The sequence below is a fragment of the Parabacteroides sp. AF48-14 genome (assembly GCF_003477465.1).
In the GTDB taxonomy this organism is placed as follows: domain Bacteria; phylum Bacteroidota; class Bacteroidia; order Bacteroidales; family Tannerellaceae; genus Parabacteroides; species Parabacteroides acidifaciens.
Window position 1 is genome coordinate 115,344 of sequence record NZ_QUDI01000004.1, and the last position, 42,231, is coordinate 157,574.

Here is a 42,231-nt window from a genome sequence, read left to right on the forward strand (position 1 = left end):
GGTACGGGTTACGGACTGGGAGCCAGGATCGCACCGAAACACAGTACCTTGTTCAACTATCTCGAAAAGGCTAACGACACCTACGTGAGACGTCCATTCAAGGCAGTCCCCGGACGCGACGAAATCATCACCCGTCCGCGAACCGACGATGCCAACTTCTTTGTAAAAGGAGTACCCACCATCAGCCTGTTCTCTTTCGGGGCCACGGAACGGACTCCCTATCATCATCCCGGCGATGTGATAGACCTCATTCACTTCGACATCGTAAAAGATGCCGTCAAACTGCTTTCGGAAACAATGATAGAAATGGGCGACGCACCAGAGATCGAGGCGACCGCCCGCTAAGTACATATATCGCTTCAGAAGCGAGCCTATGCCTTCTTTAGATTAAATACCTACACACTTCATGTTTAATCTAAAAAGAAAAGAACGACATGGCTACAAAAAGAAGCATATTCTCAATTCTCGTTTTCTTCCTGATGACAACCGCTGTCGCGTTTGCACAGAAGAAAATCACAGTGACCGGTACAGTAAATGAACCCGGTATGGGCCCTATCCCCGGCGCCACTGTTATCATACAGGGGACGTCGATAGGATGCGTAACAGACTTCGAAGGAAAATACTCGTTGGAGAGCCCGGCTGACGGCGTCCTCGAATTTCGCTTCATCGGTATGGAGACAAAAGTCGTACCGGTCGGAGGCAAGACAGTAATCGACGTGGATATGGAAAGCAACACCGTCGCAATGGATGAAGTGGTGGTGGTAGGCTACGGCACGCAATCACGCAGGACCGTCACCGCCTCCATCTCTACGGTACGGGCCGATGCGATCAAAGACATCCCCGCGGCCAGCGTAGACCAGGCCCTGCAGGGACGTGCCACCGGTATCAGCATCATCAACCCTTCGGGCGAAGTCGGACAGGCGCCGATCGTCCGTATCCGGGGTGTCGGGTCCATCACGTCGGGCACGCAACCCTTGTATATCGTAGACGGGATGCCGATCCAGACCGGCAACCTCTCTTACGGGGGTAACGTGAACGCGCTGGCAGACATCAACCCCTCCGACATCCTGTCCATGGAAGTACTGAAAGACGCTGCCGCTGCCGCGATGTACGGTTCGCGTGCCGCCAACGGAGTCATCCTGATCACCACCAAGAAAGGATCCAGCGAGAAGACCAAAGTATCGTACGACGGCTGGTTCGGCGTCACGACCCGTTCCAAATTCTTCGATGTGATGAACGCGCAGGAATACGTGGACTTCAAGAACCAGGCTGTCCGCAACCGCTACGGGACGGACGAGATGTCGCTGACCGAAGGTTACACGTCGCCCTACGGCAACAAAGCCTTCAACATGTGGCAGCTTTCCGACGGCAGCTATGTGGACAGCGACTGGAAATCGGCCGCCTTCCAGACCGGTTTGCAGCACAACCACACCGTCTCCGTACAGGGCGGTTCCGAGAAGACACAGTTCTACCTCTCCGGCAACTATACCGACCAGAAAGGAATGGTAAAAGGCGACAAGTTCAACCGCCTCGGAACCAATGCCAGCGTATCCAGCCAGGCAACCGAATGGCTGAAAGTGGGAGCCAACGTCAATGCCTCCACCTCCCAGACCCAATATACCGACCGGTCGCGCAAAGGCGGTACGTTTGCCACCGAAGGATTCACCCGTATGGCGATCATCAACCCGCCCAACGTCCCTATCTATAACGAAGACGGGACACCTTATTTAGGTGAAGGCGGTTACTTAGGCATGAGCCCGAACACAGTCAAGAACGGCTACACCAACCCCGCCGCCCTGCTGACCTACGGCAGCGGCGTACAGTCCGAGATCACCCGTATCCTGACCAGCGTATTCGCCGACATAAGTCCAGTCGAGGGATTGACGCTCCGTACACAATACGGCATCGACCACTCGCGCGTGGAAGATAAGATCTTCAATACAGCCATGATGTTCGGCGATACCGAGAACGGCCATGCAGCCAACTATGCAGCCAAGAGCACACAGGCAACCTGGACCAACACCGCGACCTACACTTTCAGCCTGGGCGAACACCACTTCGACATCCTGGCCGGTATCGAATCATTCGAAAAGAAGCTGGATCGCTGGGGAGCCGCGCGCGACATCCTTTTAGACGATAAATACGAAGTCTTCCAGGGTCCCTTCGCTACCATCTCGGCAGACGGGAACGCCATTTCCGAAAGTAGCCTGCTCTCCTATCTCGGACGTGTCAACTACGACTACCAGGCCCGCTACATGCTTTCCGTCAACTTCCGCCGAGACGGTTATTCAGCCCTGAGCAAAGATCACCGCTGGGGTAACTTCGGTGGAGCTTCGGCAGCCTGGCGTATCTCGTCCGAAAAATTCTTCGAACCGCTATCCAAAGTGATAACCGACTTGAAGATCAAGGGCAGCTGGGGTATCGTCGGTAACACCAACGTGGCCGACTATGCCTCCAAATCCTACTATTCGAACGGTTACTACGGTGACAACGGGAGCTACCTGTTGGGACAGATCGCCGACTCGAAGAACCTGAAATGGGAGTCGAGCACGAAATACGACGTCGGTTTCTCCGCCCAGCTGCTGAACAATATCACGGTGGACTTCGATTACTACAAAACCGTCTCGTCCGACCTGATCCTGAACGTCCCGGTATCTCCCTCGAAAGGTATCCCCAACAACTACATCACCACCAATGCCGGCAAGATGAACAACACAGGTATCGAGCTGAACATCGGGGCGGACATCATCAAGACTAATGATTTCACTTGGAACAGCAGTTTCAACATCACCACGACGAACAATAAAGTGACGAAACTTGCAGACGGCATCGACCAGCTGGTATCCGGAAGTTCCACCGAAACGACCAACATCACCGTGCCGGGCAAATCTATCGGCCAACTCTACGTCTATCCGACCGGCGGTATCGACCGCGAAACGGGACGCCGTATCTTCTACGGAAAAGACGGGACGAAGGTACTGCTCATGTACGAAAAAGACGGACGCTTCTTCACCGAGGACGGACAGCCGTATGCCGAGAGCGACATCGAGCCGGTCATCTGCGGCAATACGCTGCCTACCTTCTACGGCGGGTGGACCAACAACTTCCGCTACAAGGACTTCGACCTCTCCATCCTCTTCCAGTATTCCGGCGGCAACTACATCTACAACGGGACAACGGCCACCAACAGCGACATGCGTTATTGGAACAACACCACCGACGTACTGGAGAACTACTGGACACCGGAACGCAAGGATGCCAAATATGCCTATCCTATCTATGGCGACAACTATTCCAACGGTTCCGCCAAGCCCATCTCCGACTGGGTGGAGAAAGGCGACTACCTGCGTCTGAAGAACATCTCGCTGGGCTATACGTTCAGCACGAAGAAATGGCCGAAGAAGTTAGGCATAAGCTCCCTCCGCGTCTACGCACAGGCGCAGAACCTGTTCGTCATCACCGGCTACAGCGGCCTGGACCCGGAAGCCCTGACCAACAACACGAATGCCAACCTGCGCGGCGGTACGGACAAGAACACCCTGCCCCAGGCCAAGGTCTATACATTCGGTATGAACGTCACTTTCTGACAACCCCTAATATGTTTAACGATAAAACACAGGAAATATGAAAACAACATTGATATATACCCTATCGCTCGGCCTGCTGGTGGCCACAACCGGATGCAGTGACTTTTTGGAAAAAGAACCTCCACTGAACATTACGGAACAAGACGTCTTCTCCTCCCCCGAACGTTTGGACGGAGCCGTACTCGGCTTGTACGGCAAGATTAAAAACCCGTTCATGGGAGCCAAGACATACGTCTGCATCGAGAATATCGGCGACGACATGGTCAACGTCTCCGGCAACGGATACGAGGCGCTGGCCTCCTACGAGATGAACGTCGGCATGTCTACACAGGACAACGTAGACACCTGGAACGCCGCCTACCAGGCCATCAACAGCGCGAACACCTTCCTTAGCAGCCTCGAAAATGCCAAAGAAACGGCCGGAAACAAGTACGACCAGTATGTGCAGGAAGCCAAATTCGTACGGGCTTTCTGCTATTACTACCTGAATATGCTATATGCGAAACCTTATAAACTGGACAACAATGCCAAATCGGTCCCACTCCGTCTGAAAGCGGAAAACGACCTGTCGGGCAATGATTGCCCGCAGTCGTCCGTCAAAGAGATATTCGAACAGGTACTCCGCGACCTCAGCGACATTTCCGCCTGCCGGCAACGGGAAACACCTACGCCACTGTCACCCGCGCCTCGCAAGCGGCAGCCTGTATGCTCCGGATGCGCTGCTACATGGCTATGGAAGAGTGGGACAAAGCGATCGCGGCCGGAGAAGCCATCAGCGGATATGCTTTGAGTCCGGATATTGCAACTGTTTTCTCCGCCCCTTACTATTGCGAAGAGACGATCTTCACCTTTCCTATGGCCAGCACCAACCAAGCCGGTATGCAGGCAGCCGTCCCTTATTTCCACTACAGCGGTTCGTCCTTGGTGCTCGATGTCAAAAGCGGCATACAAGGCAAAGCGGGTTACGGATTGGAAAGCGATGCCCGTATCTCTGAGTTGACGGGTACGGCCAACTCGCAACCGATACTAAAGAAGTTCACCGACGGGGCGAGCTATCTGGACTGGGTGCCTATCTTCCGCTATGCGGAGACGCTGCTCAACCTGGCGGAATGCTACGCGATGACAGGCAATGAGGAGAAAGCCAAAAGCGCACTTGCCCAGGTACGCCATCGCTCCGTTCCCGCCGCTTCCGACCCTCTGGATATCGCTTCCCTCAGTGGCGAACGCCTGAAAGAGGCAATCTACAACGAACGGCGGGCCGAGCTTATCGGCGAAGCCATCCGCGCACTCGACATCCATCGGCGGGCCGAGAATTTCGTCAAAGGACAAGGTACTCCCAAAGCCTTCACCGTAACCCCGACTACTAACGGTTACATCTGGCCGATACCGACAATCGAACGGGCGGTAAACAAACTGATCACGGATTAGTCTAACCAACGGTATAAGCCGACAGCCCTCACCCGACAAAGGTGGGGGCTTGTTGTTTCAACATCCTGAACCCGATCCGACAATACAGGCATTTCTTCTTCTCACAATATTCGCGCTTCAACTGAATCAGCGCCTGGCTGTCGCCCGCATGGCGGACAGTGATGCCAGCATGGCAGAAGGAGGAAACAATGCTGTTCTTTTCCGGCGGAATGCTTTCCAGAAGACGGGTGGCCCGTTCGCAATATTCGGGCTGTTTGTTGCGGAGTCCATAAGCAAAAAGCATCGGGACAACCGTATTGATCAGCAGGATATTCAAGGCATTCTCACCCATCGGTTTCTCTTTCCGGGGAGAGGCATAGCGGAAATGGTAGTGCGTTTCCCAATAGTCCGAAGGGGAAACACGGAAATACTTCTTAATATCCCCGGTACTGCCTGCTTCCAGGATTGCGGAAAAAAGGGTGTCGTGCTGTACCCAGAGAGTCGCTAACTGGGCCACTTTGAGATAAGGAAAGTTCACGGGCCGGGTACGCAGGCTCTTAAACACAAAATCATCCATTGGCGAAAGGTCGAACTTATGACGCAGGAACTCGTATTCGCGTTGCAACAACCGGTAATAATGATCCTCATTCTCTTCCGCCAACATACCCGCCTGCCCGAAAAGCATCGCCTCCACCTGCGAAGAGCTGCTCCTCTGTTTCCGGATGCAACGGAGCGGAAGGCTCTTTGCCAGTCTTTCGAACGCATCGTTATTCACGCCAAAACCGAAATTACGGGTTAAAGTAATATAAAAAACTTCATTCCAATCGTTGTTATAGGCATCCAGAAGGGTAAAGATGTCATGCGTTTTCCGTTCCAGCCGCTCGCTCAGCAATGCTTCCAGCCAGCAGTCTATGTGCAATGATTCGATCTGACGGATATAATCGAGGCACGGAAGGGAAGCCTCGCGGTAGAGCAGCCAGTCTATGCTCCGGGCGACAGTGTCGGGGACAGCTAAGACCAACTGCGGAATCGGTTCGCCATTCGTCCGGACAGGCAGGAAATCATTCACACCGGTGACATGCAGGACCACGCTGTCGTAAGCCTTGTCCGTATCATGGTGATGAAGCAGCCAGTCAGAAGCTTTATCATGTATTTCCACACTTCCGGCCCATAACGTTCCGTCGATTTTTATTTTTGCATTGAAGAAGTCCGGTCCCGCATCCGTATTCTGCATTCCGGGGTCAATCACCTGGACAGGGCGTCCGTCTGTAGTAGCCAAAGAAGCGGCTGCGTAAAGTTTGTATTTCCAAACATAATGTAATAAACGTTCCATCTTTTTTCAGAGTTAAGATTTATGTCCCAAATCTAAGCATTATTCTTTATATTTGCAGCACGTTATCAATGGAAAGTTGAAAGTTAAAATTTGAAAGTTAAATATATAGAGATGAAGATTGCACTTATCGGTTACGGAAAGATGGGAAAGACCATCGAACAGATTGCACTTGGCAGAGGACACCAGATCGTGTCTATCGTAGATATAAACAACCCGGAAGAGATACATTCCGACAATTTCAAGAGCGCCGACGTCGCCATCGAATTCACCACCCCGGCTACGGCATTCAACAACTATATGCAGTGTTTTGCTGCCGGTGTCCCGGTCGTATCGGGCACGACAGGCTGGCTCGACCGGGTCGGCGAGATTAAGGAAATGTGCGAGAAAGAGGGAAAAACCTTCTTCTATGCCTCCAACTTCAGCATCGGCGTCAACATCTTCTTCGCCCTCAACAAATACCTGGCAAAGATCATGAACAATTTCCCAGCCTACGACGTCAAGATGATGGAAACACATCATATCCACAAACTGGATGCACCGAGCGGAACAGCTATCACACTGGCCGAAGGAATCCTTGAAAACGTCGACCGGAAAGAACGCTGGACGCTGGAAACAGCCGAAAAGGCAACCGACATCCCCATCCATGCCATCCGCGAAGGAGAAGTGCCGGGCATTCACGAAATCACATACGAATCGGATGTCGACACGATCAGCATCAAGCACGATGCCAAGAGCCGTGCCGGTTTTGCCTTGGGAGCCGTCGTTGCCGCCGAATTTACCGCCGGCAAGAAAGGGTTCCTCGGTATGGACGATATGCTTAAATTCTAATTAACAAAAAGGACACATGAAGAAGTTTTCAAAAAAACAATGGATTAAATTCAGCATAGCAGCCATCCTCTATCTGCTTTTTACGCTCTGGATGCAAAATGCCTGGTTGTTGCTCGGCCTGATCGTGCTGGTCGATATCTTCCTTACCCAATATATTCCCTGGGGAGCCTGGAAACGGACTAAGAACCCACAAGTGCGCAACGTACTGGAATGGGTGGACGACATCCTGTTTGCACTGATTGCTGTCTACTTTATCAATATTTTCATCTTCCAGAACTACCAGATCCCCAGTTCGTCACTGGAGAAGTCACTCCTGGTAGGCGATTACCTGTTTGTCAGCAAGCTGAGCTACGGACCGCGCGTGCCGAACACGCCGATCGCTTTCCCACTGGTACAGAACACTCTGCCGTTCTTCAACTGCAAGTCTTACTTGGACTGGCCGGAATGGGACTACAAACGGGTGAAAGGTTTCGGACATGTGAAACGGAACGATATCGTCGTGTTCAACTTCCCGGCAGGCGATACGATCGCCCTAAAAGTACAGAATCCGGACTATTATTCATTAGTGAAAGATTACGGGCGGGAAGCGATCCGGTTGGACAAAGCCACATTCGGCGATGTCATCTACCGCCCTGTCGACAAGCGTGAGAACTATGTTAAGCGCTGTATCGGTATGCCGGGCGATACGCTCGAAGTCCGCAACAACCAGGTCTACATCGACGGCGTTGCCGCCAAGAACCCGGAAAAGATGCAGCTCAAATATCTCTTGGAGACAAACGGTTCGATGTTGAGCGAAGAACAATTCCGCTTGTTGGACATCAGCAAGGCCGACCGCGCGATGATCGACGGCAACAACAATACGTCCCTGATGGCATTCTTGGGAATCAAGCCGAATGAGAATGGACAATACAATCCGGTTTATCACATCCCGTTGACCAAAAAAGCGTTGGAGACTGCAAAAAAACTTCCGATTGTCAAAAGCGTATTTGTAGAACCGGACACATTCGGTGGCGATACCTATTATCCGGTAGGCTACGAAACCGGCTGGAGCCGCGACAACTACGGACCGATATGGATACCGAAGAAGGGCGCAACAATCCCGCTGACAGAGCGAAATCTGGCTCTCTATAAACGTTGTATTGTCAACTACGAGCATAACAACCTCGAAGTAAAAGACGGAAAAGTCTATATCAACGGCAAGCCGGAGACATCCTATACATTCAAATACGACTATTACTGGATGATGGGCGACAACCGCCACAACAGCGCCGACAGCCGCTCGTGGGGCTTTGTTCCGGAAGACCATATCGTAGGAAAACCGATTATGATCTGGCTCTCTTTGGATAAAGACCGCAGTCTGTTCGACGGCGGCATCCGCTGGAACCGTATGTTCCGCTGGGTACATCCTGACTAAAAATATGAAACAATTCCTGATATCCGCAATCAAATGGTTGGCGATGATCCTCGTCATTGCAGGAATTGTTATGTCCTTCCGCCACTTCTGCGTCGAGTCTTACCGGATATCGACAAATGCGATGGAGGAAGCTTTACACCAGGGCGATTACATTTTGGTAAACAAGTTGCCGCTCGAAGGGAATCCCGGGCGGAACAGAGTCGCCCTGTTTACCAGCCGCTGTTGAAAGACACCGTGAGCAGTCCCCTCTTCCTGAGCCGTTGTATCGGCATGCCGGGCGACACGATCCTTATCAGCAGCGACGGCTACGAGGTGAACGGAAAACGGCTTCCTCACTCGCCCCGTTCCCTCAGCACCTATTTCATTACCCAAAAGAGCGCGGCCGATTTCCTGAAAGCATTGCAAAAGCTGAATATTCCCGTAAGAGACTGGAAAAGCGAGACGTTTGGCTATTCCCTTTCGCTCACCTCCTTCGAAGAATACCAGCTGCGTGAAGAGCTGACAGAAGAGATGAATATCCATTTCATCCGGAACCAAGTAGCGCCCTATAAACTGGTTGTCCCGCGAAAAGACCGGGCCTACCGCCTGGACGAAGCAGCCCTCACCGCCTGCAAGGAAGCGATCCGGACACAGGCCGGCGACAAAGCTGTCTTTCGCGACGGCAAGCTCTATCTGGACGGACGGGAGACGACGTTCTTCTTCTTCGACCAGGATTATTACTGGATGCTTTCTGACAACGTGAACGAATCGGTAGACTCCCGGCATCTGGGCTTTATCCCCCGCGACCATATCATCGGAAACGCCTGGTTCTGCTGGTTCAGCGCCGACAAACAACGAATCTTTAAACCCGTACATTGATGCAATCCGCGTATATTTCAACGACTTATCTGGGTCCTGTCCAACAATATTGCAAGCTGCTCCAATACCCGGAGATACGGCTGGAGACTGCTGAGAACTACCTGAAGCAGACCTATCGTAACCGCTGCACCATCGCTGCCGCCAACGGGCCTCTCGCCCTGTCCGTCCCCATCGTAAAGCCGGACAGCCTGAAATGCCCGACCAAAGATATCCGCATCTCGGACCACGGCAACTGGCGCCACCTGCACTGGAACGCGCTGGTATCGGCCTACAACATGAGCCCCTTCTTCGAATATTACGAAGAAGACTTCGCCCCTTTTTACCAAAAGAAATACGACTTCCTACTCGATTACAACGAAGAGCTGCGCGGATTGATTTGCCGCCTGTTAGACATACAGCCGAACATCATCTACACGGAAGAATACTTGCCGGACGTCGAGCACGACTTCCGCGAAACGATCCGCCCCAAACACGAAGGAGAAGACCCCGAGTTCCGCCCGCAGCCTTACTATCAGGTATTCCGGGACAAACACGGCTTCTTGCCGAACATGAGCATCGTAGACTTGCTGTTCAACATGGGCCCGGAAGGGTTATTAGTCTTGCGGGATTCGATCGGGACAAATATATTGTAGTCAATAATTCAAACCGAACCACCAAAGCGGAAGAATGTTACCGGCCGAAAATTCTATTTGGTCTTTTACGACATATCCTTCCTCTGCATTTTCAATCTGTTTCTTGCCTTTGGATTTTCCTCCGACCTCGAATGTCCTCCGACCGATCTGGAAATCCGAAATAGAAGACGATATGACAGGATTCTTCACTCTAACCTGATTCAAAAAAAATGTCTCACGCAGATTTCCAACATTCACCTCATTCTCTGCAAGAGCATAAATCAAATTCGTGTTGTCAAGATATACCTTTTCTATTTTGCCGAGACCTCTGACTCCTCCTGTATCATCCCGCAATTGGGCTATCATCCCGGCATCTTCGATATAGAGGAAATAGTCGGACATTTGATTACGACCAGCTCCAATCATTTCAGCCAATTTACTCATATTAGGCTTGAAAGGAACGCTTTTAGCTATTATAGCGAGCAGTTTTTTAAACTTACGCCCCATAGAAGCCGGCATATCTGCAAATATCGGGATATCGTTTTCCAGCGTCAAGTTGATAATCTGCCGCAGCTTTTCTTCAAAACTGTTTTCTTTTGCAAAAGGATAATAGCCGCGTTTCAGATAGTCTTCGAAGTAGAGTAGCGGTGTTTTCAAGTTTGTTTCCTCCGGCAACCTGTTGACTATTTCATCCAATGAAAAAGCCGGAACCGGAATATGCTGAAAAAGTGCAAGGTATTCACGGAAAGAAAGTCCATACAAGTGATAGACAACAGCTCTCCGGCTCAAGTCGGAAGCTCCCTTGTTCAAATCCAATACAGAAGAACCGGAAAAGACTACCTTCAATTCGCTATAATAATCATATATGAGCTTCAGTTCTTTTGACCAATCTTTATATTTATGTATCTCGTCAATGAACAAGTAATGCATTCCCCTCTGCACCAATTTTTCAGCAAGATCCAACAGTTTGTGTTCACTGAAATAAATATCATCAGCATTCACATAAAGCACATCGTCTGCCTCCAACTCTTTTTTTATATGCTGTAGCATCAAGGTCGTTTTACCGACACCTCGCGGTCCTCTGATACCGACAATACGGTTATTCCAGTCTATCTCATGATAAAGATAGCGGTAAAAACTTGTATCCGTTTCGCGGAGTAATTTCTTGTAAATTCTGATTAGATTGTCCATATAATTATGCTTTGTGACAAAGATAACAAAAAAATGCACTTGCCAAGTGCATTTTAGCATTATATTTGCACTTGCGAAGTGCAGGACCAGGGAACAGGAGGTTCAAAACTTTTTATCATTGACTTGTACGGAAAAAAGATCGCAAGGAAAGGTAATGCTTACTTTTGTACAACAAACCTTATTTATTACCTTGATATGAACTATTTGTACTTGATCGATTTGCTCTTCCAGGATTAATCTTTATCTTTGTATCGAAGACCTTAGAATTAATATTATGCATTTCAAAGCAATCTTATCAATAACAATAATTTGTCTTATTACCATCTCAAGGAGTGGCATCGCACAACCGGTATCTGCCAACATCGAGACAATGTTGAACCAGCTGGATTCCCTTCTGGCTCAAAAAGATAAGTTCGTCGCTATGAAGGCCAATAAGATAGAAGAGTTGAGAAAGATGAAGAGGAAGGCGATAACCGAAGAAGAAGAATTCTGGCTCAACAAGCTTTTTTATGACGAATACATGGTTTATGACAGCGATTCCGCCCTGGCTTACATTTATAAAAACTTAGAAATAGCCTCTCATTTAAACAACCCGAAATGGACTGCGCAATGGAAAATAGAACAGGCATTCATCTATACGGCCACCGGTTTCCTGAAAGAAGCGCTGGACGTCCTGCAGGAGATAAAAGCGGATGAACTACCGCCCCTTTTGAGAACCGATTATTACGGACAAATGATGTATCTTTATTCCCACTATGGACAATATTCAGGAGATAACTCACAACAAAGCGAATCGTATTACGCCAAGGAGAGATCGTACCGCGACTCTGTCTTCATCCATACGACCGATAATCACCCGCTCTACTTATGGTACAAAGGATGGCAATATTACGGGACACCCGAGGCCGGTAAAGTGATCGAACTTTTAAAACAGACACTGGCCACGTCTCCGTTCGACACAAGAAGGGATGCAATGAACGCTTATATCCTGTCTCTGTTATACCGGGAGAACGGTAACGAAGAAGAGTATCTTCGTTACCTCATTTTATCAGCAGTTGCTGATATCCGGTCAGCCAATCATGACATCGCTTCATTAGAGGAATTGGGCAAGATTCTATATGAAAAAGGAGACATAGACCGCGCCTATTCTTACCTTAACTATTGCTTAGGATGCGTACAACTGTACAAAAACAGGATACGCATGATCAGCCTTTCTTCCGTACTGGATACGATCCATAAAACATATGAACAACGCAACAAGATACAAGAGGCCAAACTGCACCAATATCTGTTTTTGGTAAGTCTGCTTTCCCTAATCTTACTGGCCGCCATCCTGTTCATCCGCATTCAGATCAGAAAAGTCAAAGAATCAAGGAGAAATCTGAACGAAATGAATCAAGTTCTAAACAAGCATGTGATAGAACTGGAAGAAGCCCAAAAGCAATTGGCCGATGCGAACCGGCAGCTCCAGCTATTAAACAGCCAGCTTCAAGAAACTAATACCGAGCTGACGGAATCGAACTATGTCAAAGAAGAATATATCGGTTATATATTTAATATCTGTTCCAACTATATCAGCAAACTGGATGAATATAGAAAGAACATAAACCGGAAAGTTAAAACCGGGATGGTAGACGAAGTGAAGAAGATGACGGATGTACCTTCTTTCATCTCCAACGAACTGAAAGAGTTTTATCGCAATTTCGACGCTATCTTCCTTCATATTTATCCCGACTTTGTATCCGATTTCAACTCTTTGCTGCAACCGGACAAACAAATCGTTTTGAAAGAAGGGGAATTGCTGAACACCGAACTGCGGATTTATGCCTTGGTCCGTCTTGGAATCAGCGACAGCGTGAAGATTGCCGAGTTTCTCCACTGTTCTCCGCAAACGGTGTACAACAGCCGGTTAAAAACACGCAGTAAATCGATTATTCCTAAAGAACAATTTGCAGAAACCGTAAAAGCATTAGGAAAAATAAAGAATTGAGCATCATCAAACATTCCTTTTAGCCTGTTGAATACTTACTTTTTTCATTCGCATAAAAACCGCATATAATTAATTATCAATAATATACCACACGCGCCAACTTACTTTTTTTACTTACCGACATATTGAAGCCGGCAAGAGTCATTTTACTTTTGCCAACACAAAACAATATTAATTTAGTTCGTTAACTTTAAAATGTATTCAGCATGAAAAACATTTTTTTAAGTAAAGGATTTCATAGAGGAATAGTGCCTCTATTGTTCCTCTTGTTATTCCCCGCATTCATATATGCGCAGAAAGTAACGGTCAGTGGCCAGGTAAAAGACGTGCAAGGGGAACCGATCATCGGTGCCAATGTAGTCATTAAAGGGACAACTATTGGCGTAATCACAGACCTGGACGGCATGTTCAGTATTCCCGATGTGGAAACCGGTGCAACAATCGATATTTCCTATATCGGTTACCTGCCGCAATCATTCGTTGTGAAAGACATGAAACCGCTGTCTGTCACCTTAAAAGAAGATACACAAGCTCTTGAAGAGGTTGTCGTTATCGGTTACGGTGTCCAGAAAAAGAGCGTGGTAACGGCTTCCATCGCCAAAGTTGGTTCTGAAGAACTGGCTCAGACGGCTCCCGTCCGCGTGGATAACGCATTGAAAGGTTTGGCTGCCGGTGTACAGGTAACCACACAAAACGGCCAGCCGGGTACAGGTTCAGTCATCCGTGTTCGCGGAACAGGAACCATCAACACGGCCGATCCTCTTTATATCGTAGACGGCATGCCGATCAGTGGTGGCATCGATAACATTAATCCTGCCGACATAGCTTCTATAGAAGTATTGAAAGATGCCGCTTCGGCTGCCGTGTATGGTTCCCGTGCCGCCAACGGCGTAGTTTTGGTTACAACCAAGCAAGGCTCGATCGGTAAAGTGAGAGTTTCTTACGATTTCTCGTATGGCTGGCAGTCCGCCTGGAAAAAACGCAGTATGCTGAATGCCTCCGAATATGCGACGCTGATGAACGAAGCACAGCAGTATTCCAACGGTACCGACCGTTTTGCAGACACAAATCTGGGCGTAGGCACAAACTGGCAGGATGTATTGTTTAACGACGGAGCTCCCGTGCAGAACCATCAGTTAAGCGTCAGCGGTGCAAACGAAAAAGTAAGCTACTATTTTTCAGCCGGCTATTATAACCAGGAAGGTATTATCGGTGGAAACTACGACCGCTCCAACTACGAACGTCTTTCATTCCGCAGCAATACCCTTTATAACCTGTTCGACGAGACGAAAAACCGTAACTGGTTGAACAAAATGACTATCGGAGTCAATATGTCTTATTCCCGCATAAACAGCATCGGGGTCAGCGCCGGTAACCTGACAGGTTCTCCGTTGGGAGACGCTCTTTTCATGGATCCGACAATGGAAGTCTACGCACAGGATGAAGACCATGTAAACGGCTATACGGCAGATATCCGTAGCAAGTATGGCGATCCCGTACGTGACCAACTCACCGGACAGGTATTGCAGATTCCGGAAAACTTCAACGAAATCACAAACCCGCTGGGCCGTATGTCCGCACAACCCGGAACAAAAAACAATTCGGATAAGATCATCGCCAACCTGACCGCCGAACTGGGCATCTGGGATAATCTGAAGTATAAATTCTCTTGGGGTTCGGACCTCGCATTTTGGGGAGCCGACAGTTGGAATCATCCTTATTATTTAGGCAGGAACTGTAATCAATCCATTGCCGACGGACGTTCCAGCGTTACATCCGAGATGAATCGCGGTTATACCTGGCAGATTGAAAATGTGTTGACTTACGACAAAACAATCAGCCAGCATACTTTTAATGTGGTATTGGGACAATCGGCTGAACGCAACGCAGGCCGCCGGCTGTACGGGATGGCAAAAGATTTGATTGCCTACATGGACGACAAGGCCAATATCGACTTTACAACCTCCCTGCCGAATAACGGGAACCGGAATACGGAAGGCGGATTGACCGACCCGCACTCTTTGGCTTCCTATTTCGGACGTTTAAGCTACAACTTCGCAGAACGTTATATGTTGCAGCTGACTGTACGCCGGGATGGTTCATCACGCTTCGGTGAAAACAACAAGTGGGGTACTTTCCCTTCTGTTTCTTTAGGATGGAATTTAACAAACGAGCCGTTTATGGAAAAGCGTCCTGATTGGCTGACGAATACGAAGGTACGTCTCTCCTGGGGTAAGAATGGTAATGAGGCCATCGGTAACTTCCGCTACACAGCCAACGTGTCGATGAACAACAACTATCCTTTCGGAGCTTACGGCAGAGGTGAACAGATCATAATGGGCTCCAAGCCTTCAGGTACCCCCAATGCGGATCTGATGTGGGAAGAATCGGAACAATATGATGCCGGTATCGATTTCGGTTTCCTCGGTAATGCGCTGACCTTTACGGTCGACTACTACCAAAAAAAGACCAACGGCATGCTGAAAGAAATGGCAATCCCTAACTATCTGGGTGAATCGAAGCCTTGGGGTAATGTCGGTTCAATGAAAAACGAAGGTGTAGAGTTTGAAGTCGGTTACAAATACAGCCACAAGGACTTCCGCTTCGGAGTCAGTGCCAATGTATCTTATCTGAAGAACAAACTGGTAGACTTAGGTACGGCTGACGGTTTCGAAATGATGGACCAGGTACACATCCTGGGGAATGTCGGCCGTGCTGAAAACGGTATGCCTTATCCTTACTTCTACGGTTATAAGACAGCCGGCATTTTCCAGAACCAGGCAGAAATCGATGCTTACACGAACAGCAAGGGAGAAAAATTGCAGCCGTTTGCCGTCCCTGGTGATGTAAAATTCGTAGACTTGGACGGAAACGGTACGATCGACGATGAAGATAAAACCATGATCGGTAAAGGTACTCCGGATTGGACCTTCGGTTTGAATCTGACTGCTGCTTATAAGGATATTGACTTTTCAATGTTATTTTCCGGCTCATTGGGACAGGATATTATGGACGTAACCCGTCGTCTGGATGTATCTGCCGTAAATGTACCTCAGGAATTTATGGATCGTTGGCACGGAGAAGGTACTTCCAATATGATGCCTCGCTTCTGTTATCCGGGTGACGACATGAACGGCAACTGGAAAAAAGTATCTGATTTATATGTGCACAACGGCAGTTTCGCCCGTATCAAGAATATGCAGATCGGCTACACGCTACCGAAGAACCTGACACGCAAATTCTTTGTCGACAGACTTCGTTTGTATGTCGCTGCCGAGAACCTGTTGACATTGACCTCCTATAAGGGCTTGGATCCGGAAATAAACGCCAAAGACGCTGCCGGAGACAAATCAAACGGTATCGACCGCGGCTACTATCCGCAAGCCCGTACATTTACAGTTGGCTTGAATCTTAATTTCTAATAATTTAAAAAATAGAATCGATATGAAAAAGAATAAATTATATACTTTTGTTGCTACCACAATACTTGCAACGGGACTTGTTTCGTGTGGAGACAGTTTCTTAACCGAAGAACCGGCAAGCAGTGTACCCATCACTGGCTATTATACCGATGATGCAAAAATGGTCGAAGCAATGGCGGCCGCTTATGATCCGATGCAGTGGTTCGACTACTACAATGGTTGGTTTCCTTTGAATCTGGCCTGGGACGCAGGAAGCGATGATATTTATCCGGGTGGAGGCGACACTTCCGACCAAGGTTATCTTCATGAAATCTCCTGGTATGGCTGTAGCCCTACCAATGATATAAAGGGAGCATGGACCGTAGCCTACTCCGGCATAAACCGCTCCATCCGTTTAATGGATAATGCGGAAACCGCGAATATTTCCGAAGCAGACAAAAAAGCTTACAATGCGGAAGGCGGGTATTGCGCGATTGGTACTATCTGGTATTGTGGAAAACGTGGGGAAATGTTCCTTTCTATACAGAGAACCTGACATTCCCGTATATCGCAGAACAGTTGAAAGCCGATGAGGTATATAATAATATGGTAACCGACCTGGAAAACGTATTGGCATCCAATATCCTCCCGATGAAACGCGATCTCGCGTGGGCAGGCCGGATGACTCAGGCTGCCGCTGCCATGATTTATGCCGATTATGTTATGTATCAGAAAGATGAAAGCCGTTATTCAAAGGCATTGGGCTATATGAAAGATATCATTGCTTCCGGCCAGTATAAACTGGTTACGGACTACGATGACCTGTTCGCCTATGCAACGGAATGGTCCGATGAAATCATCCTTGATATCAACTACATCTCTGCCGGCGGTAAACGCGGCTGGGGCAATGCCGGTGCTTGCGGCGGTACTGTCATTCCTGCCATGATCGGTGTGGATGGATTGAATTATGTCGGCGGTTTGGATACGGGACATGGTCCGCACACCGAGTTTGAAGGCGGCTGGGGCTTCTGTGTCATCACAAAGGATGCCTATGATGCTTTCGAGCCGGGAGATATCCGCCGTGATGTTGCAGTATTGAATATTGACACTTACCAGGAAGAAATGATGAACAAAGGAATTGCAGTGAACTATACGGGCCGTTACCAGAATACCGGTTATTTCCTGCGCAAATATTTAGGCCGTCCGGGTGGTAAAGCCGACCAGGCAGGCGATGCAGACTTGAACTGGGAAAACAATTTCCACCTGTACCGTTATGCAGAAACACTGTTGAATGCGGCAGAACTGGCATGGCGTACAAATTCGGGAGAAGCGCAAAGCTATTTCGATCAGGTACGCGACCGTGCAGGTTTAGGTTCCAAGGCTATTTCCGAAGAAGCTATCATGCAGGAACGCCGTGTAGAATTGCTCGGTGAAGGTAAGCGATACTTCGACTTGATCCGTTTCGGCAAGGCATCGACAGTCTTAACACCGGGTGGCGGCGCCATCTATGAGACAAAAGACGAACACCGTTATGTTTATACTGACGGGACCATCACGGATGAAAAGAAGAAAGGTGAAGTCAAAACGGATGAAAACGGCAAACCGATAAATCTCGCGATTGGCGGAACGCTGAAATGGACGGAAAGAGGCAAGGCTATTCCACAGCGCCCGCAATGGACGGAAAACAAGAAATACCTGCCGATTCCCCAGATTGAAATAGAATCTTCGCATGGAGCAACCGTACAGAATCCATATTAATTGATTAAACAACATGGGGATATCCACAGAATAAATTCTTAGGATATCCCCTTTTATTATATGATACCATGAATAAAGTTTGGATTTCATTTTTATGCATCTTCTGCACTTGCGGACTATTTGCCGCACCGGAAGAAACAGAGAAAGTTCCGCAGGGCTACACCTTAATTTGGCAAGACGAGTTCAACGACGCTTCTTCATTGCCAGATCCTGCGAAATGGTGGTATGAAAGCGGCGGTCACGGTTGGGGCAACCACGAACTGCAAACCTATGTGGAAGGCTTCCGAGGTACTGATACCTGCGCGGTGGTAAGCGACGGCACGCTAAAGATAATCCTCAAAAAGCAGGTGATGACGTTTATTCTATCCGTATGAATACGTACGAAAGCTGGACATACGGCTATTTCGAAGCCCGTATGAAGCTTCCGGCAGGGAAAGGCACCTGGCCCGCTTTCTGGATGATGCCAAAGAACGGCAAGACGTGGCCCGGTGACGGTGAAATAGACATCATGGAGGAAGTAGGATACGACCCCAACGTCGTACATTCCACCATCCACTGCGAAGCCTACAACCACCGGAAAAATACGCAAAAAGGCAAGAACATACTTGTACCTGCAGCCCAGTCGGATTTCCATGTCTATGCTGTCGAATGGACGGAAGACATCATCAAAGGCTATGTCGACGGAGAATGTTACTTTACTTTTGAAAACGACAAAACCGGCAACAAAGACACCTGGCCTTTCAACACGCCTTTCTACCTGAAACTGAATCTGGCCTGGGGTGGCGACTGGGGAGGTGCGAAGGGTATAGACGAAACAGCGCTTCCCACCGTCTTTGAAATAGATTACGTACGTGTATATCAAAAAAAATAATGCCATGAATATAAAACGATTATCTGCCTGCTTGTTGCTTTTGCCTCTTTTATCGTGCGCAGAACCTCAAGAGGCTAAAGAAGGAGATGTTGAAAGCCGGGTAAACGCTTTGCTAAAGCAAATGACCTTGCAGGAAAAGATCGGCCAGATGAACCAGCTAAGTCCTTTTGGCGGCATCGAAGAAATAGCAGGGCTGATCAAAGAAGGAAAAGTCGGTTCGTTGCTGAACCTGACCGATCCTGAATTGGTGAATAAGGCACAGGAAATAGCCGTAAAAGAATCCCGCTTAGGAATACCTCTTTTGATGTCGCGGGATGTCATCCATGGCTATAAAACAATCTTCCCGATTCCTTTGGGACAAGCGGCCACTTTCAATCCCCAAATAGCAGAAGACGGAGCCAGGGTAGCGGCTATCGAAGCATCGGCCGACGGAATCCGTTGGACATTTGCCCCAATGATCGACGTATCGAGGGATGCACGCTGGGGACGTATGGCGGAAAGTTGCGGGGAAGATCCCTACCTGTCTGCCGTGATGGGAACTGCAATGGTAACGGGGTTCCAGGGCGATTCCTTGAATGACCCCACATCCATGGCTGCCTGTGCCAAACATTTTGTCGGATATGGAGCTGTAGAAAGTGGAAAAGACTATAACTCGACATTCATCCCGGAACGTGTGTTGCGCAACGTCTATTTTCCACCGTTCGAGGCGGCGGCGCGTGCAGGCTGTGCAACCTTTATGACCTCGTTCAACGATAACGACGGAGTCCCTTCCACGGCAAACAAATTCATTTTAAAAGATGTACTCCGTAAAGAATGGAACTACGACGGCATGGTGGTGACAGACTGGGCCTCAGCAGCAGAAATGATCGCACACGGCTTCTGCAAAGATGAGAAAGAAGCAGCTGAAAAAGCGATCAATGCCGGCGTAGATATGGATATGGTAAGCAGCGTCTTTATTCATAACATGGAGGCATTGGTGAAAGAGAAGAAGGTTTCGGAAGCCACAATAGACGATGCTGTCCGCAACATCCTGCGGTTGAAATTCAGGTTAGGGTTATTTGAGAACCCATATGTGGACGCCGACCAATCGGTAAAATATGCAGAAGACCATTTGGCTAAGGCCAAGGAAGCCGCCATCCAATCGGCTATCCTGTTGAAAAACGACAAACAGACTTTGCCTCTGACAGATAAGATCCGCACGATCGTCGTAACAGGCCCGCTGGCGGATGCCCCGCATGACCAGCTGGGAACATGGGTTTTCGACGGGGAAAAGGAACATACCCAGACACCGTTGAAAGCATTGCAGGAAATGTATGGCGACAAAATACGGATTGTCTACGAACCGGGACTCGCCTACAGCCGCGACAAACAGCGCGAAGGCATCACGAAAGCAGTTGCCGCCGTCCGGAACGCCGATATCGTATTGGCCTTCGTTGGCGAAGAGGCCATCCTTTCAGGAGAAGCGCATTCTTTAGCCGATTTGAATTTGCAGGGAGCACAGGCTGACCTAATCTCCGCCCTGTCACAAACCGGCAAACCCGTCGTGACAATCGTCATGGCCGCCGGCCACTGACGATTGGAAAGCAGGTGGAAGAATCAGCAGCCGTCCTCTACTCGTTCCACCCCGGCACAATGGGTGGTCCGGCCTTGGTCGACCTGCTGTTCGGAACTGCTGTCCCAAGCGGAAAAACTCCGGTTACCTTCCCTAAAATGACAGGACAGTCACCTATATATTACGCACATCATCACACAGGACGCGCTCCGAGCGGGCAGGAAATCCTGATAGACGAAATACCTTTGGAGGCCGGACAAACATCGTTAGGTTGCACCTCTTTCTATATGGATGCCGGTTTCAGCCCGTTGTTCCCGTTCGGATACGGACTGAGTTATACGACTTTCCAATACGACCGGATAAACATCTCCGCAGATAAACTGAAGACAACCGATACACTGATTGCCAGCGTCGACATTACAAACACCGGGAAATATGCCGGAACGGAAGTCGTACAGCTTTACATACAGGATAAAGTCGGTTCCGTCACCCGTCCGGTTAAAGAGCTGAAAGGGTTCAAGCGTGTCGACCTGCAACCCGGGGAAAAACAGACTGTCACGTTCTCTCTTCCAGTCAGCGAACTGGCATTCTGGAATATCGATATGCAAAAAGTCGTCGAACCGGGCGATTTCACCATTTGGTTAGGCACGAACAGCCAGGAAGGGCTTTCTGCCGATTTTGAAGTTATTAATTAAGTAATCAGAGATGAACATGAGAAATATAATTTACGCATTACTGATCATAGGATGTTTAGTTGCGTGCCAACAGCAAACACAGCAAGAGTCGGCAATTACGCCTGCGCCTGAATCCTTCATCCGCATAGACGGACAGAACCTCATCCTTCCGAATGGAAGCAAGTTCCTGATAAAAGGGACGAACTTAGGCAACTGGCTGAATCCGGAAGGATATATGTTCGGATTCAACAAGACCAATTCTCCGGGCCGGATCAACCAGATGCTTTGCGAAATGGTCGGACCGGACTTTGTCGCCGAATTCTGGAAACAGTTCAAGGACAACTACATCACCCGGGAAGACATCGAGTTCATTGCTTCCACAGGCGCAAACACCATACGCCTGCCGTTCCACTATAAACTGTTCACGGATGAAGACTATATGGGACTGACCGCAGCGCAAGACGGCTTTGCCCGCATAGACAGTGTCGTCGGCTGGTGCCGGGACAACCATCTTTACCTGATACTGGATATGCACGATGCACCGGGCGGACAGACCGGCGATAACATCGACGACAGCTACGGTTACCCCTGGCTGTTCGACAGCGAACCAAGTCAACAACTGTTTTGCGACATTTGGTGCAAAATAGCCGACTACTATAAGAATGAACCGGTAATCTTAGGATACGAACTGATCAACGAACCGATCGCCCCTTATTTTGAAAACATGGAAGAGCTGAATGCCAAGTTGGAACCACTCCACAAACGGGCGGTCGCAGCCATCCGTGAGGTAGACCGCAACCACATCATCTTGTTGGGAGGCGCCCAGTGGAACGGCAATTTCCGTCCCTTCACCGATTCGACTTACGACGACAAGATCATGTACACCTGCCACCGCTACGGGGGAGAAGCGACTCAAGCCGCCATCCAGGAAATCATCGACTTCCGCGACCGGGTGAACCTGCCGATGTATATGGGCGAAATAGGCCACAACCGGGAAGCCTGGATGAACGCCTTCTGCCATGTCATGGAAGAGAACAATATCGGATGGACCTTCTGGCCTTACAAGAAAATAGACAATTCCGCATTTGCGGGCATCAAGGCTCCGGAGGGCTGGGAAAGTATAGTCGCTTTCTCCGAAGCTCCCCGAAGCACTTACAAAGAAATCCGGGATGCACGACCGGAACAGGAAAAGGCCAAAGCGACCTTGCTTGAGTTTATCCGGAACAGCCGGATCGAGCAATGCATCATCCAAAAAGAATATATTCAATCACTCAATCTAAAAGTACGATAACAATATGGATATCATCAAAAGTATAGCTTGTGCGTTCTTATTCCTGCCGGCTCTGGCTAACGCACAGCGACAGGAAGTCCCGGTTTATCTGGACAACAGTAAACCGGTGGAAGAACGGGTGGAAGACGCTCTTTCGCGGCTGACACTCGAAGAAAAGGTTGCGCTGACGCACGCCCAGTCCAAATTCAGTTCGGCCGGCGTTCCCCGTCTGGGAATCCCCGAATGCTGGACCACCGACGGCCCGCACGGTATTCGTCCGGAAGTGCTTTGGGACGAATGGGATCAGGCGGGATGGACCAACGACTCGTGTGTGGCCTTCCCGGCCCTCACCTGCCTGGCAGCCTCCTGGGATACGGAAATTGCCCGCCTTTACGGGAAAAGTATCGGTGAAGAGGCCCGTTACCGCAATAAAAATATGCTGCTCGGACCGGGTGTCAACATCTATCGGACTCCGTTGAACGGCCGTAACTTCGAATACATGGGTGAAGACCCTTATCTGGCCGGCCGGATGGTCGTCCCTTACATCCAGAGCGTACAGGCGAACGGCGTTGCTGCCTGTGTCAAGCACTATGCACTGAACAACCACGAAGTGAACCGTCATACTACAAACGTCATCGTCGATGACCGGACTTTATATGAAATCTATCTGCCTGCGTTCAAAGCGGCCGTCACCGAAGGCAAAGCATGGGCCATCATGGGGGCGTACAACCTGTATAAGGACGAGCACAACTGCCATAATCAGTACTTGCTAAACAACATCCTGAAAGGGGAATGGAAATTCGACGGCGTGGTTGTCTCAGACTGGGGCGGCACACATGATACCGGGGAAGCCATCCGGAACGGACTGGACATGGAATTCGGAAGCTGGACAAACGGGCTTTCGAACGGTTCCAGCAATGCCTATGACAACTATTACCTTGCATTGCCCTATCTGCAACTTATCCGTGAAGGGAAAGTTGGAACCGAAGAGCTGGACAACAAAGTCCGTCGCATTCTCCGTCTGGCTTTCCGCACCAACATGAACCCCCAACGTCCCTATGGCGCCCTTTGCTCGGACGAACACTTCGATGCGGCCCGCCGGATCGGCGAAGCAGGGATCGTCCTCTTGCAGAACCGCGACAACGTATTGCCTATCGACACCGATCAAGCCAAACGTATCCTGGTCGTAGGTGAAAACGCCATCAAGATGATGACCGTCGGAGGCGGTAGTTCATCGCTCAAAGCCAAATATGAACTCTCGCCCCTCGACGGACTAAAGAAACGTATCAACGGCCGTACGGAAGTACTTTACGCTCGCGGCTATGTAGGGGATCCGACCGGCGAATACAACGGGGTTGTCACCGGCCAGAATCTTCGGGATGACCGGTCGCCCGAAGCCCTGATCGACGAAGCTGTCGAAATGGCCCGCACAGCCGACTATGTCATCTTTATCGGCGGACTAAACAAAAGCACGGGACAGGACTGCGAAGATTCCGACCGCGCCGGCCTCGCCCTGCCTTACGACCAGGACCGGGTAATCCGTGCCCTCGCCGCAGCCAATAAGAAACTCATTGTCGTAAACATCTCCGGGAATGCCGTTGCCATGCCCTGGCTCAAGGAAGTGTCGACAGTCGTACAAGCCTGGTATCTCGGAAGCGAAGCCGGAAATGCTCTCGCCTCCATCCTGCTGGGTGATGTCAATCCTTCCGGCAAACTGCCTTTCACCTTCCCCAACGCATTAGAGGAAGTGCCTGCTCATAAATTAAACACCTATCCGGGCAAGCCTCGTGAAGACGGCAGCCATATCGTCGACGTGGAATATAACGAGGACTCTTTGTCGGTTACCGCTGGATGGACAAGGAAAAGATCCGTCCCCTCTTCCCCTTCGGACACGGATTGAGCTATACGACATTCGAATATGGAAAAGTGACGGCAGACAAGAAAGTGATCAAAGCCGGCGAACCGGTCACCTTCACCGTCAGCATCCGGAATACAGGGAAACGGGAAGGCTCGGAAATCGTGCAACTCTACATCAGCGATAAGAAATCATCCTTGCCCCGTCCGGTAAAAGAGTTGAAGGGTTTCAGCAAAGTACGCCTGCAACCCGGCGAAGCGAAACAGGTCTCCATCACTGTCAACACCGATGCTTTGAGCTTCTTTGACGACAGCAAGCACGAATGGGTAGCCGAACCAGGAGAGTTCGAAGCGCTGATAGGAGCCTCCTCCACTGATATACGCGACCGGATTAAGTTCGAGTTGAAATAAATCGACCAAGGCGTTCCACAAATACCGTTTGTGCCGTACAGGAGTGAACAACCCGGCAAACAGAACGGTTTATGCGGAATGCCTTGTGTTTTTATAAACACCCGTTATTCATGTCACAGCTGTAAAACAAAAGAATGACAACCGTAACATAGAAGGAAGACAGTTGTAACATGAAAAGAATACGGCTGTAACATGCAATAGAAGAGGGGGAATCAGTTCTTCTTCAACGTATAATCCGTCACACCCAACGACTCGTATGCCTGAAGCAACGCCTCGTCGTTATCGGAAATCATCAGGAGTTTGTCGTTCTCTTTCAGTTCCGTGTTTCCTTTCGGGATGAAATAGAGGCCGTCGCGTTTCACCATAACGGCCAGCGTATGGTCGGGCAAGGTAAGCTCCATCAGCCTGTTGCCGTGTGCAAGGACCGCTGGGGTAATATCTATTTCGCTCATCGCGCTCTTGATCTCTTCCGGCAGTTCGATCCCAAATTCATTTTTACGCTCCGGCTCGTCCACCAGCCCAAGCCATTTGGCCGCCTGCGTAACGGTTGTGCCCTGTATCAGGAGGGAAAGGATTGTGATAAAGAAAACCACATTGAAGATCGTGCCGGCATGCTCGATCCCAGCAATCATCGGATAAGTAGCAAAGATGATCGGCACGGCTCCGCGAAGCCCCACCCACGAGATATACAGTTTGCCCTTCACGGAAAAGTTCTTGAACGGCAGCAGGCAAAGGAAGACACTCAGCGGACGGGCTACCACAATCATAAAGAAACCTACCGTCAGCCCGATCGGCGCCACCGGAAGCAGCTCGTGCGGATTAACCAGCAAGCCCAGCGTAAGGAACATCACGATCTGCCACAGCCAGGTGAAGCCATCGAAAAACGTCCTCATACTCTTCTTATGCACAATCTTGGCATTCCCGACCACCAGTCCGGCAATATAAACAGCCAGGTAGCCGTTGCCCTTGCACAGGGTCGTCACCGAGAAGGTGAAAAACGCCGTTGTCAACAACAGGATCGGATACAACGACTCATTGTCGATATCGATATGATTGATAATATAGACAGCTAACTTCCCTAACAGGAAACCGGCGACAGCCCCGACGGAAAGCTGGATGATCAGCTGCAACACGGCATCTTGTAAGTTCATGCCTCCCACCTGGATATAAGCGATCAGAAGAAGCGTCAGCATATAGGCCATCGGGTCGTTACTACCACTTTCCAACTCGAGCGTCGGCCGCAACCGTTCTTTCAGGTAGACGCCCTTGCTGCGCAGAATCGAGAAGACGGAAGCCGAATCGGTTGACGACATGACCGCCGCCAACAGCAAAGACTCTGCAAACGGCAACGCCTCATATCCGGTCGCAAGGATGGAAATATAGTAGATAAAGCCGCCCGTAATAAACGTCGTGGCCAACACTCCCACCGTCGCCAGGATGATGCCCTGCGTCGCAATCGGTTTCACCTCAGACACCTTCGTGTCCATACCACCCGAAAACAGGATGATACTCAACGCCAGCATACCGATGAACTGGGCGATATTCGGATTACTGAATTGTATCCCTAACCCGTCGCTGCCGAACAGCATACCGACACCTAAAAACAACAACAAAGCGGGAAGCCCGAAACGGAAACCGGCCTTACCGGCAAAAATACTGAAGAAAAGAATGACAGAAGCAATCAGCAAGATTCCTTCCGCACTGTGAAACAATTCGAATTCGTGGAACATAGGCTTATAACGGTTTACTCTTGTAATTTATCACTTCAAAGTAAAGAAAAAATAACGATATGCACAACAGGTTAACACTTAAAAGCCAGTCTTACCGGCTGACTAATAAATATATTCCGTATATTTGTGCTGATAAAATTAACGCTATGATTAAAACAAATCTATTCCTGCTATTGTTCGTTCTCCTCGTGGGAACTTCATGCAACAGACAACAACATTTCATTTCGGACGATACGTTTCGCGCCGAAGTAGAACAGGACTTCCAGGCCAAGAAGGCCGCCCTGCCCAACGGGGACCTGTTTTCCGTCTTCAACCAATCGATGACACCCGACGAGAAGGAGGCGCTTACCTTCCTTTATGCCTATATGCCGATCGGGGATATTACGGATTACAACGGACAACTTTATCTCGACAATATCCGCAGCTCCTTCCGGGCGCGGGTGGAAATGCCGTGGGGCGACAGTATCCCGGAAGATATATTCCGCCATTTCGTACTTCCCGTACGTGTCAACAACGAGAACCTCGACGAGAGCCGCATGGTTTTTTACGAAGAGCTGAAAGACCGGGTGAAAGGCCTGTCGCTCTATGACGCCGTGCTCGAAGTGAACCATTGGTGTCACGAGAAAGTGATCTATACGCCTTCCGACGCCCGCACAAGCTCGCCGCTTGCCTCCGTCAAGACGGCTTACGGACGTTGCGGCGAAGAGTCGACCTTCACAGTGGCCGCCCTTCGCTCCGTCGGTATCCCGGCACGCCAGGTCTATACGCCGCGTTGGGCGCATACCGACGACAACCATGCCTGGGTGGAAGCCTGGGTGAATGGCAAATGGTACTTCATGGGGGCTTGCGAACCGGAACCGGTGCTCAACTTAGGCTGGTTCAACGGACCGGCCTACCGGGGTATGCTGATGCACACGAAGGTATTCGGCAAATATAACGGCCCGGAAGAGGTCATGGACGTGACCGACGGCTACACCGAAATCAACGTAATCGACAACTACGCCCCGACCGCCAAAGCGACCATCACGGTTGTCGACGCGGACGGCAAACCAGCCGCCGGAGCCGACGTTGAATTCAAGATATACAACTATGCCGAGTTCTACTCCGTAGCCAACAAGAAGGCCGACGCACAAGGCAAGACCTTCCTCTCCGCCGGTAAAGGCGATATGCTGGTATGGGCGACCAAAGACGGCAAGTTCGGCTACAGCAAAGTATCGTTCGGCAAAGACGACAACGTGACGATCACGCTCGACAAGAAGCCGGGCGACATCGAAACGGTCACCCTCGACATCATTCCTCCGGTAGACGGCTCCATCGCAGCGGAAGTCACGGACGAGCAGAAAGAGGCCAACGCCAAACGCCTGCACGAAGAGGATGTGATCCGTAATAAATATGTAGCGACCTTCTACACCGAAGAAAAGGCGGAAGCCCTCGCCAAAGAGTTGGGTATCGACCCGCTGAAGACGGCAGATTTCCTGATCGGTAGCCGCGGCAACTGGCGCGAAATCGAGAAGTTCCTGCGCGAAGCCCCGGCGGATAAGCGTCCTATGGCAATGGACCTGTTGAAGGCAATCTCTTCCAAGGACCTGCGCGACACGCCGGCATCCGTACTGGCCGACCACCTGAACAACACGCCGTCCGTGCAAAGCTCCCTCTTCACCGAGTATATCCTCAACCCGCGTGTGGCAAACGAGTTCCTGACTCCTTACAAGCGCTTCTTCGCCTCCAACGTCGACCCCGAGCAGGTGCGAAAGGCAAAGGCCGACCCGCAGGTATTGGTCGACTGGGTGAAGCAGAATATCACGATCAACGACAGCCTGAACCCGCAACGCATCCCTATCATGCCGATGGGCGTATGGAAAGCGCGTGTGGTCGACAAAGGCTCCCGCAATATCTTCTTCGTCGCCGTCTGCCGCAGCTTGGGTATCCCGGCACGCATCGAGCCGGTAGCGGGGAAAGTGCAGTATGCCAAAGGCGTGAACTGGGTGGATGTGGACTTTGAAGCAGCCGAACAAATGACAGCCAAGCAGGGCAGGGTAATCGCCTCCTACCAGCCGATCAAGGCCCTCCAGGACCCGAAATACTATAGCCACTTCACCATCGCGAAAGTGTTGCCGACCGGCAAGTTGCAAACCCTGAACTTCGAGTCTGGCGACGTGGACATGGGCGGTGGCGACACTTGGAGCGCCTTGCTGAAGAAGCCGCTCTCATTAGACGAAGGTAACTATATGCTCGTAACCGGTACGCGTATGGCAAACGGCAGCGTGCTGGCGGAAATAACTTTCTTCAACGTAGAACCGGGCCAGACAAGCAACATCAAATTAGAGATGCGTGAAAGCGAAGACGACATCCAGGTGATCGGTAACTTCAACTCCGAAAACACCTTCAAGCGCGCCGACACAGGCGAAGAGACAAGCCTCCTGGCCACCACCGGCCGCGGCTACTACATCGTCGCCATCCTCGGCTCCCGCCAGGAACCGACCAACCACGCCATGCGCGACATCGCCGCCGTCAAGAAGGACCTCGAGGAATGGGGACGCGGCATGGTCTTACTCTTCCCTGACGAGAAAGGCTTCCAGAACTTCGACCCGAAAGAGTTCGGCGACCTGCCCGGCACCATCACATACGGCATCGACACCGACAAGACGATCCAGAAAGAGATCGCCGCCGCCATGAAACTGCCGAACGCCAACACCCTCCCGATCTTCATCATCGCCGACACCTTCAACCGTGTCGTCTTCGTCTCCCAAGGCTACACCATCGGCCTGGGCGACCAGTTGATGAAGGTGATACATAAGTTGTAAGAGAGATAACACCCCCGTTCCCGCGCTCGACGCGGGATCGCAAAAGAACAGGCCGTATCAAAAGAGTATTGACACGGCCTGTTCTTTTACTTTATATGATCCCCCAAAGACGCCGGGTCCCTGCGAGTATCGAAAAGGGCGGCGACATAGATTGTCTCTGCTTCGATATGATAGATCAACTTATAGTGTTTATGTACAACCAGACTCCTGTAAACAATCGGCATGTCTTCAAGCAGCAATTCCCGCTTTCCTAAATTAGGATTGGCAGCCAACCGCGCATCATTTTCCTTTATCCGGCGATAAAGCCGCTTGGCAACTCTTTCTCCAAAAGTTTCGATACTATAATTGATTATCACGTTTAGATGATACTCTGCCTTCTTATTCCAGACTACTCGCATAGGAAAGGATATTTCTGCTCCAGACTTCCAAAAACCTCTTCACTCGAACGGAAACGACCGGCTTGTCTGTCTTCTTCTGATTGCCGGAGTTCCGCTATCAGCTCCTCCTTCGTAAACTGCAAAGCCGGAATTCCACCGGGCATCAAGTCTTCCTCCTCCCGTCCCAACGTGCGCAGGAAATCCACAGCCCGCGACAGACGGTCCGTATCAAAGATATTCATAAGCTCATCGATCGCTTCAAGCTTCAAGCTCGCAGCACTCCGGGATGCGGCATAAGAAACCGCCGGTTCAGAGATGCGCTGCGGTTCGCGAGCGTCGTCTTCATCATATTTATAAGGCTTTGTTGTCATACGGGACTCCTTTCTTCTTTAGTTAGTAAATACGTACTGCACACAAAGATATAGTAATAATCCGAGATATCCGCTTAAATCACTATCTTTGCAATCATCATCCATTAACCGGAATATGACAGCATTAGAGTTACAAACCAGCAAACAAAGCCTTATCGAATCCATTCTTTCTATAGAGGATGCCGAGACGCTCGAAAAGGTTAAGAAATACATTCACCGTATATGCAAGTCGGGGGTGGCAAAAACAGAAGACCGTCCAGGCCCTTTAGTCATGACCGATGAAGCATTCAGGGAAACCGTTATCCGCTCGACCCAAGAGTTCCGCAACGGAGGCAAAACCTGCCCGAACACTACCGTTCGTTAGTCTGCGGTAAACACTTCAATCTTGTATATTTCATAGAAGAGACAACTATCTACATCGTTGCAATACGGGATTGCAGACAATCACCTGGCAAGTTAAGAGAAATCATTTAAGGAAGATGTTCCCTTGTCCCCGCGCTTGACATGGGATCGGAGTCTGCCTCTCCCCATCAATCCCCCACCTTGAACGACTCGCCGCCGAGGATTACGATGCACAGCCCGACCTGTTTCGGCATCGTGCTGCTGCCGGCGACAGGAGGGCGGTACTGGTATCCACACGTGTCCACCGGCAAAGCATGAAAAGCTTGAATTACCCTTTATATCTTCCGCCGCAACCCCAAAAAGCGCATCCCTGTTACAGGACACGCTTTTAAGCATAGTTATCATTTTGGTTTTTATTTATTGTTTGTGATTCCAATGTATAAAAAAAGCCTGGACTACAAATAGCCAAGCTTTACTTGTGTATAGTCAAGGCTTCTTTGGTCAATCCGTCACCCCCTCTGTTTATGATATCTCTTAAAACGGGCAACGCCACAAAGGAAGTTTTTTATCTTTGATAAAACGAACTTATCTGACTTTGATTTTTATGCTCCGCAACATGAAATAGGGAGTGTGTCTGACTTTTGACACACTCCCTTTCTTCTTTTATAGCCAGAGAAATATTTAGCTTAACTCGGCTTTACGGCCTGTACATCTACCGAGACAAGTTCTATTTCAAATACCAAAGTTGAATAACCAGGAATACTACCGCTTCCATTTGCACCGTAAGCTAATTGCTGCGGAATCCAGACTTCGTATTTATCACCTTCAACCATATGCTGCAAAGCGACTCCCCAACCGGTAATAACCGAACCATATTGGGTTTTAACACTTGTAACCGGATCTGTAATTGTAGTACTATAGTAAGGACTTACTGCACAATTAAACGGAGTTCCGTCTTCAAGCAACTTCTGGTCAAAGACCGTTCCATCCGTCAAAGAGCCTTTATAGTAAACCGAAACAAGGCTATTGAAGTAAGCCTGTTTGCCATCCCCTTTCTTTATCAGTTTGGCAAAGACAAAACCGTCATTATCTTCTGAAGCCCATTTTTCGTATCCTTCGTTTATTTTTGCTTGGAAAGCAGCTTCCTGTTCCAGTTTATAAGCCTCTTGCTCAACAGCCTTCTTGTCATCATCGTCGTCCTTACAGGAAGAGACAGCGAGAACACAGAACAACATCAACGCGATATGCAGGTATTTCTTCATTCGTTTTACTCCATTATCTTTTTTAATAAATTCTTCATGCTTACCTTTTCGGAGATAATCTCATGCAGCTTGTCGATGCTGACACGTTCCTGTTCCATCGTATCGCGGAAGCGGATCGTGACACAGTTATCCTTCAAAGTATCGTGGTCAACTGTAATACAGTACGGGGTTCCGATAGCATCCTGGCGGCGGTAGCGTTTGCCGATAGAATCCTTTTCATCATACTGGCAACGGAAGTCGAAGCGCAGCATATTGACGATCTCTTCCGCCTTTTCGGGCAGACCGTCTTTCTTCACCAACGGCAATACGGCCAACTTGATAGGAGCCAGCGCTGCAGGCAATTTCAGTACGACACGTGTTTCGCCGTTTTCCAGCGTTTCTTCACAATAAGAACCGGCCATCACACTCAGGAATACGCGGTCGACACCGATAGAGGTTTCGATTACGTACGGCGTATAGCTCTGGTTCAGTTCCGGATCGAAGTATTGTATTTTCTTGCCGGAGAACTTCTCGTGCTGGCTCAGGTCGAAGTTCGTACGGCTGTGGACGCCTTCCACTTCCTTGAAGCCGAACGGCATTTCGAATTCGATATCGGTAGCGGCATTGGCGTAGTGCGCTAACTTTTCGTGGTCGTGATAGCGATATTTCTCGTTACCCAATCCCATAGCCTGATGCCATTTCAAGCGGGTCGATTTCCATTTCTTGAACCATTCCATCTCTTCGCCCGGACGAACGAAGAACTGCATCTCCATCTGTTCGAACTCGCGCATACGGAAGATGAACTGGCGGGCGACGATCTCGTTACGGAAAGCCTTACCGATCTGTGCGATACCGAAAGGAATCTTCATACGGCCTGTCTTCTGCACATTCAGGAAGTTCACGAAAATACCCTGTGCCGTTTCCGGACGCAAATAGATCTTGGAAGCTCCTTCGGCAGTCGAGCCCATTTCGGTCGAGAACATCAGGTTGAACTGGCGCACATCCGTCCAGTTACGTGTTCCGGAGATCGGGCAAACGATTTCGCAATCCAGGATCAGCTGGCGCAGGTCCTCGAAGTTGGAGTCATTCATATCTTTTGAATAGCGTTCGTGGATTTCGTTCCACTTAGCCTGGTGTTCGAGTACGCGTCCGTTGGTTGCACGGAACTGGGCTTCGTCGAAAGCGTCGCCGAATTTCTTGGCAGCCTTGGCAACTTCCTTATTCATCTTTTCCTCGATCTTTGCCAGATGGTCTTCGATCAGCACATCGGCGCGATAACGTTTCTTCGAATCTTTGTTATCGATCAGCGGGTCGTTGAATGCGTCAACATGGCCGGATGCTTTCCAGATAGTCGGATGCATAAAGATAGCGGAGTCGATGCCGACAACGTTTTCGTGCAACAGTGTCATGCTGTCCCACCAATATTTCTTTATATTGTTTTTCAGCTCTACGCCGTACTGTCCATAATCATAGACTGCACCTAAACCATCATAAATCTCTGAAGAGGGGAATACGAAACCGTATTCTTTACAGTGCGAAACTAACTTCTTAAATACATCTTCTTGTGCCATAATAATAATTTGCCAATTAATCAATTTGCCAATATGCCAATCTAAACCATCCCGTGCAACCTGCCAATTCTCATTGGCATATTAGCACATTGGCACATCGGCATATTATTTAAGGTTGCAAAGTAAATGATTTTTTCGGTAATCTGTAGCATTTTCAGCCGCTTATAAAGATATTTATGATGAAACGTCACAGAAGAGATGCCTTTTTCTCCCCGGCCGGGAGAAAACAGATGAAAAAGTTTCACCTGTTCCTTCGGGCTGAAACTTTAGTTTCATCGGCATGAAACTTTTGTTTCACGGGCAAGAAACTTTAGTTCCGTCGCTGAAACTTTTTATTTCATGCCGACGGAACTAATTTATCAAAGGGCTTCCTTGATGATTTCGCCTACGGTCGGGTGCGGGAAGACAATGGCCTCAGTTCGTCCGCCTTCATGCCCTTTTCGATGGCGATGCCGGCAATCACAATCAGTTCGGAAGCCGGATTACCCAACAGGTGGGCGCCGACGATCGTTTCGTCTTCGGCCAGGATCAGCTTGCAGACGCCGTTGCCTTGTTCGTTTTCGGCAACAAAGCGGCCGGAGAACGCCATCGGGATTTTCTTTACGGTGTAAGGAGTTCCTTCGGCTTGCAGTTCTTCTTCCGTCTTGCCGACACCGGCTATTTCAGGATTGGTGTAGACAACGCCCGGTATCGCCTTATAGCTCATGCCGCGGTTCTTGCCTAAAAGATGGTCGACAGCCACTTCCGCCTCGCTAACAGCTGTATGCGCTAATAGGGAGAAAGCTGTGATATCGCCACAGGCATAGACGTTCGGAATGGAAGTCTGCATATATTCGTTCACCTTGATGCCACTGCGGAAGGGTTCGGGCGCCAGTGTTTCCAGGCCGAATCCTTTGGTTACGGGACGACGGCCGACGCTCAACAGGACCTTTTCTCCCCGGACGACGAATGTCTCGCCGTCTTTCTCGACCGTCACACCCTCGGCACTTACGGCTGTCACCTTGTGTCCTAAATAGAACTTAATGCCGCGTTTGGCGTATTCGGCCTGTAGCATTTCGGACAGTTCCCTGTCCATCGGGCCGAGAATCTTATCCAGCATTTCGACCACGTGCACTTCCGTTCCCATGCTGTTGAAGAACGAAGCGAACTCCATGCCGATCACACCGCCGCCGATAATCACTAACGATGCGGGCAGCTCTTTAGACTGAAGGGCTTCGCGGCTTGTCCAGTATTCCGTCTCCGCCAATCCGGGAATCGGCGGGATAACGGTTTCCGAACCGGTACAGATCAGCAGGTTGGCGGCTTCATAAACCGTTTCTCCGCAGGCGATAGAGATAGTTCCGTCGGCTGCACGTCCTTTTATTTCGGCCTCGCCGCTGACAACTTCCACACCGTGTTCCTTCATCTTCATGCGGATACCGGCTGTCAGCTTTTTCACCACTTTATTCTTACGGGCGACAATCTTCGCAAAATCGAAAGTCGGGTTCTCCGCACTCACCGCATATTTGGGCGCGTGTTTGATCGTATCATACACTTTGGCAGAATAGAGCAGCGTCTTTGTCGGCACACAGCCTTCATTCAGACAAACACCGCCTAACGCATTCTTCTCAAAAAGCAAGGTAGACAAACCACCTGCAGCCGCTTTTTCAGCAGCTGTATAACCGGCGGGACCGCCTCCGATTATGGCAACATCGTATTTCATGTTCTCAGATTTAATTAAGTTTTATATTGGGATTAATTTCTAATAATTTATCGATAAATGCTTGCCCTTCTTTCGGATAAAAGCAACTGCTTCTCTCCTTGCCATTCTCCATCCAAGTATAGAAGATGCGGTAACCGCCTTTTCTAAGCTGTTCTATACGAGTGATAAAGGATATTTGGATGATGCCATTCAGGTTGCCGGTATCTGCAATATAGTATGGAGTACAAGCTATAAATAAAGGAGCAAGCATGCTCAGACTGCAAAGGAAAGCTCTCAGCCAGTCTCCATACCAAATACCCATAAACTGACATGCGCCCCATAATACAACCGCGAGCACAATCAACCAGTACACCATGGGATTCCTGAAATCTCTTTTAAACTTAGTTTCATACTCGATTAGATTTACATTACTACCTCAATCAAATCATCGGCTCCTTAATCCGGATCCCCGGGTTATGCTTCCGCAACAGCTTAAGGAAGTCCTGTTTATTTACGGGAGAAATCAGCAGCCATTGCACGTCTCCCTTATAAATAATCAGCCGGTCCAACGACAGGGCATAACTCGAAACAGGCATGACCGTCACTTCCACAGCACTGATCTCCGAAATGGGAATCCGTTTTTCCGGGAAGAGGCTGCAATGGGCAATCAGATAACCATCGTCAGTCACCTTATACCAGGTCGACAACAACATATGCACGCACTCTAACGTAAACAACAGCAGCACGATCATCGTGACGGGAGACTTGCCGCCGACAAAAGCAAAAACAGTGCTTGCAGCCATTACAAACAGTATCAGATGATACCACCAACCAACTTTCGATTTAAAGACTCTGTCCATTATCCTGAATTTTGGCGAAAGATAATCATTTTATTTCTTTTGGCGATCGGGGGAATAGAAAATGCGCCGCTACTTCTCAGTAACAGCGCATCCACTTAAACCGGTCAAACAATTCCAAATAAGGAATATATCTTTTCTTTACTTTACGACTTCGAGGACAGTATAATACTGCAACTGGTCGTTGTTGTTATACTGTTCGTTCTTGACGACACCGACATTCGGCGCATACCATTCATATCCGTAGCCTTCGATCGTTTCTTTCGGAGAGCGGGATTTGATTTTATACTTTACTTTCGTGCAGTCGAACGTGCCGGCAGGAGTCGTCACCTGTTCCGTTGTCACATATTCGCGGTCGTAGATAGACACGTTCTTGCGATCCTTACGGTTCTTCTTCGAATAGATCTGGATGTAGGCATCATCGAAATAGACATCGTCAGCGTTGCCGGAAGGAGCGTTTGCCACACTCGGATAGTTGAGGACTGCATCTGTCGCCTCCACATCAGACTGCACGGTGGAGACAAAGGACGGGTTGGACAGGACTTCTTTCATGTCCATAAAGAACTCGCCGTTCTGACAGAAAGCCTCCAGGTCGCCCTTGTCGTAGACTGTCCCGGCATTGTTCTGAAACACGTAATCGGCTTCCACTTCAAGGCCGGAAGGGATGTTTTTCACTTCGTCGACGGTGTAAGTCATCACACTCTGCAGGTTCCCTTTTGCATCGTAGCCTTTTTTCACGAGCTGCGTGCCTTTGGTCTGCGGGAAAAAGAACGTACAATCCTGAGCCATCGCACCGGCTGCAAACAGCAGGGCCAGCGCACTCAATATTACTTTAGACTTCATATTTTAAAACGTTTAAGTATTAATAATTAGCAGGATATCCAATGCCCCAATAGAACAGGGTTCCTTTCTGAGATGTTTACGCCGGGAAGTTTAAAATATCAAAAGAATCGGTAATACGGACTATTTTGCACGAAAGCAGCCATTTCAAGGTACAACCAAATAAGTTAATTCCTAACTTTGTCAGCCACAAAGGATATAAACTATGGTACAACAATTCGATTTCTTAGTGATCGGTTCCGGTATCGCCGGCATGAGCCTCGCTTTGAAGGTAGCCGATAAGGGGAAAGTAGCCATCATCTGCAAGACAGAGTTGGAGGAAGCGAACACTTACTTTGCACAGGGAGGTATCGCTTCGGTTACAAACCTGCTGGTAGACAACTTCGACAAACATATTGAAGACACAATGATTGCCGGCGACTGGATCAACGACCGGGAAGCCGTGGAAATGGTCGTGCGTAACGCTCCCGACCAGATCAAGGCACTCATCGACTGGGGCGTGAACTTCGACAAGAAAGAGAACGGCGAGTTCGACCTCCACCGCGAAGGAGGACACTCCGAGTTCCGCATCCTGCACCACAAGGACAACACCGGCGCCGAGATACAACTAAGCCTGATCGAAGCAATCAAGAGACATCCCAACATCACGATATTCAACCATCATTTTGCGGTAGAGATCATCACGCAGCACCACCAGGGCATCATCGTCACCCGCTACACGCCGGGCATCAAATGCTATGGCGCATACGTCCTGAACGAAGACACCGGCAAGGTGGAAACCTTCCTGTCTAAAGTGACGGTCATGGCAACAGGCGGTTGCGAAGCCGTTTACCGCAACACGACCAATCCGCTTGTGGCTACCGGCGACGGTATCGCAATGGTCTATCGTGCCAAAGGCGCTGTCAAGAACATGGAGTTCATCCAGTTCCATCCGACTGCCCTCTTCCATCCGGGCGACCGTCCCTGCTTCCTCATCACCGAGGCGATGCGTGGTTACGGCGGCGTTCTGCGTACGTTGGACGGAAAAGAGTTTATGCAGAAATATGACAAACGCCTGTCCTTAGCTCCGCGTGATATCGTGGCCCGTGCCATCGACAACGAGATGAAACTCCGGGGCGATGATCATGTCTATTTAGATGTGACGCATAAGGACCCGGAAGAGACGAAGAAACATTTCCCGAATATCTATAAGAAGTGCCTCAGCATCGGCATCGACATCACAAAAGATTATATCCCGGTAGCTCCGGCCGCCCATTACCTGTGCGGCGGTATCAGTGTCGACCTGAACGGCCAGTCCAGCATCCGCCGTCTGTATGCGATCGGCGAATGTTCGTGCACCGGCCTGCACGGAGGAAACCGCTTGGCGTCAAACTCGCTGATCGAAGCAGTCGTATATGCCGATGCAGCCGCCAAACATATCCTGAGTGTCCTCGAACGCTACGACTTCAACACCGATATCCCCGAATGGAACGACGAAGGCACGATCTCGACCGAAGAGCGTGTACTGATCACCCAGAGTATGAAGGAAGTGAACCAAATCATGGAATCGTACGTCGGTATCGTCCGCAGCAACACCCGTCTGACCCGTGCCTGGAACCGCCTGGATATCCTGTACGAAGAGACGGAAAGCCTCTTCAAGCGTTGCAAGGCTTCCAAAGAGCTGTGCGAATTGCGTAACATGATCAACGTCGGCTATCTGATTACGCGCCAGGCGATGGAACGTAAGGAAAGCCGTGGCTTGCACTATACGATTGACTATCCTCCGGTAAAGAAGGAATAAACACATCTTCTATTATGGAAAAGCCCTATTTATTATTATTCTTTTTACTCTTCTCTGTTGCCTGTTCAACAGAGAAGAAGTATGAAGCCTGCCAACTAAAGCAGACAGATAAGACTTTATCTTTCCCGATCGATCCGGACACGAAAAACAATTTCAATATCTATTCGATCTATAAAGACAAAGACGGAAAAGAGTATTTTACGTTCCAGAATTATGATAACAATACGATCCACTTCCACGACCTGAAGCAGCAAAAGCAAGCATTTAGAATAAATCCGCCCCGGGAAGGCAGTAACGGTGTCGGGAGAACATTCGGTTATTATATCCAGAACCTCGACAGTATCTATGTCTTCAGTTGGGTTGAACATGAGCTGTATCTCATCAATAAAGACTGTGTGCTTCTCGACAAACAAAGTTACCCGGAACATAACTCATCCTGTTTCATGGCCACCGCCGCCCAACTGCCGGTACGCCTCGGGCGCACTTTATATACCTGTATCGAACCGAACCGTTGGATCGAACATGATCGTGTCACCGTTGCAATCGATATGGATACAAAAGAAAGTAAAGCGCTCCCTTTCGACTATCCCGACTATCCCGGATCGGAAGTGAAACTAAAGAAGTATGGCATGGAAGGCAGTTACAGCCGTTGCTATGACGGCGAACGTTTCGTTTACTCCTTCCATTACGACGAGAATATCTATGTTGCCACTCCCGAACACGACTCGATACGGAAAGTCCCGGTCAAAAGTAAATACTTCGATAAGGTACAACTGCCGGACGAGCTTACCGCAAGTCCTGAAGACTTTTGTGTAAACGCCTGGTATAACAACCTGCTGTACGATCTACCGGGAAGTGTATTACCGGATCGCTTACCCGCCTCGACTTTGGATAAAGGCGTCCGGTCGATGGAACTCATCCAATTCGGTCGCAAGAACTTCAGCATCATCATTCTCGACAAGGATTTCCGTATTGTCGGAGAAACACTCTTCCCCGACAACACTTATAATCCCGGAATCATGTTCGTACGTCCCGAAGGGGTATATATTTCCGACAGCCATTTTCTGAATCCGCAGTTCAGCGATGATATTCTTAGTTTCCGGATGTTTGAATTGGTAGAAGAATAAAGCGTATCTTTGCCATACAAGCAACATACACAGGAATATAAACCGAAAAACACAAAAAAGATGGACAAACGAATCTTACTGCCTCTGGCACTCCTTCCCGCCTTCCAAGCAGGAAACATCCAAGCTGCCGACCAACCCGCCAAACGACCGAACATCATCCTCTTTATGGTTGACGACATGGGTTGGGAAGACACCTCCCTACCTTTCTGGACAGAAAAGACACATTATAACGAATTGTACGAGACTCCCAACATGGAACGCCTTGCCCGACAGGGAGTCATGTTCACACAAGCCTATGCCAGCAGCATCAGTTCCCCGTCCCGTTGCAGCCTGATCACCGGGACGAATGCCGCCCGCCACCGTGTCACCAACTGGACACTTCAAAAAGACAAGACAACCGACCGCAAAGACAGCCTGCTGGACATCCCTGACTGGAACTACAACGGTGTCAGCCAAGTTCCCGGAACCAACAACACCTTCGTCGGCACCTCTTTCGTCCAGCTACTGAAAAATAGCGGCTATCACACTATACACTGCGGGAAAGCCCACTTCGGAGCCATCGACACTCCGGGCGAAGACCCGCACCACTGGGGATTCGAGGTCAACATAGCCGGCCATGCCGCCGGTGGACTGGCAAGCTATTTAGGCGAAGAGAACTACGGGCATACGAAGGACGGCCGCCCGACCTCCCTCATGTCCATCCCCGGCCTCGAGAAATATTGGGGCACGGAGACATTCGCCACCGAAGCCCTGACACTCGAAGCGATCAAGGCCCTCGACAAAGCGAAGAAGTACAACCAGCCGTTCTATCTCTATATGTCGCACTACGCCATCCATATCCCGCTGAACAAGGACATGCGTTTCTACGACAAATACAAAAAGAAAGGTATGACCGACCACGAAGCCGCCTACGCCACCCTGATCGAAGGAATGGACAAGAGCCTGGGCGACCTCATGGACTGGCTCGAAAAGAACGGCGAGGCAGACAATACGATTATCATCTTCATGAGCGATAACGGCGGCCTGGCCTCCGAATCAGGCTGGCGTGACGGTCCGTTGCATACGCAAAACTATCCGCTGCTGAGCGGGAAAGGTTCCCTCTGCGAAGGAGGCATACGCGAACCGATGATCGTCAGCTGGCCGGGTGTAGCCAAACCGGATACCCGCTGCGACAAATATCTGTTGATAGAAGACTTCTACCCCACTATCCTGGAAATGGCAGGCGTAAAAGATTACCAAACGGTGCAACCCATCGACGGCGTCAGCTTCGTCCCCCTGATCACCGGCACAGGCGATCCCTCCGACGGCCGTTGCCTCTACTGGAACATGCCGAATAACTGGGGCAATGACGGTCCGGGTATCAACTTCAACTGTGCCATCCGCGACGGCGACTGGAAGCTGATCTACTACTACGGCACCGGCAAAAAAGAGCTCTTCAACATCCCCGCCGACATCAGCGAAAAGAACGACCTCAGCACCCGCCACCCCGAAATCGTCAAACGCCTCTCCCAAAAACTCGGCTCCTACCTCCGCCAGGTAGACGCCCAACGCCCTTCCTTCAAGGCAACGGGAAAGAGTTGCCCTTGGCCGGATGAGAGATAAAGAAGTCGAAAAACAGTAACAAAACAAAGAAAAGAATCAATCAAAGTTGTATTTATATATAACATTTCATATATTTGCCCATGAAAAAGATAATCGCATATAAAGGGTATTACCCGGATTTTATGTCTAAGCTGTCAGAACAAGAACGCAAAAAAATAAGGCAAGCGTTATTGCTATTTGAAACAGAAGATAAGATACCAAGCCATTACATCAAATACATAAGAGACGGAATTTATGAATTTCGGGTAAACTATGGCCATAATGAGTTTCGTATCTTTTTCATTTATGACGGAGATACAATAGTCGTGTTATTCAACTGCTTCAAGAAGAAAACACAGAAAACTCCTAATAGCGAAATAGAAAAAGCGATCAAATTAAAAAATGAATATTATGAGCAAGAATGATGAAATCTATGATGTAAGTGCCGAACTCGCAAGAGAATTTGGAGAAGTAGGCACTCCTGAACGGGAGAAAGCCGTAGAAAAAGCATGGGAAGAATACAATGCTCAAATCCTGTTGGATGCCCGCAAGAATGCAAGATTAACGCAAGCAGAACTCGCCAGGCGTATCGGAGCAGACAAAGGTATATTTCAAGAATCGAACGAGGATTGACCATACCCACCGTTTCAACCCTATACCGCATAGCCGCAGCAATGGGGTTGACAGTGGAATTGCGTCCGATGTGACGTAAATCTCACAAGTATAAAGTTTGTAAAGAGAGCTTCTTAGCAAAGAGGCTCTCTTTTTATGTAAGGAAAGCTATGTTGTTGCGCTTAAAGGAAAGACAACAAAAAAAGGGCATCCTCTCGGACGCCCTTTCTCATTCAATACTAAAACTCTCTTATATATGGATTAGTATACATTTACCTTGGTAACAATCGTATTGCCGGCATTGGTT

Annotated in this window: 30 protein-coding genes and 5 pseudogenes (1 of these 35 cut by a window edge); 24 read left to right on the plus strand and 11 right to left on the minus strand. The window is 49.4% G+C overall.

The window, feature by feature from the left end; genetic code table 11:
* From DW083_RS03285 to DW083_RS22495, 4 genes are all read left to right on the plus strand, one after another.
* On the plus strand, positions 1-345 hold the 3' portion of the coding sequence (locus DW083_RS03285) for a M28 family metallopeptidase (protein WP_122331406.1). Its footprint begins 570 nt before the window's first position; only the last 345 of its 915 coding nucleotides appear in the window; its start codon lies beyond the left edge, outside the window; its stop codon occupies positions 343-345.
* 89 nt (positions 346-434) lie between these two features.
* Entirely contained in the window at positions 435-3,587 is a 3,153-nt protein-coding gene (locus DW083_RS03290; RefSeq protein ID WP_233551726.1) for a TonB-dependent receptor, read from the plus strand.
* A gap of 37 nt (positions 3,588-3,624) precedes the next feature.
* Complete coding sequence (locus DW083_RS22490; protein WP_233551727.1) at positions 3,625-4,377, plus strand: RagB/SusD family nutrient uptake outer membrane protein; 753 nt, start codon at positions 3,625-3,627, stop codon at positions 4,375-4,377.
* Entirely contained in the window at positions 4,320-5,015 is a 696-nt protein-coding gene (locus tag DW083_RS22495; RefSeq protein WP_233551728.1) for a RagB/SusD family nutrient uptake outer membrane protein, read from the plus strand. The genes DW083_RS22490 and DW083_RS22495 overlap by 58 nt, the downstream gene beginning before the upstream one ends.
* 28 nt (positions 5,016-5,043) lie before the next feature.
* Here the strand turns inward: DW083_RS22495 and DW083_RS03300 are convergent, their stop codons facing one another.
* Positions 5,044-6,327: a DUF2851 family protein gene (locus DW083_RS03300; protein WP_122331407.1), complete on the minus strand. Its 1,284-nt coding sequence runs from the start codon at positions 6,325-6,327 to the stop codon at positions 5,044-5,046.
* 111 nt (positions 6,328-6,438) lie between these two features.
* On the opposite strand from DW083_RS03300, the gene dapB reads away from it, so the two are divergent.
* From dapB to DW083_RS03320, 4 genes and pseudogenes are all read left to right on the plus strand, one after another.
* Positions 6,439-7,155 (plus strand): 4-hydroxy-tetrahydrodipicolinate reductase, encoded by a 717-nt coding sequence (dapB, locus tag DW083_RS03305; protein WP_115499332.1) that lies wholly within the window; start codon positions 6,439-6,441, stop codon positions 7,153-7,155.
* 16 nt (positions 7,156-7,171) lie between these two features.
* Positions 7,172-8,569 carry a signal peptidase I gene (gene lepB / locus DW083_RS03310; protein WP_122331408.1) on the plus strand — a complete coding sequence of 466 codons (1,398 nt, stop codon included), beginning with the start codon at positions 7,172-7,174 and terminating at the stop codon, positions 8,567-8,569.
* A gap of 43 nt (positions 8,570-8,612) precedes the next feature.
* Positions 8,613-9,427, plus strand: a pseudogene (gene lepB / locus DW083_RS03315) (signal peptidase I).
* The gene (locus DW083_RS03320) at positions 9,427-10,059 is read left to right on the plus strand and encodes a WbqC family protein (protein WP_122331409.1); all 633 of its coding nucleotides are present in this window, start codon (positions 9,427-9,429) and stop codon (positions 10,057-10,059) included. Before lepB (DW083_RS03315) ends, DW083_RS03320 begins: the two are co-directional and overlap by 1 nt.
* Here DW083_RS03320 and DW083_RS03325 read toward each other — a convergent pair whose 3' ends face one another.
* Complete coding sequence (locus tag DW083_RS03325) at positions 10,060-11,229, minus strand: ATP-binding protein (RefSeq protein ID WP_122331410.1); 1,170 nt, start codon at positions 11,227-11,229, stop codon at positions 10,060-10,062.
* A 370-nt stretch (positions 11,230-11,599) separates the two neighbouring features.
* On the opposite strand from DW083_RS03325, the gene DW083_RS03330 reads away from it, so the two are divergent.
* The 9 genes and pseudogenes from DW083_RS03330 to DW083_RS03360 all read left to right on the plus strand — a co-directional run bounded on the left by DW083_RS03330 (position 11,600) and on the right by DW083_RS03360 (position 25,010).
* Complete coding sequence (locus DW083_RS03330) at positions 11,600-13,219, plus strand: DUF6377 domain-containing protein (RefSeq protein WP_233551729.1); 1,620 nt, start codon at positions 11,600-11,602, stop codon at positions 13,217-13,219.
* Positions 13,220-13,425: 206 nt separating this feature from the next.
* Positions 13,426-16,641 carry a TonB-dependent receptor gene (locus tag DW083_RS03335; RefSeq protein WP_122331412.1) on the plus strand — a complete coding sequence of 1,072 codons (3,216 nt, stop codon included), beginning with the start codon at positions 13,426-13,428 and terminating at the stop codon, positions 16,639-16,641.
* Positions 16,642-16,663: 22 nt separating this feature from the next.
* Complete coding sequence (locus tag DW083_RS22500) at positions 16,664-17,176, plus strand: hypothetical protein (protein WP_233551730.1); 513 nt, start codon at positions 16,664-16,666, stop codon at positions 17,174-17,176.
* Positions 17,107-18,378, plus strand: coding sequence for a RagB/SusD family nutrient uptake outer membrane protein (locus DW083_RS03340; RefSeq protein ID WP_233551731.1), 1,272 nt, complete (start codon positions 17,107-17,109; stop codon positions 18,376-18,378). The genes DW083_RS22500 and DW083_RS03340 overlap by 70 nt, the downstream gene beginning before the upstream one ends.
* 68 nt (positions 18,379-18,446) lie before the next feature.
* The gene (locus DW083_RS22505) at positions 18,447-18,752 is read left to right on the plus strand and encodes a hypothetical protein (RefSeq protein WP_233551732.1); all 306 of its coding nucleotides are present in this window, start codon (positions 18,447-18,449) and stop codon (positions 18,750-18,752) included.
* A complete protein-coding gene (locus DW083_RS22510) occupies positions 18,749-19,249 on the plus strand; it encodes a glycoside hydrolase family 16 protein (protein WP_233551733.1) in 501 nt (166 codons plus the stop codon). Before DW083_RS22505 ends, DW083_RS22510 begins: the two co-directional genes overlap by 4 nt.
* Before the next feature lie 4 nt (positions 19,250-19,253).
* A pseudogene (gene bglX / locus DW083_RS03350) lies at positions 19,254-21,496 on the plus strand (beta-glucosidase BglX).
* 16 nt (positions 21,497-21,512) lie between these two features.
* The gene (locus DW083_RS03355) at positions 21,513-22,766 is read left to right on the plus strand and encodes a glycoside hydrolase family 5 protein (protein ID WP_122331435.1); all 1,254 of its coding nucleotides are present in this window, start codon (positions 21,513-21,515) and stop codon (positions 22,764-22,766) included.
* A gap of 4 nt (positions 22,767-22,770) precedes the next feature.
* Positions 22,771-25,010 (plus strand): annotated as a pseudogene (locus DW083_RS03360) (glycoside hydrolase family 3 C-terminal domain-containing protein).
* A gap of 212 nt (positions 25,011-25,222) precedes the next feature.
* Here the strand turns inward: DW083_RS03360 and DW083_RS03365 are convergent.
* The gene (locus DW083_RS03365) at positions 25,223-26,740 is read right to left on the minus strand and encodes a potassium/proton antiporter (protein ID WP_115499291.1); all 1,518 of its coding nucleotides are present in this window, start codon (positions 26,738-26,740) and stop codon (positions 25,223-25,225) included.
* Between the two features lie 146 nt (positions 26,741-26,886).
* On the opposite strand from DW083_RS03365, the gene DW083_RS03370 reads away from it, so the two are divergent.
* A complete protein-coding gene (locus tag DW083_RS03370) occupies positions 26,887-29,544 on the plus strand; it encodes a transglutaminase domain-containing protein (protein ID WP_199659133.1) in 2,658 nt (885 codons plus the stop codon).
* An 86-nt stretch (positions 29,545-29,630) separates the two neighbouring features.
* On the opposite strand, the gene DW083_RS03375 is transcribed toward DW083_RS03370, so the two are convergent.
* Both DW083_RS03375 and DW083_RS03380 read right to left on the minus strand, forming a co-directional pair.
* Positions 29,631-29,942 (minus strand): type II toxin-antitoxin system RelE/ParE family toxin, encoded by a 312-nt coding sequence (locus DW083_RS03375; protein ID WP_122331414.1) that lies wholly within the window; start codon positions 29,940-29,942, stop codon positions 29,631-29,633.
* Positions 29,933-30,292, minus strand: coding sequence for a hypothetical protein (locus DW083_RS03380; protein WP_122331415.1), 360 nt, complete (start codon positions 30,290-30,292; stop codon positions 29,933-29,935). Before DW083_RS03380 ends, DW083_RS03375 begins: the two co-directional genes overlap by 10 nt.
* A gap of 115 nt (positions 30,293-30,407) precedes the next feature.
* Here DW083_RS03380 and DW083_RS03385 point away from each other — a divergent pair, with 115 nt between their 5' ends.
* Entirely contained in the window at positions 30,408-30,656 is a 249-nt protein-coding gene (locus tag DW083_RS03385; protein ID WP_122331416.1) for a hypothetical protein, read from the plus strand.
* 664 nt (positions 30,657-31,320) lie between these two features.
* On the opposite strand, the gene DW083_RS03390 is transcribed toward DW083_RS03385, so the two are convergent.
* The 6 genes and pseudogenes from DW083_RS03390 to DW083_RS03415 all read right to left on the minus strand — a co-directional run bounded on the left by DW083_RS03390 (position 31,321) and on the right by DW083_RS03415 (position 36,827).
* A complete protein-coding gene (locus DW083_RS03390; RefSeq protein ID WP_122331417.1) occupies positions 31,321-31,896 on the minus strand; it encodes an FKBP-type peptidyl-prolyl cis-trans isomerase in 576 nt (191 codons plus the stop codon).
* Between the two features lie 5 nt (positions 31,897-31,901).
* A complete protein-coding gene (locus DW083_RS03395; protein ID WP_122331418.1) occupies positions 31,902-33,446 on the minus strand; it encodes a glycine--tRNA ligase in 1,545 nt (514 codons plus the stop codon).
* 359 nt (positions 33,447-33,805) lie between these two features.
* A pseudogene (lpdA, locus tag DW083_RS03400) lies at positions 33,806-35,148 on the minus strand (dihydrolipoyl dehydrogenase).
* Between the two features lie 10 nt (positions 35,149-35,158).
* A complete protein-coding gene (locus DW083_RS03405; RefSeq protein WP_122331419.1) occupies positions 35,159-35,503 on the minus strand; it encodes a hypothetical protein in 345 nt (114 codons plus the stop codon).
* A gap of 64 nt (positions 35,504-35,567) precedes the next feature.
* Positions 35,568-35,987, minus strand: a complete 420-nt coding sequence (locus tag DW083_RS03410) for a PH domain-containing protein (protein WP_122331420.1) — start codon at positions 35,985-35,987, stop codon at positions 35,568-35,570.
* Between the two features lie 138 nt (positions 35,988-36,125).
* A complete protein-coding gene (locus DW083_RS03415; protein WP_122331421.1) occupies positions 36,126-36,827 on the minus strand; it encodes a hypothetical protein in 702 nt (233 codons plus the stop codon).
* 202 nt (positions 36,828-37,029) lie between these two features.
* On the opposite strand from DW083_RS03415, the gene nadB reads away from it, so the two are divergent.
* The 5 genes and pseudogenes from nadB to DW083_RS03440 all read left to right on the plus strand — a co-directional run bounded on the left by nadB (position 37,030) and on the right by DW083_RS03440 (position 42,019).
* Positions 37,030-38,604 (plus strand): L-aspartate oxidase, encoded by a 1,575-nt coding sequence (gene nadB, locus DW083_RS03420; RefSeq protein ID WP_122331422.1) that lies wholly within the window; start codon positions 37,030-37,032, stop codon positions 38,602-38,604.
* A 14-nt stretch (positions 38,605-38,618) separates the two neighbouring features.
* Positions 38,619-39,731, plus strand: a complete 1,113-nt coding sequence (locus tag DW083_RS03425; RefSeq protein ID WP_122331423.1) for a DUF4221 family protein — start codon at positions 38,619-38,621, stop codon at positions 39,729-39,731.
* A gap of 60 nt (positions 39,732-39,791) precedes the next feature.
* A complete protein-coding gene (locus tag DW083_RS03430) occupies positions 39,792-41,333 on the plus strand; it encodes a sulfatase (RefSeq protein WP_122331436.1) in 1,542 nt (513 codons plus the stop codon).
* A gap of 80 nt (positions 41,334-41,413) precedes the next feature.
* A complete protein-coding gene (locus DW083_RS03435) occupies positions 41,414-41,737 on the plus strand; it encodes a type II toxin-antitoxin system RelE/ParE family toxin (protein WP_115498575.1) in 324 nt (107 codons plus the stop codon).
* Positions 41,724-42,019: pseudogene (locus DW083_RS03440) on the plus strand (helix-turn-helix domain-containing protein). The gene DW083_RS03435 and the pseudogene DW083_RS03440 overlap by 14 nt, the downstream one beginning before the upstream one ends.
* Positions 42,020-42,231: the final 212 nt, after the last annotated feature.

What these genes read in the sequence shown, in the direction of transcription:
- DW083_RS03370 (WP_199659133.1), top strand. Translation starts at nt 26,887, where the DNA reads ATGATTAAAACAAATCTATTCCTGCTATTGTTCGTTCTCCTCGTGGGA.
- DW083_RS03365 (WP_115499291.1), bottom strand. Translation starts at nt 26,740, where the DNA reads ATGTTCCACGAATTCGAATTGTTTCACAGTGCGGAAGGAATCTTGCTG.
- DW083_RS03290 (WP_233551726.1), top strand. Translation starts at nt 435, where the DNA reads ATGGCTACAAAAAGAAGCATATTCTCAATTCTCGTTTTCTTCCTGATG.
- DW083_RS03390 (WP_122331417.1), bottom strand. Translation starts at nt 31,896, where the DNA reads ATGAAGAAATACCTGCATATCGCGTTGATGTTGTTCTGTGTTCTCGCT.
- DW083_RS22495 (WP_233551728.1), top strand. Translation starts at nt 4,320, where the DNA reads ATGGAAGAGTGGGACAAAGCGATCGCGGCCGGAGAAGCCATCAGCGGA.
- DW083_RS03375 (WP_122331414.1), bottom strand. Translation starts at nt 29,942, where the DNA reads ATGCGAGTAGTCTGGAATAAGAAGGCAGAGTATCATCTAAACGTGATA.
- DW083_RS03300 (WP_122331407.1), bottom strand. Translation starts at nt 6,327, where the DNA reads ATGGAACGTTTATTACATTATGTTTGGAAATACAAACTTTACGCAGCC.
- DW083_RS22505 (WP_233551732.1), top strand. Translation starts at nt 18,447, where the DNA reads ATGAATAAAGTTTGGATTTCATTTTTATGCATCTTCTGCACTTGCGGA.
- DW083_RS03415 (WP_122331421.1), bottom strand. Translation starts at nt 36,827, where the DNA reads ATGAAGTCTAAAGTAATATTGAGTGCGCTGGCCCTGCTGTTTGCAGCC.
- DW083_RS03425 (WP_122331423.1), top strand. Translation starts at nt 38,619, where the DNA reads ATGGAAAAGCCCTATTTATTATTATTCTTTTTACTCTTCTCTGTTGCC.
- DW083_RS22500 (WP_233551730.1), top strand. Translation starts at nt 16,664, where the DNA reads ATGAAAAAGAATAAATTATATACTTTTGTTGCTACCACAATACTTGCA.
- DW083_RS03385 (WP_122331416.1), top strand. Translation starts at nt 30,408, where the DNA reads ATGACAGCATTAGAGTTACAAACCAGCAAACAAAGCCTTATCGAATCC.
- DW083_RS22490 (WP_233551727.1), top strand. Translation starts at nt 3,625, where the DNA reads ATGAAAACAACATTGATATATACCCTATCGCTCGGCCTGCTGGTGGCC.
- DW083_RS03330 (WP_233551729.1), top strand. Translation starts at nt 11,600, where the DNA reads ATGTTGAACCAGCTGGATTCCCTTCTGGCTCAAAAAGATAAGTTCGTC.
- DW083_RS03325 (WP_122331410.1), bottom strand. Translation starts at nt 11,229, where the DNA reads ATGGACAATCTAATCAGAATTTACAAGAAATTACTCCGCGAAACGGAT.
- DW083_RS03395 (WP_122331418.1), bottom strand. Translation starts at nt 33,446, where the DNA reads ATGGCACAAGAAGATGTATTTAAGAAGTTAGTTTCGCACTGTAAAGAA.
- DW083_RS03380 (WP_122331415.1), bottom strand. Translation starts at nt 30,292, where the DNA reads ATGACAACAAAGCCTTATAAATATGATGAAGACGACGCTCGCGAACCG.
- DW083_RS03430 (WP_122331436.1), top strand. Translation starts at nt 39,792, where the DNA reads ATGGACAAACGAATCTTACTGCCTCTGGCACTCCTTCCCGCCTTCCAA.
- DW083_RS22510 (WP_233551733.1), top strand. Translation starts at nt 18,749, where the DNA reads ATGAATACGTACGAAAGCTGGACATACGGCTATTTCGAAGCCCGTATG.
- DW083_RS03335 (WP_122331412.1), top strand. Translation starts at nt 13,426, where the DNA reads ATGAAAAACATTTTTTTAAGTAAAGGATTTCATAGAGGAATAGTGCCT.
- DW083_RS03410 (WP_122331420.1), bottom strand. Translation starts at nt 35,987, where the DNA reads ATGGACAGAGTCTTTAAATCGAAAGTTGGTTGGTGGTATCATCTGATA.
- lepB (WP_122331408.1), top strand. Translation starts at nt 7,172, where the DNA reads ATGAAGAAGTTTTCAAAAAAACAATGGATTAAATTCAGCATAGCAGCC.
- DW083_RS03405 (WP_122331419.1), bottom strand. Translation starts at nt 35,503, where the DNA reads ATGGTGTACTGGTTGATTGTGCTCGCGGTTGTATTATGGGGCGCATGT.
- DW083_RS03320 (WP_122331409.1), top strand. Translation starts at nt 9,427, where the DNA reads ATGCAATCCGCGTATATTTCAACGACTTATCTGGGTCCTGTCCAACAA.
- nadB (WP_122331422.1), top strand. Translation starts at nt 37,030, where the DNA reads ATGGTACAACAATTCGATTTCTTAGTGATCGGTTCCGGTATCGCCGGC.
- dapB (WP_115499332.1), top strand. Translation starts at nt 6,439, where the DNA reads ATGAAGATTGCACTTATCGGTTACGGAAAGATGGGAAAGACCATCGAA.
- DW083_RS03355 (WP_122331435.1), top strand. Translation starts at nt 21,513, where the DNA reads ATGAGAAATATAATTTACGCATTACTGATCATAGGATGTTTAGTTGCG.
- DW083_RS03435 (WP_115498575.1), top strand. Translation starts at nt 41,414, where the DNA reads ATGAAAAAGATAATCGCATATAAAGGGTATTACCCGGATTTTATGTCT.